The organism is Bermanella marisrubri, from assembly GCF_012295615.1.
In the GTDB taxonomy this organism is placed as follows: domain Bacteria; phylum Pseudomonadota; class Gammaproteobacteria; order Pseudomonadales; family Oceanobacteraceae; genus Bermanella; species Bermanella marisrubri.
The window spans coordinates 855,686-913,356 of sequence record NZ_CP051183.1 but is presented as its reverse complement, the minus strand read 5'-3'; the positions used below and the strand labels follow the sequence as shown (position 1 = coordinate 913,356).

Sequence of the window (57,671 nt, the reverse complement as noted above, 5' to 3'; positions counted from 1 at the left end):
TGAATACGAGCACAGCTTCCGTCGCATGTTTGGCGATGAAAAAATGAATGCGGTACTCGGTTCGATCAACGCTAGTGTGAAATTTTATGGGCTGACACCAACTGATTCGCAGCTGACTGGACTAGAGAAGCATCAGCGACTCATTGAAAGCTACCAAAAATTGCATCAAGCAAGAGCCAAAGCACATCGTTAACATCCTGCCTAATAGGAAGCCAAGCAGTGTTTTATTGGTTACTATAAGAGTTTGACGCATAACGCATCAGGGCACGCCCCTGATGCGGCTTGCATTATCTATGGTTCAATTGATCCAACAAACATAGGTACGTTCATGCAACGCATTCTGTTACTCGATGATGAGCCGGACATCCTTAACCTATTCCTATTGACGGTAAAGCGAATGGGACTCGAGGCAACGACCGCAAAAACCATTGCCGATGCTAAGGAAGCCTTAGCCAACCAAAGCTTTGCCCTATGCCTTACTGACATGCGTTTGCCGGATGGCTCAGGAATGGACTTGATAAAGTACATGCAAAAGCATCATCGCCGCACCCCTGTGGTCATGATTACGGCCTATGGCACCATGGACGTCGCCATCGATGCCATGAAATTAGGCGCGTTCGACTTTCTGTCCAAACCGGTGGAACTGGATAAACTCAGATCCATCATCGAAAACGCCATCATTCTCAGCGAAGACGCTGAATCCGAACTAACAGACCCCACTCCGGCCTCCACTGGCATTATTGGGGATAGCCCGGCCATCAAGCGACTCCACAAGCAAATTGGCAAAGTCGGTCGCAGCCATGCGCCAGTATTTATTTACGGAGAGTCAGGCACGGGTAAGGAGCTAGTTGCAAGGGCCATTCACAGCCTAGGACCCAGACGGGAAAAGCCCTTTATCACGGTCAACTGTGGCGCAATCCCTAGCGAACTCATGGAGAGTGAGTTTTTCGGTCATGTGCGAGGTGCGTTTACCGGAGCCAATACCGCCAAAGAAGGCTTTTTTCAAGCTGCAAACGGCGGTACGTTATTTTTAGATGAAGTCGCAGATTTGCCCCTAGCCATGCAGGTCAAACTATTGCGCGCCATTCAAGAAAACGTCGTTCGTCCCGTTGGCAGCGAAACCGAGCATAAAGTCGATGTGCGTATTTTGTCCGCCAGCCATAAAGATTTGCAGGCACTGGTGACCGATAATCAGTTCCGCGAAGATCTGTTTTATCGCCTCGATGTAATTCGACTTGAAGTCCCGCCTCTACGTGAACGCAGTGAAGATATCCCCGCCATTGCCAAACACATACTAAAAAGACAGCTTGAGGAGTTAGGATTGGCGTCCATGACACTAGGAAGTGAAGCGCTGAGCGCTCTGCAGCAACATACCTTCCCTGGAAATGTGCGCGAATTAGAAAATTTACTACAGCGAGCGATTACATTATCGGAAAACCAGACTATTACTGCTGAGGATTTAGCCTTAACCGCCACAAACAAAAAGGTAATCGACTCTGGAGAAGCGCAGCCCTCCATGGCGCAAAACACACCGAATACGGTCGCTAATAGCCATAGCCTACCTGCCGGCATGACTCTAGAAGATTATTTAGAGGACATAGAAACCCAGCTGATTCAGCAGGCCCTCGAAGACTGTCGCTGGAATAAAACCGCGGCAGCGGAACAACTAGGAATGAGCTTTCGATCCCTACGATATCGCCTTAAAAAGCTAAACATTGACTAAATTTCATACTGATTTCCGATAGTGGTCACAACCCCTTTTCAGCAAACTGACGCGCACATATCGCAAGGAGGCGAACATGGGTACGTCAAAGGGATTTACATTACTGGAATTGATGGTTGCGACGGCTATATTGGGCATAATGGCATCTGTGGCACTACCCAACTTATCAAGTTTGATAGACAGATATTCGACTTCAGCAAACGTTCGAGCATTCATGCAAACCTTAAAATTTGCTCGCTATCATGCACTGAAAAGCGGTACAGACATTACTTTATGCCCTGTAAACGGCTCTATATGCACTGATAACTGGAATAAACCCATCCGTGTTTTCCAAGATAGAAATAGAAATCAACGAGTAAATGCTGGCGAGGAGATTCTCATGTCATCTCATATCCCCATCGACCAGAACTCCGTCATAACACGCTCTGGTACCGGCAATCACCTAAGGTTCAACTGGAAAGGTCATGCATTTGGTTCTGCTACCACCTTTGTCATATGCGCGCGCGAGAATCATCAGGCCTCAAGGCAAGTAATTCTTAACTTCCAAGGACGAGTCCGTAGCCGGGGGTACCTGTCTAGAAACGGTACTCCCTATGCTTCGCTAGGCTCACTGGCTTGTCCGCAAGTGTGACCGACAGCACATTCAAATAATTATTCATCCTTTCACTCCAAATACGACACCGTTTATCACTGCCATCTAGCGAACTACTGGCTATATCGTAAAATAGAGGTAAAACACTAGAAGGCTCAAACCATATGCGAAAAAAGGCAGGTTTTTCACTAATAGAACTAATGATCACACTGGTTATTTTGGGCATTATTGCCAGTGCAGTTGTGCCTCAGCTAGGAAGTCTTTTCACCCGTAAAAACATTGAGTCAATTGGTAAGACTTTAGAACAAAGTTTTCGTCTAGCCAGAACCGAAGCCGTTAATCGAGGTGTTCCAGTGATGGTCAAACCAAGTGAAGCTAGTGGTAATTGGGCTGACGGGTGGGAAATAGTATTTACCAATAGCGATGGCGACGAAGAACTCATTCGTCATTTCTCTGCCATTTCATCTGGCGCTAAACTCACTAGCTCAGAATTTAGTGTCGGTACGCCGCTCACTATAGATCCAAACGGTAAAGCTCGTTCAGTCGGATCATTTTCACTTGACTATGATGATTGTCAAAAATCTAATCATGATTTGAAATTTGACATTCTGATATCAGGTTTAGTTAAACGATCAAAAACGTCTTGCAATTAAAGGGTGACGAATGGTGTTTAATATAAAAAAACAATCTGGGTTCGCCATGGTAGAAGTGCTAGTTACGGCGGTTGTCGTAGCGATTGGTATTTCCGGCATGGGTGTACTCCTTCTTAAATCACTACAAGGCACTCAAGACAACGCTCAACGATCGCAAGCCATGTGGATCGTTCAAGATTTCGTCGGTCGTATCCGCGCAAACAGTGTAGGAGCTCGTGCTGGTTATTACGTTGTAAACGCACAACCTGATTGTACTGTTGAACCGGCCAAAATGTGCGCTGACCATCGCGATGAAGATGACAACCTTGTACAAGGTGCCGTATGCGATCCGGAAAACTATACAACAAATGATGGCGACGAAATGGCCATATATGACAAGTGGATAACAGCCTGCGGGACCAATGACGATATTTATACCTCTCCTGCTGATTTTATGGGTAATCCTCAATTAATATCACGTTGTATCGAAACATCTTCCAGAATCAGTACACCAACTGGAAACCAAGACTGTGTCAAATATCAGATAGATTTCACTTGGGATACACGTATAAAGCAATCCGGCGCAAACGCTGAGGATCGTGTATATAGTAATAGCTACAGTGAAGTTGTGGAGGTTAACTAATGAAAAGTATGAAAGGCTTCACTCTCATTGAATTAATGGTTGCCGTAGTCATCGGAGTCTTTCTCGTGACGGGTTTGATGAATCTTTTTATAACGATGAACCGCAGTGTCACGTTATCCGATGCTATGTCACAAAATCAGGAAACCGGTCGCTTTGCGATGGACTATCTCACTCAATTTACACGTCAAGCTGGTTATACAGACTCCCCGTCAGCATCCGGTTCCATTGATCCTTTGTTCACTGCTCCTGATTGCACACTGGATGGGGCCTGTACTGAGAATAACCCAAATACTATACGCGGCGACAGAGTCTCATTACAAATGTATGTCGCCTCAGGAAACCAAATGCAATCTTGCACAGGTTCTATCATTGACGGTCCCAGAAAATTCGCAAATGTTTTTTGGGTAAGTGCTGACGCTGGATCAGACCGTGAACTTCGATGTCGTACTGTAGATACTGATACCAATACGTGGATTGATCAAAGCGCAGTATCAATAGTAAGCAATATTGAGTTACTCGAACTTCAAGTGGGCGTTGCTGCTGATCCTACTCATCGTCACGCCTCACGGTACATCAACATGGAAACGTTTAATCCCATAGATAATACTATTGGGGTTTCTTCTATACGCAGTATAAAGCTAGGCATTCTCACGACGAGTCAGACAGAAGACAATGCAGCTCAAACCAACATTAAAGAAAGAAAATACGTTGTTCTTGATAGCCCTGTGCTGACATTCAATGATGGCGCTTTGCGCAGTATTTTCTCTAATACAATTGAACTACCAAACGCTATTGAATCCGCGTTTACTAACTAGGGAATAGGAGATTCATTATGAAGAACCAGCAGGGTTCAACCCTAGTCACCGCTTTGATTATCTTAACGGTAATCACTCTAGTCGCAGTGTACTCTCTAGAAAGCAGCAACATCCAAGAGAAAATGGTTGCCAATAGTTTATTTTCAACACTGACTTATCAAGAATGTAGAAACGAACAAGAAAGTAATGTTCGGTACTACAACTTAGATGGCGGCACCAAACGAGAAGAACTTTTAGTACTAAGAACGCTTAATCCTAGAGATGGCAATACCCCTTTAAGCAACACCTTAAAAACACAAAGCAAATCAGATATGAGCATTGAATGGAGTTACTTATCCGAGTCTCCTGCAGGTAAATCAGGAGTCGAAGTCGATATCCAGAGTCCGATTCGTGTGTATCAATATGAAAATGATTGCATAGCACAATTTCGCTTTGCACAGAGCAATCAAACACTCGGAGCCTTGGTTGAAGGTTTGAAGAGTGCTGGAAATATTAAATAGAGGTTGTTATGAAAATTCTTGTTATCTTTATGCTGATTTTATCTTCACTTTCTGCGGGTTTAGCCAACGCAAAATCCATGGAAATTAAGTCCATCGTTGTTGAGTATTATGAAAGTACAAACTCTGGGATTATTCGAATTCCTGATTGCAAAAGATGTGATTTCGATTTCTACGAATTCGACAATACTCTTGAAGTGAAGAAAGACCGAAAAAAAGGAAGTATAAAAGATTTATCTAAGGAATACTGGAAAGTAAATTTCTATACAGTATTTATAAAGCCCAATTCCAATAAAGTATTAAGAATTTATTATTAAAATGGAGCAAACAAATATGAAGTTCATATTCTTATTGTTAATCAGCATATTTTTTTGCACCAGTGCCCTATCTGATGATACAGAAATATACGGTGCAGCGGCCATTGACGAAGCAAATAGAGTAGACCCAAACGTTTTGTTTATAGTCGACACCTCAGGCTCTATGGATTTCGACGCAGTTTATTTTGATCAGCCGTATGACCCCAGTGTTACTTATCCAGGAAATTACAGCACAAATAGATTTTATATCGATGAAAATCAGGACCCTAATGAAGGTTTTGATTTATCTTTACTTCAAACAAGCCGATCGAATAATTGTGAGACAACAATAGAACAGTTAGCTGAAACAGGGAAAATAAGTGGGATCAAATACTACCAAATTCGACAACAGTACAAATGGTGGCAAGGCAAGTTCTCAGGACCGGAGGGATACCGAGACCTCCATCGATTATCAGATGGTGATATCACCTGCGATGGTGCATACGAGCACAGACTTTTCAGTGGTAATTACCTAAATTTTTATCATGACGATACCAATACCACAATCACTACCCGTATGGCTGCGGTAAAAAGTATTGTCTCGGATTTAACAAGAGACTTAAAAAACGTAAATCTTGGGCTAATGCGTTTCGATGGTGCTTATCAAGCAAGTAATGGCGGTGCGATCACCGTACCTGTTGATGATATTGATAACACGGGCGCACTCATTCGAAATAGCGTGGACTCATTTGAGCCATATTGGGGCACCCCGCTTTCCGAAACTCTTTATGAGGCACACCTCTACTTCGCCGGAAAGTCGGTAAAATTTGGTGACGACACATCACCAGAAAGCTCCGATGCTGCTATTGATGAAGAATCTAAATATATTTCGCCAATACAGCAGCAATGTCAGAAAAACCACATTATCTATTTAACAGACGGTGTCCCATCTGTAGATGTTGATGTCAATGCAGACATAAAAAAAATGATTGCTAGCTTAGGTGCGAATACAGGACTATCAAGTGATTGTAAAAACCATGGTATTGTTGCGGACAACGAAAACGATGAAAGCGGAATCTGCCTAGACGAGCTAGCTTATTACATGGCAAATGTCGATCATTCCGACAAACATGCTGGAATTCAAGTGGTGAATACACATGTAATTAACGCATTTGGTGACATAGAAGACGAAGATTCAACGTTTCTAAAAGATACTGCCAAGCTAGGCGGTGGGGGCTACTATAGAGCCGAAAACCCACTCGGTGTGGCCAGTGCGATAAATTCAATCGTTGCAGAAATATTATCATCTGATTCGACATTTACCGCGCCAGCAATATCCGTAAACGCTTTTAATAACTCTGAACACAGGGATGAGCTATTCTATGCTCTATTTAAGCCGCAAGATAATGCTAAGTGGGATGGCAACCTCAAAAAATATCGCCTGGGAAAGGATGGCAAAATTTACGACAAATACAAGCAAATAGCTATTGATCCATCTACAGGCTTCTTTTCGAAAAGCTCTAGAGATTTTTGGAATACAGCGCCTAAAGATTCTGATGAAGACGGAAAAAACGTAACGCTGGGCGGTATAGCCAACCTGATTGACCCAGCTAATCGTAAGATCTACACCAACAACGTCAATGATGCACTCGATACATTTAGAAATGAAGCGAGTGCAACATCGTTAGGCGTTTTAAGCAATCAAGTAGATACACTCAAAAACTGGGTTTACGGATACGAACAAGGCTCCACATCAAACTCACCTAGGTACTATATTGGCGACCCACTACATAGTGAACCTGTGGTAGTGACCTATGGCGGTACTGAAAAAGAGCCTGATAGTACCATTTACTTTGGAACCAATGAGGGCTTCATCCACGCGATCGACACTGATACCGGTCAAGAAGAGTTTGCCTTTATTCCAAGAGAACTTCACGATACTCAAATTACTTTATTTGAGAATACCGTCGACGCGGGAAATCGCCCTTACGGCATGGATGGCCCTATAACAACATGGATGTACGATTTAAACAGTAACAATGTAATATACGATGATAATGGTGCTTTGGAAGCAGGCGAGCATGCATACCTTTATGCAGGTATGCGTCGTGGCGGTCGAAACTATTACGCGCTAAATGTGACAGATCGCTCTAATCCTAAAATGCTTTTCAATATTGAGGGTGGAACGACAAACTTTGAACGTTTAGGGCAAACTTGGTCTGAAATGACCATCGCCAAAGTAAAGTTTGAAGGGAAGGATCGATTTGTTGCGTTTTTCGCGGGCGGATACGATACAAACCAAGATACGACGGATACAACAAGGACTAACGACACAACCGGTAATGCCATCTATATGGTTGATGCTAGAAAGGGTACTCGTCTATGGTGGGCAAGCAGAGATACCAATACTGATAATGATGATGGCGCTGGCACACCAAACCTGGTTATCAGTGAAATGAAAAACAGCATACCAGCTAGTGTTTCCGCCGTGGACATAAATGGTGACGGATACGTGGATTATCTATATGCGGCTGATACAGGTGGACGAGTTTTTCGCATTGATATCAAACAAGATAATAGCGGCGCATCAGACTTCGCAGAAGGCGGTGTCATTGCTGAGTTATCGGATAATACCAAGGCAGGAAATCGTCGTTTTTACAACAAGCCATCGGTTGCTATTGTTAAAGACAAGGATTATGGGGACTACCTAACAATCGCTTTAGGATCTGGCCATCGTGCGCACCCAATCTTAACTAAGGATGTAGAAAATCGTTTTTACGTTATCAAAGATTTTTACCCCTACGGGAAACCTAAAACTTACGTGAAAACGACGGAAGCAGCAGAAACTAAGACTTCCCTTGCGAAACTTGCCGATGGTACCTCTGAAGCGCCGAGTAAAAGTAAGGTATATAATGCAACCGCTCTTATGACTGGTGGCAAAACAAAGCTTACCAACGATATGAGACGCATAATGGCTGAAGGCGGTGGCTGGTATGTAAAACTCAATACAACTGGAGAAAAGTCTTTGTCACAAGCAACCACGTTTGCTGGTGCAGTTATTTTCACAACGTTTGCTCCAAAGGACACGACAAACGCCAGTCCTTGTGAACCGAATACAGGCGTATCCCGTGTCTATGCCCTCGATCAGCGATGGGCCATGGCTGCAGTGGATTTAGATAATGACGGCGATGTCGATGTCGATGATAGCAATAAAATACTCACAAACTCGGGTATAGCGCCTCGCCCCGTTGTCATTTACCGAAAAGGTGGTGGTAAATCTATTACCCTCGGAACGGAGAGTATTGACGATAGTCGCTTCAAAGAAAGCAGCACGGAGCAGTGTAATGCCAATAACTGCTACGTAACGCCAAATTACTGGAGAGAAAATGTTAAAGTTTACGAAGCACAAGAAGACACAGAAGAGACGACTGGAGGTTAGCTATGGTTTCTAGTGGTCAAAAAGGTTTCAGCCTTATAGAGCTAATGATTGTGCTGGCAATAATAGGCATATTGGCCGCGGTCATTATTCCGAACCAATCTGCTACTGTGAACAGAGCTTCTAGGGGTGATGGCATGGGCACACTACTGGATGTAATGCGCGCACAAGAAAACCATTTCGCCAATGACTTCACATATACAACGGATCTAACTGACCTTAACCTAAGCGACCCCTATGTATCTGGCGATTACAGTATTAGTGCTAGTAAATGTGATGATGGATCCGACTTAACTGCCTGTGTCAAACTGACCGCCACTGCGCAGGGAGGCCAAGCAGCAGACGGTAACCTCACACTTAATAGCCGTGGAGAAAAAACTCATAATGGCACTAACAAATGGATCAAATAACACAATTTGATGAATGAGTATCGCAAATAATCAAAAAGGGCCCTCGGGCCCTTTTTTCATTTTACGACTGCGTAATCACCCCTACTTCTGCTAAAATACGCCTTTCCAACACTGCATTTTTCATCAAGGGTTCATCCGTGTTTCAATCGTTCTCTCTCGACCAACGTATTCTTAAGGGTATTGAGGCACTGGGCTTTACTAAAGCAACAGATGTTCAACAGCAAACCATCCCTGAAGCACTCAAACAGCAAGACCTTATGGTCTGTGCCCGCACAGGCAGCGGTAAAACCGCCGCGTTTGTTGTCCCCATGCTGCAGCACTTGCTCACACATAAAGCCCCGAATTCAGGTACTCGAGCCCTTATTTTGGTGCCAACAAGGGAGCTCGCTAAGCAATTGCTCAAGCAATGCCAAGCTTTAGCAAAATTCACAGGCATTCAAAGCGGCATGATCACAGGTGGTCAGGAGTTTAAATTTCAAGCAGCTCTGTTCCGTAAAAACCCCGAAATCATCATTGCCACACCAGGTCGCTTGATCGATCACCTGAAGCAGAAAAAAGACCTGATGGAAGATGTCGAATACTTTATTCTGGATGAGGCCGATCGAATGCTGGATATGGGCTTCGAGGAAGATGTGCTGACCATCGCTAACGCCTGTTCAGGTAAAGCCAAACCACAAACTTTACTGTTTTCTGCCACTCTGCAACAACGTGGTTTAAAACATGTTATTAAGCAAATCCAAAACGATCCAGAAGAAATCGTTGTGGATAGCTTTCGTGGTGAGCACAGCAACATCGAACAGCACTACATGCTGGCTGATGATGATAAACACAAGCAGCGTATTCTTACTTGGCTATTGAGCAACGAAGAATATCGACAAGCGATCATCTTCACGAATACCAAAGAGAAAACTGAACAAACCTATCATTTCCTCAGCTATCACAATGTAGAAGTTGGCTACCTACATGGCGATATGACGCAGGATGAGCGTAATCATGTGATGACTCAAATGCGCAATGGTCGCTTTAAAGTTTTGGTCGCAACCGATGTGGCCGCTCGAGGCTTGGATATTCAAAGCATAGATTTGGTTATTAACTTTGATATGGCCCGCAGTGGTGATGATTATGTACACCGCATCGGTCGAACTGGACGCGCAGAGGCTAGCGGTAGCGCTATTTCCCTAATTGATCATACAGAATGGAATCTAAAGGCGGCTATTGAGCGTTACCTGCGCGTGAATATGAACCACAAATACGTGAAAGCCATCGCCGGCAACTATAAAGGCCCGAAAAAAGTAAAAGGTAACGGCAAGGCAGCGAGTAAGGGCAAACCCAAAAACAAAAAAGACGGGAAAAAAGGCCCTCAGTCGAAGGCACGTCCGACTAAGGGTAAACGAGACAACTCGAATAAGAAGAAACCTACTTCTAAACGCACCATATGGGGAGATGGTACCGCTCCTTTCAAACCGAAAAAGAAGCCGGAAGCATAAGCTTCCGGTTATCGGTTATTCCTCTTCGAAGATGACACCCACCTTCAATTTTTTCGCTTCGTAGATGGCTTCGCCGTCTACTTTCACAGTGCCGGTTGCAACTGCCACCGCCATCTTCTTGTTCTTCAGTAAACGTTCTAGCTCAATATGAAAGCTCACTGTTTCAGCATGAGGACGTACTTCACCGAAAAACTTCACTTCACCAATACCCAAGGCTCTTAGTTTTCCTTGATGACCTTGCGCAGCCAATATGGCACCTAGGCTTTGCCACATACCTTCGATACCCAAGCAGCCCGGCATGATTGGATCGCCCGGGAAATGGCACTTAAAGAACCATGCGGTTTCTTCAACAGGCATTTCGGCAATCACCATGCCTTTGCCCTGCTCTCCCCCTGCAATATTCAGTTCGCGTATATGTTTGATCACGCTTAACTCATCAATAGGCAACTGAATATGTACACCTTGCTGTGATAACTCTTCCAGCAACTCTGCTACAGACACATCTTGAATTTTGTTTGTAATAACGGCAGACCTTTCTTGCATAGTGACAACCTCATTTCAATAAGCGTACTCTAGTGCAGCGAAGCGCATGACACTTAACCTCATGCGCCAGCTAGTTGACTCTATGTCTCAATGGGGTAACCCAAGTGATCCAAACAAACCTTTTGCCATACGGCACAAGCCCGTAAAATCAGCGCTAGAATTACAATTAAAAAGGATGCTTATGAAGCACTTACTTACCTGTATGGCATTGCCGTTAGTGTTAACAGCTTGTGATCAAGCCTCTAACAGCCAACAGCCAAGCCAACCCAGTTACCCTGTTACGAAGAGTCCCGACTGGTATCAACAGGGACAAGCGAAAGTGACCCAGCAAAACCAAGCTTGGCAAAACATTCAAACGGAAAAAGGCTCTGCAAAAAATGCAATCTTTTTTGTCGGTGATGGGATGGGCATCAGCACTATAACCGCTGCACGAATTTTAGCTGGCCAAGAACGTGGCCAAAGTGGTGAAGAATACAACCTGAGCTTCGATCAATTCCCTTTTTCAGGACTTAGTCGCACCTATAACGTTGATGCACAGACGCCAGACAGCGCAGGCACTATGACCGCCATGATTACCGGTGTTAAAACCGATGCAGGTATCATCAGTATTAATGAAAAAGTTCAGCGCGGGAATTGCGAAAGCAGTAAAGGCAACGAACTCATCAGCGCTTTAGAGCTGGCGGAAATGGCGGGCCTATCAACGGGCATTGTTACAACCGCTCGTATTACACACGCCACACCGGCAGCTGCGTATGCAAAGAGTCCCGACCGGAACTGGGAAGACATAAGCGATATGCCGCAAGAAGCCATTGACGCAGGCTGTGAAGACATTGCGAGTCAATTAATTTACTTTAAAGATCGCGTTAAACAACGCTATGGAAAAGATATAGATGGTATTGAAGTGGCGTTCGGTGGCGGGCGTCGTCATTTTCTACCCAAACAAGCAGAGTTCAATAGTGCTGATGCTCAAAGTGATATAGAAGGTGATCGCACTGATGGCCGCCATCTTATTGAAGAGTGGCAGAGTCTTTATCCACAAGGACAATACATCATTGACGAAAACGGATTGAATACCGCTAACCCCAAGCAAACGCCTATCTTGGGTCTATTCAACGAGTCTCATATGCACTATCACCAAGACAGACACAATGATCGATCAGGTGAACCCAGCATTGAGCTTATGACACAAAAAACCATCGAGATTCTAAGCCAAAATGAAAAAGGCTACCTGCTCATTGTCGAGTCTGGCCGGATCGATCACGGACACCATGCAGGTAACGCCTACAACGCCCTACACGATACCATTGCACTATCAAAAGCCGTTGCACAAGCACAGCAACAAGTGGATACAAAAGAGACTCTGATGATGGTGACCGCTGACCATAGCCATGTATTTACCATGGCAGGTTACCCCAAGCGCGGTAATCCTATTTTAGGCAAAGTCGTTACCGTGGGTGAAGATGATATTCAATTAGCAGACGATGGCATGCCCTACACCACCCTTGGCTATATGAATGGTCGCGGCATGATGCACTTTGGTGACGAAACCAATGCAGGTCTGAGTTATAAAAATGAGATCAATGCCGGCCGTCATGACCTTCATGATTTGGATACAACACAAGCCGGTTATCACCAAGAGGCGTTAGTGCCTTTAAGCTCAGAAACTCACGGTGGTGAGGATGTTGGAATTTATGCTATTGGCCCCGGAGCTCATTTGGTCAGCGGTGTTCACGAACAAAATGTGATTTTTCATATTCTCGATCACGCACTAAATTTGCAAACACAGCGTCAGTAACTCAGTTACGAAACATCTTTGGTCCGCGGGGTAAACCAAGCTTGCCACGCGGGCAATATTCGCATCATCATGTAGGTAAAAATAGCGCTAAATAATAACAGGCTGAGCGTACTCACTTGCCAATCTAGTGTATAACGACATAATGCGAGCCAAGCAAAATATCCAATGACACTGTATTGCAGCCACAACATGAAAACCTGATACTCATCAGGCAAATTGCCATTCATTTTGCGCCCTACTATCAGTCCGATAAAAGCACAAATGTTCACAACAAACCCCACCACAAAAAACGAAGCAATGACAGCCAGCGGACTCCAGTCAGAAACTTGTGCCGATTTAGCAGGACCTGACCACAGAGCGTCCCAACTCACTGCTAAAATTAAACCGAACGTTACGAAATGTTGCGAATGAGACTCCGTTTCTTGTTGTAGCCACTCTGAAACCAAAAAGTGAGCTATCAATAAAAACGCCACTAGGCCAATAACGGGTGTTACTACAGGTAAAGCGGAGACGCTGTAATACGTCATCGCGTAGCCGAGTGCAGGAAAAAAAGTATGAGTAGCCGTAACCCCAGCAATCCAAAACGAAACTGCAGAAACAAGGCTAAGGTGTTGCGAACGAGTCAGTGTTGCCAATAATACATCAGCACCAATGCCCAACCCCATCAATAAACAGGCGGTATAAAACGATAATTCCATGGTACACCCTTTTTTATAAGGAGCAGTGTGACCATGGCGTATGACAAAAATATAACTAAAACATTAATAACTGATGACGACACTCAATTTTCCGCCATTAGCATTTTTTCTTGACGCTTATTATAAACAAATAAGCCTTTTGCATTCAGTAACACATCGCTATGCAAAACCTTTTTTTGCTCTTCAACGGAAAGACCAGATCCGTGGTGCTCAAGCTTTCTTAATAGCAGCGCCATGAGTTCTCGGTATATCCCTTCCACTTGTAAAGACTCTTCTAGGTCTGCATATTTTTGAGCAATTTGCACGAGCTCATCAATTTGATCGAATAACTGATGTGATAACTTCTCAGGCTCATGGACTTCGCCAAAATGCGTCAAATACATCACCTCTGGATCATAGCTGATAAGGCGCTGAATTGAACGTTTCAGCTTATCGGGATCGAACTGGACTGGAGTAGTTGTTGGAATGATAAAAGGTTTGCCGTTGTGATCCAGTTCCTTGTATGCAAGACCAAATGTATCACCTGTAAACCAACCTTGGGTTTGTTCATCAAAGATACAAAAATGATGATCAGCATGCCCCGGTGTGTCGATAAAGTGTAAACGACGTAGACCTAATATGACATCACTATTGTCTTTCATGACTGTCACACGGCGTTCATCCACTGGTAATAGCTCTCCGTAAGTACGTTGAAATTCTTGTTCACCATAAACAGCTGTGGCGCCCTGCTGGAGCTTGGAGGGATCAATCATGTGGCGTGCGCCCTTCTCGTGAACCAAAAGCTGAGCATGGCCCAACGACTCCATCAATTTACCCACACCTCCGGCATGATCCAAATGCACATGGGTAATGATGATAAAATCCACCTGCTCTGGGCTAACCGCTTGCTGTTCCAAGAATGCCAAAATTAATGGCACCGTATCATTGGTACCTGTTTCGATAATCGCCCAGCGCCCCTCACTTTCAATGGCATAACACGCAGCCATTTGCTTGCGCTGAAATCCAGTATCCAAGCAATATACTTTTCCCGGTAACGAAATGGCTGACATAACCTACCTCTTTACTTAGTAAGATTAGGCCCTTGGTATTGCCTAAAGGGCGAAAATAAACGAGTTTGCCAAAATATGTACGAAAAATGTGGTCATAGTTCGCCAATATACTCACGAATATTGCTGGGTTCAGAAGAATTGTTACAGCCTGCTAAACTCAAACCTATGTCCGAACAAAAAATAGACACTCAGGATTTTATACAAAATCCAATACAATTTTATGGCACCATGGCTATCGTCTTATTGATCATAGTCACGGGACTATTTGTATTATTAAATCATTATCAACAGCGCCAATCCCTGCTCGAAGAGTACGTCGATCAACAAAGTCAACGAATACAGGAACACCTTTCGCAAGTATCCGCACAGTTGGCGCTCGTTGCAAAAAGTACCTCTAGCCAAGTGGCTCGACAAGGCTTCCGGATGGGGATTAAAGAATACTCTACTGAGCGCGGAGAACTTACCAATGCTCAACGAACAGCAGTCAGCGATCTAAATCAAAGCGAATATACTTTAAACAATACGCAGCGCCGACTTTGGTATGACTATAGAATCCAATCATCATCACCAGAAGATACGACTTATTCCCGTATGCACGAAACATTTCACCAATGGTTCAAAGGAGTGTTGGAAACACTCAAACTCGAAGACTTATTAATGCTAGACCAACCATGGAAGACAATAATCTATAGCGTACAGAAGCAGCAAGATTTTGCGATCCCGTTAAAGTCTAGCCATCCAGAGTTTTATCAATACCTATTTAACAAGTCAGAGGGTAGACAAGAATCCTATTTTTATGATCAAGACAATCAGACACTATTTCTATACGAACCTATTTATCATGGCAATCAACTAGAAGCATATTTAATTGCGAACATACAAGTAGATAGCCTCTTATCTAAGCTCAACAATGTAGAAAGTCGCTCAGCCAAGTTTAAGATTACCCCAGGTTTAGAAGACTCAATCCAAAATCAAATGAACGCTCAATCTCCTTTTCCGATATCTGGAAAAGTGGTGGACTGGCAATGGCCATGGCCTATCTTACTCGTCATGAGCCTTAGCTTGATTGTACTACTTATATTATTTTTCATAGGCCTTGCTCGTGCTCAACATACAGCTTTAACCAAAAATCTTCACACGACAGAGGACTATCTATCGCTGGATTCCGATCAAACGAAAATGTATAGCAGCAAAGTAATTAAGCAGTTGGTGAATAAACTTAATCAAGAAAAAAATACACTTTCTACTGAATACCACAATATCGAAGATCAACTTGAACAAGATCTAGACAGTATTGAATATTTAATCAACCAAACCAATGATGAGCTCAATCATCAAGATGAAAATGAATTTATTCATCAATTAGAATTGTCTGGTGATAGCTCTAAAGTTAAGGAAAGTAATAAAGCGAATGGCTCACATAAAGACGAAATAGTAAATAAAAGTACTAGCGATAACCAATCAATTCATCCTCAGATTGAAGATAACTCAGTTGACTCTAAGCTTCATGAAAACACAATTAATACCCTCTCTCCTCAGCAATTGAATGAACATAGTCATAAACTGATTGAACGTAATCGAAGTCAATCACAAGAATTAAGCCGTGTCTTACAACATGCTAGTGAGCAAGTCAGTCACTTAGCAAAAGATAGTGAAAACGTTTATGGCATACTAGAAAATATTCAGAATATCGCCGAGCAAACTAATTTGCTGGCGCTCAATGCCGCGATAGAGGCCGCCCGAGCGGGAGAACATGGTAGAGGCTTCGCAGTGGTTGCAGACGAAGTTCGAAAGCTAGCTCAGCTGTCTCATGACAGTACCAATCAAATAAAGAACACCATTGATCAGCTAAAGAACGACTCGGAAGAATCTGTGAAGGCTATGGAATCGGCCCATAAGCTCACACAAGAAAATGAAAGACAAATGCAAGAGTTAGAAAAATTACTGAATCAATATATGAATATAAATAGTGAAAATGACGATAGTGATCATTTGGATAATCTAAAGAAAATGATTCTTGAAAAACTATATCAGTCACTAGAAATGCGCCGAACCCAACATCAGCGCATGGAACAGGTATTAAAAGCTCATAAGCAGGTAAAAATAAAAAACGAGCGAATCAAAAAACTCATTAAAGCCACTATGGGGCAATCCCGTTAGTCTTTACTAAACCAAATATTTCCATATTGGCTAGTGGCCTTCTGTTCACTATTATCTGTATCTGTCATGATCGCTACTGCATCAATATAGCGATAAGCCTCTTGGTTTTTCTCATCACTGCCTTTATCGCCAAAGTAACGAATAAGATCTTGATAAACATTACGTTTATTGGCATACCAAGTTCGAGGGGCACTTTCTTTTCCCTGAACCGCAAGCATGACAACATTCTCACCAGCAAAAGCATTGTTCCAAGTTTGCCCAACGGTTTGCTGGCTAGAGTAAACATAGTTAAGGGAAATGGTACTCCAGAACTGCCAACCTCCATCGATAACAACATAGATTCGAGCTACGTAGTCGTCTCCAGACTTTTTTGTTTCGTTTAGCGAGGATAAGAGAGATTCGGTTGACCAAGACCAATTAAGGAAAGGTGTTTGGAGTAAATCTATACGCTGCTCTTTAGCTATTCCAGAGGCACTGGACTCGCTAATAGCTTGCAAATATCGCTCTCCGTCTGAGTTTTTCCATTGATATTGAGTCTCGCCAGAAAAGGATTTACTTTGCCACTCAGATAGAGAAGCCTTTTGAGTATCTAAAATGACTTGGGCTTGTGTGGTAATAGAAAAAACAACCATCAACAAGGTATATACGCTACGCAACGAGCAATAACTTAACTCGCTGAAGCGTCTGTAACGACGCATGACTTTTTGCTTCAATTTCTAACTCCAACTGTTCAATCATATGAAATATTTCAGCTTGATCATAAAACAGATTTTTTAAAGTAGGAATGAAAGATTGAGCATGTTCAAATTGTTGCTTTTTTAAATAGGCTTCCAATTCAGCAATCATATTTCCTTTTCCTTTGGAGGAGCCAGCTAGGGCTATTAGGACATTACTATTATTTTTATTTATATATTTAGATTACACATTCAAATAGTGAAAGCAAACTGTGTTGGGAATAAGGCTTAAATGGGCTACTATTGTCTAATATTTTAGACACAGTGTATGTTATTCATGGATTTTCAAACCCGACTTCTTGAAGAAAGCGATGTATCACAGATACTAACCCTGCAAAATCTGTGCTTTCCAGAAGTAGAGCCCGAATCCGATATAAGCTTTATTAACAAAATAAAGCAGAGCCCTAGTACTTGTTGGGGAGTATTTAAAGACGGCACACTAAAAGCCTATTTGATCGCCATTCCGTGGAGGACTGGGCGGCCACTGAGCCTCGACCAAATAGATGTTTTGTGCGTAAACCCAAATTGCCTGTATCTGCATGATTTAGCTGTTTTGCCTGAAATGCGAGGTACAGGTGCAGCGCAAACACTATTAAAATACTTCTTTAAGGCACTGCTCAAAAAGAAGTTTAGCAGAGCAGCACTGGTTGCAATCCAAGGCTCCAAACCTTACTGGGAACGGCAAGGGTTTTCAGTACAAGCTAGTTCAAATGCAATAAATGAGAAGCTTGCCAGCTATGGTAGCGAAGCATTTTATATGGAATACCATTGTAAATAGTTAAGCAATAAAACCATCAAAAGGTTCAATCATGACCTCTTCGTCCTGCTCGACGTGTCCTCGTTCTTGTTCCAAGACAATGTAGCAATTCGCTTGACTCATACTGGTTAATAGCCCACTACCTTGACCACCTGTTGCTTGAACCCAAACCTGTCCGGATACATCGGTATGATAAATGGCACGCTGAAAATCGGTGCGTCCAGGACGTTTACGCAATGGTTTAGTTGTTTTGGCTTTAATCCTTATTCTCGACTTATCTTGTTCACCTTGTAACTTGCGTAATATGGGAAAACCTAATTGATGCAACGTCACCATAGAACTAACCGGATTCCCTGGTAAACCAATGAAATAGCTGGAAGGCAGACGTCCAAACGCAAAAGGTTTTCCGGGTTTAATGGCTACTTTCCAAAAATCAATTTGACCCAGTTCTTCAACCACTTGCTTACTGTAATCCGCCTCGCCTACCGAAACACCTCCTGAAGTGATGACCACGTCTGCTAGTTCGTCGGCTTTTCGAAACGCATTTCGTAATTCCTCAAGATCGTCACGGACAATTCCTAAATTAATGACCTCAACACCAAATCGCTCTAGCATTGCACTTGAAGTAAAACCATTACTTTCATAAAACTGGCCAGGAGCAAGCGGTGTTCCTGGTATTTGCAGCTCATCCCCTGTGCTAATAACCGCAACTTTAAGGGGAGAAACAACACTAACCTTAGACAAGCCCAGTGATGCTAAAAGGCCAATATCTGCGGCCTTCAGACGGTGCCCCTTTTTGAGGACACAAGCACCCTTAGCAATATCTTCTCCTTTAGGTCGCACATTTTGACGAGAGCTGGCCGCTTCACGAAAACTCACCGTATTGTATAAACTGTTATTGTCACTCTCGACGTTAGCATTTTCTTGCATGATTACGGCATCTGCGCCTTTAGGTATTTCGCCGCCCGTCATGATGCGAACACACTCTCCTTTCTTTACTTCGCCCGTGAAAGGGTGCCCTGCATACACAGTGGCAATTACAGTGAGTGAAGCGGTAGAATCCTCAGCCTTCATAGCATAGCCGTCCATAGCACTGTTATCAGCGTGCGGAATATCAAAAGGGCTAACCACATCCTCTGCAAGGATTCTCCCCAAAGCCTTATCAATCGAGAGGGTTTGCGGTAAAGAATTTAGTCTTGTTACTTGATGAAGTATTTGCTCTAGAGCGTCATCTAAAGGCACTAAACTAGGGTGAGAACAACTATCCACTGGCGATTTACCCGTGTTGATACATGATATGAATTAGTCTATCAGCCAATTGGACCGACTCAAAAGACTATATTGTCGCTAAATAGCTAAAAAATCATAAGATTTAAAGGTACAATATGGCCAAAAAACAAATAGCATCTTATGAATAAAATCCTGATTATTGACGACCATCAAGTCTATTTAGATGGACTTGAGCTGATCGTGCAATCTCATCTGGAAGAGACATTTGTATTAAAGGCAACGGACTACCAAACAGCACACGAAATTTTGCTAGCGCATCCCGATATTGACTTAACACTGATCGATTTATCTTTGGGGGAATCATCAGGTCTTGAAGTATGGAAAGAGCTTAAGCACATTCATGGCCCTATTCCTGTGGCCATTCTTTCAGCATCAGAAGAAGACGTTGATATAGCGCGTTGTAAACGCTTGGGCGCATTAGGCTTCATAAAAAAATCATCGGACAACGCTGTACTCACTCATGCCATTTCTAAAATGCTAGATGGTGAACCCTACTTTCCATATGATTTGAGCAATATTCCGAATATTGAATTAACCCCACGTCAAAGGGAGGTCCTTCAGTTATTGGCCCAAGGTTTACCCAACAAAGCAATCTGCCGAGAACTGAATATGAGTGAAGCTACAGTAAAAACTCACCTGCGCACTATCTTTGCTTTGCTGAACGTAAATACACGAACTCAATGCGTAAACGTCGCTCAGCAATACAGTTTGATTTAGACACAAACAGTGTTTATTCATCGACTTGTTTAGAGATCAATGCACTACGCAGTCTTGAAGGGCTTACAGGCTTGGCAAGTCTCACTAAATCAAATCGATCGGCAGTCTCCTGTACTTGCTTAGACTGACTACCAGAAACTAAAATCCCATTAGGCATGTAATCATGCATGTCTTGTATATATGAAAACAAATCATTAGCCGTTCCGTCTTCTAAATACATATCTGAAAGGACCCAATTAGGTTTCGTGTGCAGAATGGCTTTCGCCTCTTCTATTGAATGTGACGTTAACACATCCCACCCCCATCGAATAAACCATTGCTGATATTGCGACAATAAGCCTCCGTCATCGTCAACAATGAGTATTTGGGCTGAAGATTCCTTAGATTTAGTGGATGTTGCTTTGGGTAAAGTAATAATGAACTTGGCACCATCATCATTTACCAGTTTTACATCATGACCGAGCTTGTGACTTAATTCTTTTACAATTGCGAGTCCTAATCCTAGCCCATCGTCTTGCTGGCCTTCTAAGCGCGAGAATGCATCAAATATATGCTCATGGGCATCGTCGGGTATGCCCTTACCATCATCGGCAATGATAATTAATGTAGAATCTTGCCAACTCTGGGAGAGGATATTTATGTTCTTAGCATTACTATGGTTTAAAGCGTTCTGAATAAGATTACTAAAGATTCGCTGCAAAGCCGCAGGATCTGAATGCACTTGCTCATCGGCAACATTGCAATGAAAAGCAATCCCCAAACTATCCGCTTTTAATTTTAAAGGGCTCACAATACTTTCAATTAAAGGTTTAACATGAACAACCTGTCTATTAATTTCCATTAAATCCAAGTTTATACGGGACATATCCAACAGCTGAGTAAACATGTTAGACATATTACTGGATGCTGTTTTTAGCTTTTTAATACGCACATCTTCAAGATCATGGTCGAGGCTCTCAACCAGCATATTTATCGCCTGCATCGGCTGTCTTAAGTCATGGCTTGCAGCCGCTAAATAACGATTTCGCGACTCGATTTCTGCTTTTGCCTGCTTTTCATTAAGGGTTAATAAATACTGATGAAGAAATTGCCCCCGTTGAGCATATGAAAGTATCCAAGCGCTCACAATGCCAGCAAAATACATCGCCACCAAAAAAGTAACATTATTAAGGTAAACAGGCATACTAAAATGCATTAATGGCTCACTAAATGCGTACGCTAAAACCATAATCGCATTGAGCAAAGAGGCGAGTACAATCGGCAGCCCCATGACCACAAAACCGTAGGTCATTATGATCATCAAGCCTTCATAAGGTAGCCAGCTATTGTTGATATGTGTGAACCAGATGATCCAAACAACCGACAAACCGACTATTAGGAAAACACTAGAATAAATCCAAAGATAAAATCTAGGCGGACGGAAATACAGCCAAAGGCAAGCAAGAACGATCAGTGGTATTGCTAAAAATAACCGAACAGAGATGGTCTGTACTTCGATATGTCTTGGTAAAAGATAGACGTCTAAAATGGCAAATATAATTAAGAAAATAATGCTGGATATGCCAACAGCAGGTACCCGCTGAAGAATACGCTTCTTTAAATACGCTTTATATTCGCTTTCAATGTGCTTGGGAAAGCCAAAAAGATACCCTCTTTCATTAATAAGAGAGAGTATCTGCTTAATGTCATTTTCGAATGGCTTGTGCTGATTCATGGTGGGGCAGTTTGCCCCACTCACTCTGATTGGGCAAGGCCTTGATCAAGTGCTTTTACCATGGACAACTGATTCTCATCAAAGTACTGATCTGCCACACTCGATTTTTCGCGTTCCAATTGCGCCTGGGTAAAGCCTTGGGACTCTAAGGCAGCTATCGCTTGGCGATATGCCGCATAACGCTGCTTGAACTGAAACTCTTGTTTATAATGATTCACAAGGTTTTCGGCTTCTTCTGCACTGTAATTTGTATAAGCGAAATTAGATAACTCATCCAAAGTAGGAGATTGAGCCAACAGCTCAGTTAAAGCCTGTGATCGTTGTGCTTGCTTTTCTTGTTCAACAATATGCTCTCGCATATGCTCCGGCAGTTGCGCTTGCGCTAATTGACGTTGCTGCTGCTTTTCTAAATCACTCAATTCATCGTTAAGGCCAATAGACTGATTACGAATGGTGTAATCACCATAAGCTTCTTCATCCATGAAAAAAGCCGTTGCCTCGGCTTCGCTCATATATTGCCTGCGCAGATCTTTCAATTGAGTGAGTGCATATTTCAACTGTGCGTGTCGATAGCTTACATCAGCCTCGACTTTGCTCTGATCAATAGGCTGCGCCATTAAATCTAAGCTCGCCTCTTTAAACGCTAGATAGTTTTCAAGTACCTCACGAGCCTTTGTCGCTGCAGGCTCATCTAAATCACGGGCGATATACAACTGAATCCGACGAATCGCTTGCTCTGGAGTTACTTGACCAACTGAGCTCAAAAAATAATCAAAAAAGGATTTTAATTGAATATCAACGATAAGCTCGCCGAATTCATCAGTACGAAGCTGACCATCCACTTCCGTACCTTCTGCATCGGGAGCAAAAGGTGTTTCAAGTTCAGAAAAATCCAGAGGTTGCTCTGCCACTTGCCGAGCAAGTTCCGGTGCAAATCTCATGGGATTTTGGTTTAAGTTAAGTGTTCTTGGCGATATTTCCACCGCGATAGGGTCCCGGTTTAATAACCACAAGCCACTAAAAATAACGAATAAAACTAAAATAAAGTAAACAACTTTCACACTACTTTCCTACAGCACCATTAGTCCCGAGAGAAGGATGGCAGCCTAGTGTCTAGGCTGCCATTCCATACAAAGGTTAAAAGACTACAGACCTTTACCTTTCAGACGGTTCGCATGTTTACGATATAAAGACTTTGGTTCAGTCCAGCCGTGAGTACCAAACACATGATTGATAGCATCAACATGGTTTAAATGGTAATCATCACCTATTACCTGACCAAAATAAGTCGCACATACACCGACAAGACCATCACTCTTTTCGCTACCAAAGACCTTATCTGTGATCGCTAGGAAAGCATCTGATACATCAAATACGTTGGTAGTTGGATCATCACCTGTCCAAGAGAAAAGCTTGATATTGCGGCCTTTAATCGTATGGTTTTCACCACTTTTCGCGCAGTAACTGCTGGTATTTACACCCCATGGAGTATAAGCATTTACTTCAGCAGTACCCGGCGTTGTAAGTGTTTCCAACGCTTCTACGGAATCTTGACGGAAATCCTGACCATCGGAAGAAATTGCGTCGACGAAATCACCCACTGCATTAATAACAGAAGCCACTGTAGTCTCCGCTACACTATCTGCTGGCAGTACACCACGGATGAAATCAGCTACTTTAGAACCTTTATTCACACCGTTGATTGATGTGATCGAAGCAATGTACTTACTGTAATCGCCATAGTTCAAAAGGATACGCGCCGTAGGAGAACCTTGCGAGTGGGCCATGATGTTCACTTTACCTGTACCAAAACGCTCAGCACACTGCTTCACTTGCGGAGCCAATTCAGCTGCACGCTCAAAGCTAGAGTGAAAACTGCTTACTGATGCAATGCACACTTTGGCACCGTCTTTGGTTAGGGCATAAGGAATACCATAGAAATAGTCCACTATATTACCCAAGCTGTCCCAACCAGATACACCATGAACCAACAAAATTGGATGCTTGGCTTTGGTATATCCCCACCATGCGAAGGTGTTTGAGGATGCAACAGACAGGGTCAACACACATATTACGGCTAATAAAGCACGCATAATGGGCCTCCAGTTTTTATTTTTATTATTGGATTGGGACCGGGTCTCCTAGCTTAATGCAAAGCTTTGGACGGCCACCTTTAGGCTAGTCACGATAGCCTCGGGCCACTATAAACGAGCTCAATATTGTCACCATCGCCCAAATGGTGGTGTCAATTCACGCCAAGCATTTGCTAAATCATGACCACATGAGGCAATATCTGCCTATAGCGTTTTTCTTAAAGGTACGCACCATGTCCAAACAAAAAAGTGACGTTTTTTCAGCACTTAACCTCGCAGTTTTAACCGTTTCTGATACCCGCACCGAAGAAAATGACACGAGCGGACAATTATTAGTAGAAAAGTTAAAAGAGGCGGGCCACAAGCTAAGCGATAAAAAAATCGTCATAGACGATATATACAAAATCCGAGCGGTGATCAGTCAATGGGTAGCCGATGATGGTATTCAAGGTATTTTGGTGACAGGTGGTACCGGCTTTACTGGTCGCGATAGCACCCCAGAAGCGGTCACCCCGCTATTTGATAAAACCGTAGAAGGCTTTGGCGAACTATTTCGCCAAATAAGCTTTGAGCAAATAGGCACCAGCACCATTCAAAGTCGAGCGGTCGCAGGCTTGGCCAACGGTGTGATTATTTTTTGTATGCCAGGCTCTACCAATGCTTGCCGCACAGCATGGGATGATATTATTAGTGCCCAACTGGATAGCCGCCAAGGTCCGTGTAACTTTGTTGCTCAGCTTAAAAAAACCGAAATTGAAAACTGTCGCTCACGGGGATAATGCATGAGCTTTACACACTTAAATCAAAACGGTGAGGCCAATATGGTGGACGTGAGTGAAAAGTCCACCACAACCCGTATTGCTCGTGCTGAAGCCTATATTGAAATGCAACCTCAGACACTGCAATTAATCCTAGATGGAAAGCATCATAAAGGCGATGTTTTTTCAGTTGCACGTATTGCAGGTATTCAAGCTGCGAAACAGACTAGCCAACTTATTCCATTGTGCCATCCGCTTATGCTGAGCAAAGTGCAAGTAGATTTCGAAGTACAGGCTGATAATAATCGAGTTCGTATCGAAAGCTTATGCAAACTCGCTGGTCAAACAGGCGTTGAAATGGAAGCCCTTACCGCTGCCAGTGTTGCCGCATTGACCTTATTTGATATGTGCAAAGCGGTCGATAAAGCCATGACTATTAGCGGCGTACGTGTACTCGAAAAACATGGTGGTAAAAGCGGCCACTATCAAGCTAGTGAAAACAGTTAGACAGTGATTATGAAAATTCTTTTTTTTGCACAACTGAAAGAACAACTAGGGATCGACTCAGTGGATGTCCATATCTCTGAGCAGACCACCGCAAAACAACTGCTACAGCATTTGGTGAAGGAAAATCCACAGTGGCAAGCTTTTCTTGAGCGAGACGACCTAATGTGTGCCGTGGATCAAGTCATGTTAAGCCCACAAGACATTCAAAACCAGCCGATTGCCAATACTCAAGAAGTGGCCTTTTTTCCGCCGGTAACAGGTGGCTAGTATGAATAAGATTGCCGTTCAAGAAGCAGACTTTGATATTGCTCAAGAATACCAAGCCATGCGTCAGGATAACCCTAACGATGGCGCCATTGTATTCTTCACTGGCTTGGTTCGAGACTTTAACCAAGGGAAAAACGTAACGGGCTTATTTCTTGAACACTACCCCGGCATGACGGAAAAGTCTTTAGAGAACATCGTAGAGCAAGCCAAACAGCGCTGGCCAATTAATCGCGTTAGTCTTATTCATCGCATTGGTCAGTTGCATATCAGCGATCAAATTGTATTTGTCTCCGCCAGCAGCCCCCATCGTGAAGCCGCATTTGATGCATGTCGCTTCATCATGGATTACTTGAAGCACGAAGCGCCATTTTGGAAAAAAGAAACCACACAAGAGGGTGATCGCTGGGTAAAAGCGAATCAAAAAGACAAAGACGCGCTTAAGAAGTGGTGATCTTTAATGTAGCGTGTCGCGAGCATAGCAGCGACTGAAGGGTGGTATTTTGATTTAACCCGTTAGACACGCCTTGATCTTGAAACACGATCAAGGCCAGAGCTTAAAGTAACTTATTAGAGGTGCCCTAAAGCTTTAACTGAGCTTGGCAATGGGCCGTCAACGTAATTTGCTGTACTTCCGGCTTTTGGTGATACTGATCTAGTCCCATTCGACGTAAAAAATACATCAACATGGCTTTACGCACATGAACGGTTTTACGATATTCGCCGTTCTGTTCTGTCATTTCATAATCAAGCGCAATCAAATGTTTTCGATTCTCTTCTAACCGCGCATCAGGTTGAATCTCAACATCCACAAAAGCATTCCAGTCTTCATCTTCAATATCGTAGTGGTCTGCACCGTCCAATAACTCACCACCAAATGCAGGATCGATACGGCTTAAAACAAAATCTCGAAAGCCTTGGTTTTTTTCACAATAAGCCCGCACATGCCAACGAATACCATCAAAAACCAAATGGTGTGGCTGAATAATGCGTTGACTAAAATTGGGATTGCTCACTGATGCATAATCAATCTTCAAACGCTTTTGTTCGCGGATAGCCAGCAGAATTGGGCGAACAAATGCAGGATCGATACGTCGCTTCGGTAACGGTAGCTCAGATACCATGGCATGGTCAGCGATGATTTGCACATAATCTTGCAACGTGCCATCACTAAATTGAGCAACCATTTGCGGGGTAGGAATATAGGCGCGCTTTTCACCACTGTATGCAATATTGTCTGGATAAAGTTCTTTATATTTTTTAATGATTATTTCAGCTAAGCGATCACTGATTTCAAACTGGGATTGGATTTGCTTGGCACTCACGCAACCTTCCCAGATCAGCATGAGCTCTAAGAACGCAAAGCGTTTATGTTCAGTTGCACTGCTATTTTCCTTTTGCGTCAAGTAACCTTCCACGCTCTATGCCCTCACGCTTAATCCCTTGTTTTTAGCTTGCTCAGTCGTCTTCACTAAACTCAAGCTCCGCTGTTTCCATCACATGCTTGGGTAACTCTTTTTTCGAGCGCACACCTAAGTCTTTAAATTTATGAGCCTGACTCAATAGGTTACCACGGCCTTCTTTTAATTGATTCCAAGCGGTGTCATAAGTCTTTTGAACAGTGGTTAATTGCGCCCCTACTTTTTCCATGCTTTCCACAAAACCCACCAGCTTGTCGTGCACCTTGCCTGCTTGTTCGGCTAACTGCTTAGCGTGTTTATTTTGTCGCTCGATGGACCATAGATTTGAAACCGTGCGTAAACTTGCCAATAGCGTGGTAGGCGTTACGACAACAATTCGTTTTTCAAAGGCTTCGTTAAACAAGGAATCATCATATTGAAACGCCACCATAAAGGCAGGTTCGACTGGCATGAATAGAAAGACAAAGTCTGGGCTATTCACACCAGGCAATTGATCATAGGGTTTTTCTGACAATGCTTTGATATGGGCTTTCACCGCCTGCACATGGGTTTTCAAATGCTGCTGACGTTCATCATCGGTTTCTGCATTCACATAATCTGTGTAAGCAACCAATGATACTTTGGCGTCGACGATGATATGTTTGTTTTCAGGCAGGTTGATGATCACATCAGGGCGGTAGCGATCCCCTTCCGTATTAATGCTTTTTTCACGTACGTATTCTTCACCTGCACGCAAACCGGATTTCTCCAATACGGTTTCCAATACCAGTTCGCCCCAATTACCTTGAGTTTTCTTTTCACCTTTCAGAGCACGGGTTAACGCAGATGCTTCTTCTGTAATCTGGCGATTGAGCTTATGCAGCTCTCCAATTTGTGCTTTAAGCGATGCGCGGTCTTTACTTTCTGCGACGTACACATCATCGACTTTCTTGCGCAGACCTTCCAGTTGATCCTTAAACGGATTCAATAAACTTGATAAACCTTCTTTACTGGTTTGATTAAACTGCTTGTATTTCTCATCAAAGATTTTATTGGATAGGTTTTCAAACTCTTGGGATAACTGCTTTTTATTTTGTTCAAGCAAGGCTAATTTCTCATGTAAGCTTTCTTGTTCTTTTTCTCGCTCTACTTGCTCTTGCTTCAGTGCTGTTTTCAATTCACTGATTTCTTGATTTAGGCTTTCAATACGATGCTCTTTTTCAATGAGCTTTTGCGCATCCTTGGCACTTTGCGTCAGTACCGCTTCATTGTGCTTGAGCTGACCTTGCGCTTGGGATAACTCATTGCGCAGACTTTCGATCTGAGCAACATTTTGCTGATGGGTATTATGTAGGTCTTTTACTTGCTGCTGCAAAGACTGCTTGGTGTTTTCATCTACTTGAATTTGCGTCTGTGCCTGGTGCAAAGCCTGCTGATGCTGCTGCACTTGAAGTTGGCTTTCATCCAACTGCTGCTTTAAATCAGAAATTTGGTTGCGGGCTTGGCGCTGCAGGGTCCAAACGCCACCAGCAAACACAGTGCTTATAACAATTAACGATATGACTAAATCCGGTGCCAACATGGATAAACCTCAAGCAAATTCGTAACAAATATATGACGATATGAATGTGCTCTAGCTTACCCAGATTGGGCTCAAAAATCACTGTTTGTCCGCGGTCGCAGCGCTTAAACGCCAAATCTTATTGCCAGCATCATCACTGATCAATACATCACCGTTGGCCAGCTCCAAGAAGTCCACTGGGCGCCCCAGTTTATCGTCATTGTCGGTCAAGAAATCCACCAACACCTTGTGCTCCGTTACCTCATGATTTCGATCAAACCAGTAGGCACTAACGCGATAGCCCACAGGACTTGAGCGATTCCAGCTGCCATGCTCGGCCACTAATAAAGCACCTTTCAAGGCATCCATTGCTTGCTCTCCTGAGCCTCGATACCAATGGATACCAAGGGGCGCACTATGGGCTTGTATTTCCACCAGCGGATTAATGAACTGCTTATCGGGCATGCGGGCTCGGATGTCGTCTTGCGGCTCTAAAGCACCACCCTTTTGCGGATGACCATGAATAAACGGATAGCCGTAATGATTACCCTTGGTTAAAGCGGACTGAGGTATACGGTTAATTTCACAAGGTGGCATATCATCTCCCATCCAATCCCGGCCATTATCGCTAAACCATAAATCGCCGGTTTTAGGGTGAAAATCCATGCCTACACTGTTGCGTACACCTGTGGCCATCAAATCATAGGCCAGTTGTCCTTGATCCAACTTACTTTTATTGATCGCTAGAATCGTTCCAAAGGGTTGTTGGCCGGATTCTGGATGGACCAAGCAAATGTTGCAAGGAGCCCCCACTGGCACCACAAGCGTGCTTTCATCTGGGCTAAGGGTAATCGCCTTCCAACCGTGATGACTGGCATCTGGAAGCCCATCCGCCAGAACATTTAAACGAGATACAGGTTTACGTTGTTCGAAGATACGATCTAGATTATCCACACGATAGATGCTGTTTACCGCCGCGATATAAAGGCGATTTTGCGAATCGATGGCTACAGCACTGGGCATGAACAATTCATCCGCCAGAACAAAGACCTCACCCTGCTCGCTGATACCATGGACCTTGCCCAGCTTGCGCGAACCCACCACAATATCACCCGATTGAGTCTGCGCCATTTGTCTTGCATTGGGAACATCAGCAAACTCAGATAACGTCAGGCCAGCCATCACCTCAATACGGCTATCGACTGCCTGTGCAAACGGGCAAAGCACCACAACGATTAACCAGCAAACAACACGTTGAATATTCATCTGGGGTCATCCTATCCGCTAAACTGTGCGTACTAAGCTATCACTTAGCGATCAAAAAAACAGCCTGAACGAGATAACCTAGCTTTAAATTATGGCTCAATCACAAAACCCCAATCCACAAGGTAAAGGCTTGGTTAGCGTGCTCACTCACATTGGGCAAATGCAGCCAAGCCATGTCATTGCCAAAACAGCCAAAGCCTGGTGGGCGGATTATTTCACTTCGGTATTAGTATTAAACGCTGAATTCAGCTTCCAGCCGAAGCAAAATCAAAGCTACTACTTATACCTTCATGGCTCACGCTGGAAACTCAGCCTGATTGAGCCACAGGATTGGGGCCTGAAAAAAGACGGCATAAATGACAACAATCATAGCCGCATCTTTTTCGCTCGCTGTAATTTAAACAGTGACATGACCTGGACACTCGAGCCAGACGCCAATGCATTAGAAGATCAACGTATACAGCAAGCATTGAATGAGTTTCAGCGGCAGTTTGTGGCGGATAAAAATAGTGAGCAGGACATTAGCAATCAATTGCCCTTCTTTATAGAAAGCCTGCCTTTTTATCGTAAACTGGGTGCCACCGCGCTAGCCAAATCTTTACAAAGCTCTTATGAACAAACACAACATCTCAATGGCGGCCATGGTCAGGCAACGCAGAACTGGTTCTTGCCCTTACAAAACCCAACCCTCATGTTATCGAATGATGAATATGAGAAAGAAGATACCGTATGAATAGTCAGAAAGCCTTATTCAGCCGCTATATCAAAAGCCTGCCTCCTGGTGAACTGACTTGGATCGGCGTGCGTCCTGGCCGACGTATGTCAATGGAGGTATTGGAAAGCACCGAAGCGGTAAAAGACTTGGGATTGGTCGGTGACCATCGCATGGACAAAACACCGGGCTCCGGCCGACAAGTGACCCTCATTAGCGCAGAATTCATTGAGCAAATTGGCCACTTTCTTGGGGATAAAACTGTCTACCCAGAACAACTCAGACGCAATCTCGTGGTCAAAGGAATTAACCTCAATGCTCTACGCTATCAGCAATTTAAAATCGGTAGCGCAGTGTTCGAGGCGGGCGCGCTATGCCATCCCTGTAGTCGAATGGAGCAGGCATTGGGTAAAGGTGCTATCGCCGCCATGATGGGACATGGTGGTCTATGCTTGAAAGTGATTGAAAGCGGCACCATCAAGGTAGGAGACAAGGTGGAATTACTATCGCCACAGGAATCGTTATTTTAATTTTTCATCCAGTCATTAGAGGGATAGCAGCATGAGCTTATTAGACGGTCAAAGTATTCAATGCCCCTATTGCGGTGAAATCATCGAGATTTTGCTCGATCCAAGCCAAGGGGATCAGCAATACATAGAGGATTGCCAAGTATGCTGTCGACCCATTGAAGTCTTTACTTATGTTGATGAAAACGGACATGCCAGTGCGGAAGTTCGTGCTGAGAATGATGCTTGATTTCTTCAATATAAATGCCTTGAGTAAAACGAGTATCAACGTATTAGGAGTGCTTTAAGCAATGCCTGAGGCGAGGCTGCAATATAGTCTCGCCGTGAATACATCCATGTAGGCTCGACAAAAAGATCCATCTTTTTGACGGACTATATTGCAGCCTCGCCACAGACATAAAGCATTACTATCCGCCAAATGCACTGAATATAAACAAAGCCTAGAGAAACTGCCCTGCCAACTGATGCGCCACATCCACCACAATACTATGGCGCTCGGCCAAACGCTGATGATCTTTATCATAACCACCACCAATAACCGTCATAATTGGAATGTGTTTTAGCAAGCATGTTTTAATAACGTGCTCATCACGATCGTGAATGCCCTGCCATGTAATATCGAGCTTTCCAAGATCATCATGCTGCCACACATCCACACCTGCATCGTACAAAACCAAATCCGGTTTTACGGTTTCGAGTAAGTCCTGCAAGGTACTCATCACCACATCAATGTATTCTTTGTCTTGCAGATAAAGATCCAGTCCCACATCTAAATCACTCTGAGATTTTCGAAACGGAAAGTTTTTCTCACAATGAATAGAGCAAGTAAAAATATCAGCATCGTTCTCGAGAATAGCGGCCGTACCATCCCCTTGGTGTACATCACAATCAAAAATTAAAATACGCTGTACTTCATTGTTGGCGACTAGGGTTTTGGCGGCATAGGCCAAATCATTGATCATGCAAAAGCCAGAACCAAAATCCCGATGAGCATGATGCGTGCCGCCAGCAAGGTGACACGCTAAGCCTTCTTGCAAAGCTGTCCGCGCAGCCAACAAGGTTCCATTAGGTGCGGTTAATGTTCGGTCGACCAGCCCTTGGCTCCAAGGCAAACCAATGCGACGCCATGCTTTAGGGTCAATATCATTACCTACTAGACCATTTAAATAAGTAGCATCATGCACAATACTTAAGTCTTCTAAGCTGGCTGCCTGCGGTTGCAAAACATTACTGCCGTCCGCTAATACCCAACCTTCCCGTGTTGCCACTTCATACAAACGCACAAACTTGCTCATCACGAAGCGGTGGTTTTCTGGAAAGTCGCAGGAGTAATTGGGATGATAGATTAGTTTTAGCATAATCACGCAGCATGTTGTTGAATGAGTTTGTATAGCCAAGGCAAAGCATTGTCAGCATAAGCATCATGCAATACAAACTCTTGCCCGCGCGCAGCGGCTTTTAAATAGCAGTTATCACCCTCTAAGTGCCAGCGCCACGGTTTCGTATGATAACTTAATGGCGGTCGAACGACTTTTTCTGAGTCGGCGCTATCATCAGAAAATGGGTACATCCAACTAGGCACCTGCCAATCCGTCAAATTCTGTCCAGCACTTAAAGTCAATTCAGGAGAGGCGTGTGTGAAAATACCTGCTCCAGGAATGAAGGACGGCTGAACTTTCACAAAAGGGTTTAAATCTAAATCCTGACGGGATAAATACAGTGTATTCAATGCATCTGTTTGGTATTGCCAATGTGGATGATAAGCCAGCCACTGATGCTGTTCATTTTCACGAATGGCGTCCCACTTTAAAACCTCGCCAATTTGCATATACCCCCACATCATATGAAGCGGCTTTGTTCCTTTAACAAACTGCCAGCGACGGCGAACATATTCTACAGGCTGGAACACCGCGAAATATAAAAAGATATCCCCTTCTCTTACACCCTGCTTTTGCAAATGTCCTTGCGCACTGGCGCTTTGGCCTAAGTTTGCTTGCCACATTGAATCGCCCTCACTTCCGCGATCGAGCATGGCAGGGAACATATCCGGATCTAAATGGGCACCCTGATTCGGTTTAACTTTGTCTTTCGTTAAGTGTTTTACCAGTTGCCCTAGATTTAAATCATCAAATACCAAGTCCTGATATTTAACAATAGATTCATCATCGGGAATGGGTAGCGGAAGCAAGCGACCGTCTGGCAAAATGGGGTTGGGGCAGCCCCCGGCGGAGGAATCAAATCCTTTTCGACTTAGGATGATACGCATTGCGGATCCGTATTATTGCACCATTATTTTAAGAGCCAAATACGGCACTAAACTCAATACAAAAATAGCAATTTTGTAGTTGCCCAAATATTGAAAGTAGAGAGAAGGAAGGTTCGATTTTTCCACGCCTGTTAATCGACTATGGATCGCGGAGATCGGCTCTTTAAAGATAATAATGGCGATAGCTGAAAGCATCATTACCGCGATGTTGATCACTAAACACCAACCAAAAAATTCAGTTAATTGTTCTATATTCACTGGAAGCACCTCATGAACGTATTTTTTTTAAAAAGAACCTTAAATATGTAGAGCACTCTATATTCCTCAGAGGAAATACTCGAATGATCAGAACTCACAATCTAAAGTTAGAGGAACATGATCACTTTTCGATATCCAGTCCTCATAGCTACCAATATTTAGGGAGCATTTATCTGTAATGTCTGATGATGTGAAAATATAGTCAATATGATATGGCTTTTCGCGATTTCGATGCATAAAGAATGTAGGGATAGTCTCCAGCCCCTGACCTTCCACGAAACAACGATGATATTGACTGGTAAACCCCATATCATCTAGTTCAGATATAACATCCGAATGATTCCACCAACGATCTGGCTTATCCCATCGCACATTACTATTTAGATCACCAAGAATTATGGTGTTTTCTTGCATTAAATCTGTCCGGTGTATCTGCAAATATTTCCAGAACTGTCCTATATAGCTAAAAACCTCTTCACTTCGCCCTTTGGTCCAAACAGCTAAAAACAAATATTTATTATCAACAATGAATGGTAAAAATAGTCTCAAGTCTTTAGTTTCCCAAAATAGAGTTTTACTACTACTTTTCAAGCCAGGCACAGAAAAGCTGCTATTCCAATCTATTCTTTCAATCTTATGACCATTTCGAGAAAACACGCCAATACCTCGATTTTTAGACTCTCCATCCCACAAGTAAGAACCAGCCCATTGTCTATATAAAGGCGTGGACAATGCTGGATCTTCACATTCCTGAATAACTAAAATATCTGCTTCCAAACTTTCTACGGCAGAAATTTTTTGCCTTAAAGCACCGTTACAATTCCAACTAACAACTCTCATGACACTATAGATCTATTTACAAGGTAAATGTGATGGTAGTAGACGCTTTCTGTAATTCGACGCTACCACTGAAATCCATACTACCCATAGGTGTTTGACTTGTTAACCCTGATAGGCACAAAAAAAGCGCCATTGTTTCCAATGACGCTTTTCGCGGGGAGAATGCTTTTATTGATCTTGGCTTACTGAGCGCCGCGATCCAACCACTCTGCGATCATTTTCATTTCAGAAGCGGTCAACATACCTTGGTGTAAGTCTTTCACTTCTTGCTGACGCTGTTCTGCATCGCTATCGAGTGTGAGTGGTTTAAATACCCAGTGATCATCGCTGCTATCTTCATCGAACAAGTCGAAGAAGTTTGCGCTGGCGATTGCACCTAACTCACTCATATAAGATTGCTCGTAACAGCTAAAGCAATCGTTTTCTGGTTGGATGGTAAATGGTGGCTGTACCACTCGACGACAATGCTGATCGGATACTTCGCTGAAGCGATTTGCTAAGTACATGTAAGTAGCTTGTTTACCAAATAGTGCATCTTGTGAGCTTGCAGTAACGTCCGATAGATCCAGCTTGGTAAAACCGCGATTATCGTGACAATCAGCACAGGCATTGCCCGCTTCATCACGACCAGATTTATTCCACAATGGTTTGATGTGGGTTTCGTAGTTGGCTTTTGCTACACAGGTTGCATCCAGTTCTTGCTCACAAGCAATGCTGACGGGTTTTTCCGTACTAATGCCATCGTAACCAAGATCAACTGCTGGACTTCCTTGCAGTGCAAGCGGTGTCCACCAATCTTGATATTGAATACGAGTATTTAATGCCGCTTGCTCTGGCTGTGCTTTATACAGAGCAAGAGCCATAGTGTCGCCTACATCGCTAGCGGTGATTTCAGCGCGCGTATTTGGCCATACATAGTTATCATTTAGAGCGCCAATGTTCACATTGCTATCGCAATCTACACACGTCACGGTAGCGACATCACCCGATGTCATAACGTCGCTTTCATTGAAATGCGTATAGGCATCGTTTGCACCGAGCATAACAGCAGAATCCAATGCTTTGCCGTATTGGTTCGTCACTTCATAGCTGAAGCGAGTAAATGCTGGCAATTCAAATACCACTGAACCATCTGGTTGAATCGGTGCATAACCTTTTAGTGCTTTAGCTTCAAAGTCTGGATGAACCCAAACACGTACAAAACGCTCTTGACGGTCGTGCATGGCAAATGCAGTTGGGTCGGCCATATCATTGATGCCATATTTGCTAACGTCGATACCCTGATCGTCATAAACGCTACGAATATGCACAACGGATGCAGTAGGTTGTTCAGGCTCTACAGGATCAGTCGATACGCCACAGTTATCCTCTTCTGTGAATTGCTCTAGCTGATCTTTTAAGGAAAGCGCAAAGCTTCGATCTGCCTCGCTCACACTACACTGCGCCATTAACGTTTGTGCTTGATTCAATGCATCGGCAATGTCTTGTGGAACCGAGCCAATGTTGGCTTCGTTTAAGCGCGCAGTCACATAGTGGCTACCTAGAATATTCCAAGCATCGCCATGGGCTGGTTGATTCACCATTTGATACCAACTTGTAGAACAAATTTGAGTATCTTCGTGTACAGGCCATGGAGTCTGCTTGTGCTCTTGCGCGGCATAGCGGTTATGGTTTTTCCAGTAACCTTTACCATAGCACTGGCCATCTGGCTGACCCACTGGATCATTTGGATCTGTAGGGTCCGTTGGATCTGTAGGGTCCGTTGGATCAGTCGGATCAGTCGGATCAGTCGGATCAGTCGGATCAGTTGGATCAGTCGGATCAGTTGGATCAGTTGGATCAGTTGGATCAGTTGGATCAGTTGGATCTACTGGCTCGTCATTACAGAACTGCTCTTCCTTATACGTCACGATGAAAGACGTGATGTTTGGATCTTTAAAGAAGTTGTATTCAGTACCTTCACGAGAGAAGAAGCTGGCACCGGTTAAGTTTTCGCCAACAGGACTATTAGAGGTAGCGCGCACGGCAACGGTAAACTCTTCTCCGCGGAATGGGCCAACAACACCACCATCGGTATTGCTCCAATATTGGAAGTCACCTTGGTATTGCTTACCCGCTGTTGTGGAGAACGAAATCAGTTCGTGACCATCATCGGAAAGAATCACTTGATCATAAGAGACCCCATCAGCGCTTTCATTGCCTTGAGTTAGCACTTCGAAGAAAACCTTGTTATTGCTCTGACCACTAGCGTCTTTATTGAAGAAGAAGTAAAGGAACAAATCGCCTTCATTAATTTCACCGCGTGGTTTTACAGCATCGTTGTTACTGTAAGAGGTTGCCGCATGAACAGCCTTAGACTCGTAGAAGAAAATATGTGCTGAACTGTCTTTTGGTTGAGGCAATGCATCATTGAACTCATCCGCTATAAACGTTGGATGCGCAGAATGGCTGTAGTAGTCATAGCTTGCATCTGGCGTTTTTGCCCCTTGGAACGAGGTAATATTGCCTAGGAACGCATCTTTAACTAACTGATTTGGATCGTCTTGGCTTGCAACGGCAGACCAAATAGATAGTTGCTTACCAGGCACACACACTTGATCTTCAACTGTGGCTTCGACCATGACGGTATCTGCAGCACTATTCACTTTGCCGTCATTAACCACGAGCTCGATTACGTAAACGCCACGCTCTAATAATGTCAGAGTAGGCTGTACCGAATTTACGTCTGCTAATAGATTTTCACTGCCTTCTACAGGTGAGCTAATGACTCTCCAGCTGTAAGTTAACTCGTCACCATCTGCATCCGAACTGGCACTACCATCAAGCATCACAGTGGCACCGACAGGCTGGTTCAACACATCTTCACCGGCATTAGCAATAGGCGCATTGTTTTCTGGATCTGTAGGATCTGTAGGGTCCATTGGATCTGTTGGATCTGTTGGATCTGTTGGGTCCGTTGGATCTGTTGGATCTGTTGGATCTGTAGGATCTGTAGGATCTGTTGGATCAGTAGGGTCCGTTGGATCAGTCGGATCAGTCGGATCAGTCGGATCAGTCGGATCTGTAGGATCTGTAGGATCAGTCGGATCTGTAGGATCAGTAGGATCAGTCGGATCTGTAGGGTCCGTTGGATCTGTTGGATCAGTCGGATCAGTAGGATCTGTAGGATCAGTCGGATCTGTAGGATCAGTAGGATCAGTTGGATCTGTAGGGTCCGTCGGATCAGTAGGATCAGTAGGGTCAGTTGGGTCAGTTGGGTCAGTTGGGTCTATTGTATCTGGAACCTCTGGCAGTTCGTCGTCAAACTTTAGGTTTTCACCCATGTTTGGATACGCTAGAGCAACCTCTGTATAAATACGGTTCGCTTTACCTTGTAAAACAGGCATACGGGTATTGTTATTGGCATCGAGCACCCAAATACCATAGCGCGGTTCAACACCCTCCGGATTTTCACCATCACTACAAGGAACATATCGACCAGATCTCTGCTGCATACAGCTACTCCAGCTTACTAAGGCGCGATTAGTGCCATCGCGGTATGGCCAGAAAGCAGAAACATAACCTTGTTTTGCGGTCACGTTGTCGGTAAATAACTCATCACTGCCAACGGCTTTAAAGTGAACCTTGCCATAAACCGAATTACTAACAGTACGGCCAGCTGGGCTCGAGTTATCTCCCGCCTTAGTGCCCAACAATTGAACTAGGGTACCGCCCAATAGTGGGTTTTCTTTATTTTTCAGGATAGCCATTAAACGGCCATCATTACCTTGCATCAGGTGAGTAATCTCGACTTTCTGCAAGTCAGTATCTGTAAGATTATTAACATCTTGGTAGAGCGATTTGAGCTGTTCACCATTGGGTTGGATGCTGTGAACATTTTGCTGAGTAGCGCTTTGGCCTTTAAAGATCAACGTACCGTCTTTCAAATTACGCGCTTCAACTTGATGGCCAATAGGCGCAGAACGTGCTGACTCAGTTTCAAGTAAAGCTTTCAGATCTTCACCATCACGACTCACTGTATATAAAACAAATTCACTACCCGTGCCGCGATTAGACGAGAAAACAATCTTATCGTCATTGGTATAGGTTGGGCTTACGTCATGGCCTGCATTAGCAACGTCATCTTCTTCGAAAATACGCTTAACGGTTTTTTCTTCGAAGTCGTATTCGAATAAGTTCCAAGTATGCACATCAGAGCCACCATGGGCCGTGAATAACAAATAGCGACCATCGCTGGAAACGCTCAAATCTTTTACGTCATAGGCACCATTGAAAACAGTGGACAAGATTTCTGTGTCTGATGCATCCGAGCTGATAGCAGAGCGAACAACTAAGCGGCTGCCAGGCAAGTATGCAGCGGGCTCTTTCCGTTGTTCACGTAATTTTGATACATCTTGCTCGCTGGTTAAATCGCGAGCAACAAATGCGAATGGGGTGCCAGTATTGATTGCGGCTTCTTGCGCATCATCATTGACCTGCAATTCTTCACCACAACCGGCCAATACCAATGCACTGGATAAAAATAATACTTTAACTGATTTCATCAAACTCAACTCACGCATGAGTGAAAACTCCTAATCTTGCCTACACATATTGTGGCATCACCCGGTCTTAATAATCGGTATGACTTCACAGAAATGTTTCGGAGTATTTCGAACAAGCAAGAAAATGTTACAGAACGTGACTGAGTTCAAATTGAAGCTGTGAATTAGCCGTCGTCAGACTAGGAACTATCTTGGGTTGCGAGCGATTAACGCGCCTACAACCACAAGATATTTGCTCAAATAATCGCCTATCTAGGATGGTAAAAATGTGAAGGTATATTGAACGGCGGTAGGATTCACGTCCTCGGCACCAAAGTTAATTTCACCAATTTTTTTGAGCATTTTTTGCTCAAGAACAGGGGAGTTAAGCTCACTACTTTTTAGCTTCAAACCATCGATTTTACCGTTTGGCAAAATGACAAATTCAAAAATAAAGCGACCATTTAGCTCTGGATTTTGGCGCAATGCTTTCGTGTAAAGGGAGTACACAGCGCCCTTATATCGCTCCAAAGTACGTCGGATACTTTGCATGTCACGTTTTTTATTTTTTGACGGATCATAGTGGTATTCCGCTTTACTTGGCAGCTCGATATTGGCAATGGGGCTTTCGATATCCGTTGACCTGTGATCGGCCAAACTTGCACCTTTGGCGTTCACCGTCACGTCACTGGCCTTTATACCACCACTGGTCGCAGTCACACTGTCTTTGCCAAGAAGTGAGCGACTACTTTTTTGTACTTGCCCTTCACTCGTGCTTGTAATGTTCCGCTTTTGCATTTTACTCAAGTTAACCGAACCACTTAATGCACTTAACTGCTGCGCCAAGGAGTTCATGTCCGGCTTGCCTGTTTTCGCACCCTCTTTGGGCTTAGCCTGCTTATTGATATTCTGAGTTTTCTGCTCAGGGGGCGGCTCAACGGGCTGTGGCTGGGGTTCTTGCTTTGGAGGATCCAAAATCACTTGAGCAACCACTTTTTCTTCCACCTCTTCTTTACCGGTTAAATCCGGTAATAAAGGCATCAACAGCATAAACACTAAAACCGGGATAGAAACCTTTTTAGCAATACGCTTAAAGCGCTCGTTCTGCTCTTGGTTTTCGTGCCAAGGCAGCACCAAGTCCAATGCTAAGTGGTCATGACTAGAATGCCCAGCAGGCGCTGCATTCATAGCAACACTCATGGCTGACCTCCCTGCACAGTCATCGGTGAACCGATTACTTGGTTCACCGCTAATGCGATATCCCGGTAATTTTCTTGAGAGCAACTAGCCATGACCGCTTTTAAAATCTCATATGGTATTGCTTGGTCACCCATAATCGTTACGGGACGCCCATTCTTCTCTTCAAATTCCGTCAGTTCGCCTTGCTCTGCGCTATGAGATTTCAAGAACTCAGCAATTTCAGGCACGGCCTTACCTTTAGCCGCACGCACCTTGTCCAAACTAACAATCACGTCATCTTCGACCATGATTGAGTCACCACCCACTTTTAAAAGCAATTCGTTCTGAAATGAACCTTGAGCTTGTGAGTCAGGCAGTTTTATAAACTCTACCTTTTCAATTTCTTGGCTATCGCCACTGTTCATCAACAAGAAGAAAACCAATATCGTAAAAATATCCATGAGAGATACTAGATTTAGCCCAGCAGCTTTCTTTTGGGTTTCTCGTCGATCTAAAACAGTTCCACTTAATGCCATATTAAGATCGCCTATTTTTTGCTCGCATCGCCAAGCGAAATTTGAGGAAATAATTCCACTTCGGCTAAGCTTGCTGCAACCACGGTTTGATACGATTTCACCGTATCCATGGTACTGATTAACGTTTGATACTCGAGATCCTTTGAGGAGAGGATCACAGCATCTTTTTTATCCGATACTTTATCTTTAATGCTACGTAAGACTTGCGACAAAGTAGCAAAGTCATGCTGACCATTTTCCAAAGGCTCAATGGACTTCACCAGACTGCCTGCGGGGAAGTAAACATCTAGCTTGTCTTTAGTCACCATCACTTCTAGTTGTGACTGATCTAAATCTGCTGCCGAGGCTCCACCCGATAATTCAGGTAGGTTAATTTCCATAACGGTTACCTTGGTAAACGTCATACTCATGAGCAATACAGGCACAAGAACAATCATCAAGTTCATGAAGCTTGTTACATCAATATCAGCATCATCTGTTTTTTGGCGCTTTACTTTGAAGCCCATAGTACTTTACCTATTAAATAACTTAGGCCGATTTATCTTTTGGCATGCCTGCTTCAATGGCACGGTTTAATGTCATGACATTTAAAAATTTCACACCGGCCATTTCGATGCTAGCAATAATAGCATTGGTTTTGTTCGTCAAAATCGCATGAAAAACCAATAATGGAATTGCAGCAATAAGACCGAATGCTGTGGTATTCATCGCTACCGAGATAGACATAGAAAGCAGTTTGGATTTTTCCGCTGGATCAGCATTAGCAACTGCGGTAAATGCTGCAATTAGACCGATAATCGTACCCAGTAGACCTAATAAGGTTGCTACGTTCGCCAAAACCGATAGATATCCAGTACGCTGCTCCAGCTGAGGCACAGCCTCCATCATGCCTTCACTCATGGCTTGTTCAACATCGGCACGTTGCTTAGTGACACGCATCATGTCCAGTCCACAGCCAATCATACGACTCACAGGCGCGTCGTTATCGCGTGTAAATAGCGTCATTTTATCGTGGTCGTCAGTGCGCAATAGCGGTAGAAAATCGTCAAACGCTTTTAAGTTACGCGCTTTCTCGCGATTCAAAAAACGCCAGCGTTCAACCGTGATTGCGATGCCGATCAGCAACACAACTGCGATAGGGTATATAAAGAATCCCCCATCCTGAAAAAATTGTGCGATTGCGCTAAAAATGCCCATGGTGTTTCCTCATTTCCTCAATTCAGCAAACATATATGTCTACCGATTAATTGCCTTCTAAATTCATTTCTTCGTAAATTTCAATAGAGCGCAACATTACATCACGGTCTACTGCGTCTATACTTTTTTCGTACTTATCTTCTTGCTTTTGATATAACTTCTCGGAACCCTCCGGCCCCTGCCAAGGGACGAAATAACTGACCGCTGGCTGTTCTTTATCACCCACAAAGTGGCTCTCTAGTTTAATTGGCTCTTCTGCCCAAGCCACACTGCTTAAACTCATTAAGATAAGTGCTTTACGTATCATCCTTGCGCTCCTGGTAGATTATTAGCCATTGCTTGCTTTATTTTGTCAAAGCCCGCCTGACTATCTACATAGCTTTTAAAATTCTGAGTACGCTCTAATACTTCTTTATACCAAGCAATCGCCTGTGGATCTTTATAATCATCCAAGAACAAATAGGCCTCATAGTGCATTTGTGCTTTTTCGGCTTGGTTTAAATATAGGTCATATAAAATAGCGATATTTAAATGTGCTTCAGGAAAGTCTGGCCACAGCTTTAATGCCAATACCAAAGTATTTTGCGCAACGTGAAATTCACCCATTAAGCGTTGTGCTTTGGCCAATGCAATATAAGCATTAACATTGTCTGGGTTAACCCGAATGGCTTTCTGGTACAACTCTTCTGCCTTTTTAAAGTTTTCGCGCTCTACTTCAAGGTGACCGAGTAAAACCCAAGGGCCCGATAGTTCTGGGTCCTTCTTGGTAATAACTGAAAGCTTCTGTTCTGCTGTCTTGAAGTCTTCGGCTCTCATGGCCTTTTTGGCTTCAATAAACAACAACACTGAACCCTTATTGATCTTGGTTTTCTCCGCCAAATACGGATTTTCAACCGTCTCATACGGAACCAATTTGCTTTCTTCATTATACTTTTGCGTCGGTACAAACTGCGCACTGGGTTGCAATGCGACTTTTTGACCCGCTTCTGGTAACTGCATTTTTTGTGAGCATGCAGATAAAGTAAATAAGCTCACTAAAGCAATTGTTTTTAATGTGTTATCGAATCTCATCACCATACTCCGCCACAGCTTCGCTTTTGGCAAAACGCTGTGGATCAACTTCTTTCATGGCTTCAAAGCTTTTGGCAATCCACTGATTAAAGTGGCCTTCCCAGCTCAAAGTAATATTGTTTTCGTACAATCCTTTGGCTAGTTCCCTGAAAGGCGCAGCTTGTTGAGCAAGGATATTACGGTAACCTTGCTTTTCTTCTGCGCTCAATGAACTCGGTAATGGTGCCGAGTTCAGTTCCTGACTAAAACCATTGTAAAGTTCAGCCATCTTGTAACTCGCTTGAGTTACAAATTCTAAAATGCCGTATTCAGTCGCTTGCTCATAGCGCGTTGTTGCGTCTTTCAGATATTGGTTTTTACGTGCAAGGGTCTCTTGTAGCGGGTCACGTAAAGAACGACGATTAAACTCCCAAGCAAAATAATCACCGTACTTGGTGCTCGCCCATGCACCCAGATAACGGCTTCGATCTGTACGTTCTGAACCAGCAGTTTTATCGCCTTGAATTACGCGACGCAACCAATAAAGATGACGGCGACGATCGTCCGTCTTCTCGTAGAGATCCGCCAATTGATAACGAGCTTCCATGCGCTCATCAAATGGCTTTTCGAATTCATGGGCGTAGTCTCGGTAATGTAATATGGCTTTATCCAGCTGATTTTCTTTTCGGTATAGACCCGCGGCAATGAATTTAGCCTCGCGACGAATTTCCGCGTCTTTATCGTTCTTATACAAATCCAAATAAGCAACCGCAGCTTTTAGATTTTGGCTGTCTTGTTCATAAGCAAAGGCTAACTTACGCGGAAACTGAACCGCTAACTCATGCTTTGGATACGACTTTATTAGCTGCTTAAGCTCAGAAATAGCACTTTTCCATTTCTCTTGCTGTAGTAAAATAGACACTGCATCATATTGAGCAACAACTCGAATATCCGTATTTGGCGCTAACTTCTTAATACTTAAATAGGTCTTAACAGCTGCGTTCAAGTCGGGTTTCACATCATTTTCTGCGTCACCTTTCTGCATAGCCTCCGCTCGTTTGTAAATCGCAGCAGCGAGCTGCTTACTCACTTCTGCATATTCAGCTTGCTGTGGTTTAAGCAATTGACGTTTTGCGTAATAATTATTTTGCGCTAACTGATATTGGCCCAACTGGAAATAAGAGTGCGCCAAGATACCATAGGCCTCACGCTGAATATCACGTCCAGAGCGCTTTTTGTTTTCCAGCAGACCATTGGCAACTTCGATGGCGCGGTCGTAGGCTTTGAGTTCGAAAAGGTACTGAGCGGCATTACTCAATACGGCCACAGCACGCTTGTCGTTTGGATACACTTGAGCAAAACGCAGCATGGCATCAACTGAGCCAGCTCGCCATTTGTCCAACGTCTTCACATCGGCTTCTGCCAACTCTAAGCCATCGATGTGCTTGCGATATGCAATGATACTTGCATAGGCCGCTTCTGATGATTTTTTGTAGCCTTTGTGACGATACGCCACTTGGTAATAATCTTTGGCTGCCTGATCAAACTCGCCATACTCGAAATGAGCATCGGCCTTTTGATAGAGCATTTCAGGTACTTTTTTATCTTGTGGGAATACCGCGACGAAGTTGCCATAGTATTGAGTGGCTTTATCAAATGATTTGTCAGCCAGCTCTTTTAAGTGAGACTCTTTACTTTTAGCAAACGTTTTTTGTGCTTCTTGTGCTTGGCTGTGATGGAACTGTGCTAATTTCACATAATAGCCACGGACGTTTTTATAAATGGCCTCTTTTTGTGCTGGATATCGCTTCAAGAATTCACTTTCAGGACCGTATGCGGTGATGTATTCGGCTTTTTCTTTCAATACCATTTTAGGGAATGCGCCCTTATCATAGGCAGCTATCAACTTGGTATGAAATTCAGGGTTACGGCTATCGAACTCAAAGCGCTCAATATAACTACGATAAGTCATAGCGCTGTCGTTGTAACGGCTCTTTTCTAAGTAGAATTCCGCTAAACGACTGTAAACTTTGGAGACATGCTTTTTGCCATCTAGGCGATCAATATCTTCGATAGCAGCAGCCCCACCCAAGTTCACTAACGCCAAGCTCATGCTGTGCAATGTATCATCGACCAACGGACGCTCAACATTATTGAGTTTACGGCCTCCCTCAATTGCATCCATTAAGTCATTTAGGACATACGCATAATGATCTAGCGCTTTATCATAAGACCCTTGCTTGTATAGGCTCCAAGCTAGCATATAGTGGCTGTTTAAGATCAAATTGCCACCATCTTTCAAAGTCACTTTACGATAAGCTTTTTCAGCTTTGTTATACAAATCACTACTAAAATATATATCGCCCAAACGGAAGTAGGCTTCACTTATGCGTTCATAATATGGGTGACGATCAACCAAGCGCTCTAACATTTTGCGCGCATTTTTGGGCTGGCCTTCCATGTCATACGCTTTTGCCAGCTGGTACAAAACCTCTGCATTATCAGGGCTATTTGGGTATTTCTCTAAGATATCCACATAGCTAGCGATTGCCCGACGATAATATCCGGCTTCAGGCGCGGTACCTGGCTTAGAAATTTTATCATCGCCCTGTGCCATATTGACGCCCGCAATGCGGCGTTCAATCTGTTCCTTTAAATACTCATCATCTACAAGATCAATAAGTTGTTCGTATTCACCTCGCACATCATCATGGTCAAGATTTTTAAAATCTAGCGCTGCTGTTTCTTCAATGCTTTCGCTTTCAAGATCTGCAATAGTGCCTTGTGATGAACATGCCACTACCAATGCTGCCATGGCACTAGCAAGGGTGAGGCGGGTCATGGCGTTCATGGCCGTTCTCCTGTTTTATTCGATTGTTGTTCTCGGATGTCTTCCAAACGATATAAGGTTTGGTCGTATAAACGGGCTTTACCCAAGCGCGCTTGCGCCCAGTAGTAGCGCATGCGCTCTTCGTGCTTATCGAGTTCTGCATTGACGACTATGCGCATAACACGCTCAAGTTCATCAATTAGATCATCGGTCTCGCTTAATTTTTGTTTAATACGATTATGCAGTTTTTTGGCCCAGCGCACATTTTCTTCAGATTGACGATAAGGCTCTTCAATAGCACGCACTCGCTTCAAACGATCTTCTAAAAATTCAAAGTCTTGCGCTGTCGCTTCAAGCAATGCACTAAAACGTTCCTGCTCCTCAACATCTAATGTGTAAGTGTGCAAACGCAGTTCACTGATTTGGAACTCTAGATCTTCTTGCTGCTTTTCAGTTTTCTTAATGAAACGAGCAATTTTTTCACTGGTTAAACCTTGCTGGCGATGTTTGATAATCAATTGGTGTTCGACCGCCTGGCGCCCCCAATACAATAAATTTTCGCGCAATGCGTACAAGTCACGTAATTCTTTAATCACCGAATGGAACGGGTTAGATGACATCAACTCAATTAAAAACGGTGTCAGCTTGTTATAGTCTAAGCTCGGCTCTGAACCATACCAATCCGTTTCATCCATGATGGCTTCTAGATTAACCACAAACTCTTCCGGAATTTTTTGACCGGCAATGATTTTTCTCGCGCCACCAATGGCATCCACACCCGAGGCAAACGCTTTCTCTGCCAACAGGTATTGCTTTAATGCTGCCCGTGTGGCCCCTTTTTGTTCGTATAAGTGCGCTAGTAAAACTTTCGCCTCTTGTACTTCAGCGATACTAATTGAGCGCTTATTCAAGGCTTTCAATGCTGGAATAGCTTGCTCAAATCGTTTGAGTTTAATCGCGGTCCACCCATAACTAAGCAGCGCTCGGTTACTGTACAACCCCGTGGTGCGAACATTTTGCAGATACTTCCATGCACCCAGTAGGTCTTGATCTTGAATATGGATATGCGCCAGCGCTTGCTTTGCGCGGTCCGCCAATACTGCAAATTCTTCTTTGGGATTGATCTTGGTGTAACCCACGACTTCATTCAAAAGGCTGCGGGCTTTGGCGTCATCACCACGCTGTAATTGCTTTACTGCGAGGTTAAATAACAAATAAGGTTCATACGGGTTACTGGATTTTTTCAGATTGATGGCACGCTCTGCATTTTCCAAATGATCGAAATGCATGTTAATGAGCGTGGCCAAGTAGTTAAACTCCTCCACAACATCTTCAGGCATGGTGCCCTTAATACGCGCTAGGGCCTTTGCTGCTTCGGATGCTTGACCCTTGTTATAGTATAGTTTGGCTAAGTAGTACCAAGCTTTGTTCCGGGTTTCGGGGCTAACATCTTTATCCAATAAATCTTTAAAAATAGACTGTGCTTCATCTGGTAAGCCATAACTTAGTGTCATACCACCTTTTAACAAGCGTGCGGCATCAGCATCATGCAACCACTCATTGAGCTCATTGGCGTATTCATATTCTACTAAAGCGGCAAAATAGTCTTGCTGGTAGTATTCATAAAGCAAAGTGCCATAACGCAGATCTTTCTTGGCCTGTGCAGTAAACGCAAACGCACAGACAACACTAAACGCGATTGCTTTTAAGAAAACACGATTCACCATGCTTGCACTTACCATTGTTTGATCTCAAACAGGGCTTCCTGTTTGGCAGTATCGTCAATGATGGCCAACTCGATGTACTGACTACCTTGGTTTTTTGTGAACTCTAACTCAGCTGCGCGTTTGTAAGGACGACCATTTGGACCCAGGCCGGTGAAGAAAGCGGAGATTGTATGCAAGCCTTGATTCAAGTTAGTAATGTGCAAACGCTGAACACCACCACGGGCTAACGCTTGGCGCTGCTTTTCGCTGTAAATGTGACTAGCAACCTGCTTACCATCCAACTTGAGCTTAATACCCTCTAGTGTAAAAAAATGACCAACATCTAAAGAAACAAATACCGTAGCACGAGTACTGGATGGGAAAAGCAACTCCTCTTCCATTAGCCGTAGATCTTTATTCAGATCAACGACACTGGATTTTAAAGTTTGAATATCTTTAGATAATTGCTTAACCGTATTCAAAGCCTTTTGTGCACTTTCTTGTCTGGCTTTGGCAGCAAAATCAATCTGCGCGTCCGCGCCATGAGCCATACCAGTCGCAGCCAATACCAGCGCCACAACTATCCACTTTAGTGGCGTGTTTACCCAACTCATGCTCTCACCCATTTTCTTTATTCACTGGCCCACTGCGTGAACCTGATCAATTTTCATTCGGTTTTTATTAATTTGGCCATTCGTAACCAAGTGCTCACTTACTGTTCAGATACTAGTTCTAGTGAGGAATGGACAAAAAGGGTCGCAATTATGGAGGTTTTATCGATGGATTTATCTGAGGTAGTTCAAATTCTGAGATGTTGTTACAAAACTTTTTGTTTTTTGTGGGTTTTGTGAAAGATTGTTTATCATATTGGTGAAGCAGGTCACACATGATGTGTGCAACACCTGCATACAAAGCGAATGCTTAGCCTCTAAAATAAACGGCTTTTACGATTCTGCTCAGATTTGGTTGTATCATGACAGTGGCTTTGTCCAAAATTCTTATATTTACTCTCTCCGCGTTCGTTGCGCTCTCCAGTATTGCGGAGACATCAACACAAGACCAGAAACCCGAATTTGTTCAATTAAAGGTTATTGATCCTTTTCTTGAACTCCACACTGGGCCTGGCCGGGGTTACCCTATCTTTCATGTTGTAGAACAAGACGAAATGGTGTCCGTTCTACGTCGTCGCACAAACTGGTTTTACGTGCAGGATAGCCGTCAGCGCCAAGGTTGGGTCAAGCAAGAAGGTCTCGCGAGAACCCTCGCCCCTACCGGTTTGCCAGCCGCCCTGCCAGAGACTCAGCACGGTGATTTCTTGGCGCAGCAAGGCCGCGTCGGCTTCAGCTTTGGCCAACAAGGCAGCTCAGAAACCGCCAGTTTTACGGCTGGCTTCCGTTTATTAAGCTGGGCCGGAGTGGAAGTTGAATACGGGCAAATTTTTGGCAAGTTCATTGATGGCGACATGTATAGCGGCAGTATTATTATCGAACCCATCAAGAGTTGGACCTTCACTCCCTTCATTAGTAAGGGCTATGGCCGTCAAAATTGGCAAGTGAAAGAAAAGCAGCAGGTGGGGACTAGCCCAGAAGTCGATACCGAATTTGAATTCACCGGCGCCGGAATCAACTATTACATCGGTTATAGCTTTGTCGTTCGCGCCGAATTCCGCTCGATCTATTTAAACGCAGACAATGATAACGGTAACCAAACCGCTTGGCGTCTGGGTTTCAGCAGCTTTTTCTAGAGGTAACTATGTCACGTATTATTATCAATTCTTCACTCGGCCGTATTGCTGCTTGCACTGCTGGTCTTTTATTCAGCCTTATCTCAAACGCAGAAGAAGGTGATGGATCAGTTGAAATCAATCCAATAGAGATAGTTGAACCAGACTCTGATTTACGCGAAGTATATGAAGCACAAATCGATACAGAATTCTTCGAGCTCGGTGGTTATCTGGGTTTCTTATCCATCGAAGACTTCGGCACGACCACGGTAACGGGCATTAAGGGCAGCTTTCATGCCACTGAAGATTTCTTCTTGCAAGGTAACTATGCCCAGGCTGATGTGCCAACAAGCATTGCGGAACGTCAAAACGGCGGAGCCAGTATTATCGTTAATCGTGACTACGAATACTACAACCTACTGGTAGGCTACAACTTGTTTCCGGGTGAAACCTTTATTAGCCAAGATCTCACGCTCAATAGTGCGTTTTATTTGGTACTGGGTGCAGGCAATACCAAGATTAACGACGACAATTATTTCACATTAACCTCGGGTGCTGGTTACCGCATCATATTAAGTGATTGGCTAACATTTAATCTAGATATGCGCGACCATACATTCAAAAACGAAATTAGTGGTGCCAATAAACGCGTTCATAACTTAGAGTTTAGCACCGGCTTAACGGCTTTTTTCTAAACATCCAGTCATTGCTGAAAAAACAACCAGACCAAAACCTTGGTCTGGTTCACATTTTTACCTACTTATTGCATTTTATCGTGCAATTTTACTAAAAAATCGACTCACATCTCAGTCTCACCCGGTCATCATGGTTACACTGTGTAAAACGTTGTAAACAAAAAAGGACAAGTGGTGAAACAATTAAACCTAATCACTTTGATTGCTAGCTTGCTTGTGAGTCCAATTAGCTTGGCCGACACATCCAATGCCAGTCCACAAGACTATGACGAGATTTGCCAGTGTGTAGATCCGTATAACGGCGTTCGTAAAATTCCGGTTGTTATCCGCGACTTCAAAGATTCACACCCTGATTTCGAAAACATGATTGGCACCGACCGCGGAATTGTTAAAAATGAGCTCGGTGCAGACGGCCGACCTGTTTATGCAAACCCTCATACTTGGACACCAACCACTCATGGTGAAGATAGTTTTAACCAGTGGTTCCGCAATGTTCCTAACGTAAATACTGCCATCCCAATGCAATTAGAGATGGTCGAGCTCTCTCCGGGTTTTTGGGAATACAGTAATAGTGATTTCTTCCCAATTAATGATATGGGTTTTGGCAATCAAGGCCGCGACAAGAACTTCCATTTCACACTTGAAACGCATCTTAAGTTTTTCTACGTCGAGGGCGGTAGTTTTAGTTTTAAAGGAGATGACGATCTTTGGATTTTCATCAACGGCAAACTGGCTATTGATCTAGGTGGTGTACATAGCGTTCAAGAGAAAGTTGTTCACTTAGATGACATTGCTGACGAGCTAGGTATCGAGCCTGGCAATACTTACAGCTTTGACCTTTTCTTTGCTGAACGCCACACAACTGAATCCAATTTCAAGTTCCAGACAACTTTTGAGCTACAGTGTTTATAAACGCAACATCCGTAAACGGGACGCTGTTACTTCTCTATCTGATCAACTAATCTACCTGATACCAAGATTGATTCAGGTAGATTGCATATGAAACATGTCACCCCCTATCTATTTTTTAACGGTCGATGCCAGGAAGCATTGGATTACTACATATCTGTGTTCCATGGCAAAGTGACTATGCGTACGACGTTTGGACAAGCTCCGCAAGTTGTAAGTGGCGTTGATCCAACCCATATCATGCATGCTGAATTTGAAGCTGATGGCTTATTTTTTATGGCAAGTGACGGCATGGAAAGTCCGCTAAGGGGTATGGAACTCAAAGACGATCCAATAAGCCTCAATATTCATTTTGATAATGAAACCGAACAAAAAGCGACCTATGATGCCTTGTGTGATAAAGGTGAGATTATTATGCCACTTCAGAAAACATTTTGGGGCGCAAAGTTTGCTCAAGTGAAGGATCCCTTTGGCGTCAAATGGATGCTCAATTTTCAGGTCAAATAATGCCGTAAAGATCGTGCGCTAGTGCTAAAAATCCATGGTGTAATGCACTGACCATTCTCGGCCGTGCTGGGGGAGTCCGTTTTCGGATGCATAATACGAGGGTAAGGTATTGTGAACGTCCGCTACATTATAAATCGCAAGGCCAAGGGAGCTATTTTTCTGCACTTTATATTGAGCGTAGAAATCAGTTCTCGAATAATCTTCTTTGCCGCTTTGCTCGTCGACATTATCGGTTAACTCGTACTGCCACTGTTGCCGTTGCCAGATACCCGCTTGCCAACCTTGACCACGGTATTCCAAATTCGCGCTCATCATCCACTCTGGAAACGCTTTAAAGTTAACGTCTGTACTGCTGGTATCGGTTTCAACATAGCTCGCGTTACCTTGAAAATGCCAAGGGCCTTGCAACCCTTTTAAACTAAATTCCACACCTTTGCTGTAGTTGCTGTTCAAATTCACATACTGCTGCTCCGTCTCAGATCCTGTCTGTACCACGGCAATGGCATCATCCCATTCGCTATAAAACACCGTGGTTTCCCATTGCAATTGCGAGCCTATGTATTGCAGCACGTATTCATGTGTATCGATCACTTCGGCTTTTAGGTTTTCGTTTCCAAGAAAGGGTCCCGAACCTAAAAATTCAATGGCCGTCGGCGCGCGATAAGCGTGCCCATAAAGCAGTTTGTGACTCCAATTGGACGCTAAGCGATGTACAACCCCTAATCGCGGTGATGCATGATCACTGACATCACTGTATTGATCCCAGCGCACGCCATAGGTGACAAGTAGCTGATCATTGAAAAATCCACTGCGACCCTGGGCAAAGGCATAGCTGATTTCTCGGCTCTTATCTTGAAAAGGATTAACGTAACGTAAGCGAATTTCACCATCAGGAGCTTCCCGGCGAATCTCGCTTTCATCCACATGAATGCGATCAAAACCAGCACCCACGACCCACTGAGTATTCCATGCATTGGTTCTTTGCTTGGCCTGAATCTCATAACCGCTGCGAGATTCGTCTGCGCCTTGGTATAAATAATGACTGCAATACAAACTCGCAATAGTATCACTTGCGGTATCTGCTGTATTTTCTCGACAATTCAGAGTCGTTGAAGAGATCGTGTCTACTGATTCAGGGTATTGTGTATTATCAAATTGCCATTCTTGTTTCGAGTGCCAGGTATAAATGCGTTGTTTAAGTTGGATATCATTGTCTAGAAGTATTTCGTGACCCAAACGCGCAAGCATGAGCTCTGATTCGTTGTTCGTTTGATCTCCCGATTGAGCCAAACTAAAACTCTCTAGATCGATGATGCCATCAAAACCCTTGAATAATTGCTGTCCAATACCAGTAAATCCTTCACCACGATACTGATTAGCAAACACCATTGCTTGCCACTGACCAGCATTACTCGATACCTGTCCATGCTTTATTTTTAAGAAACCTGCATTGCTTGACCAGGCTTGTTCACGGGTCCCTATTTCTTGATCGCCTGTAAATGGATCCGTATACCTAAAGTCTTGCCCATGGGAAGATTCGTTGTGATGAGTAAACCCCGTGTGAATTTGCCACTGTCCACTATATTGCGAATGAGTAACGTCCGTGCCCTTTCCCCACCAATCGTGACTACCGGCCTTGAGTGTGACCTGAGTATTATTCAGATCAGGCTCACGTAATTGGTAATTGATCACGCCGTGAAACGCATCTGTGCCATATAAGGTACTGCCAGGCCCGCGAATCATTTCTACTTGGTCTAAAATCCCAAGCGGCGCGCGGGGAAACATGTATCCAGTACTGGCATAGACATAAGTACCCAAAGGAACATCCTCCAATGAATACGCAATACCGCGTACTGACAACTCACTGGCAAAGCCTCTTATGGCATGGATTTCAGTGCCACCCCATGTACTATTGGAGAAAACCGAAGGAACAGATTCAAGACCGTTGCTCAGAGTATGATAGTCACGCGTTTGCCAATCAGAACGATCAATCACTGCCACAGAGGAAGCAACATCAAGTGCGTCATCTTCAAATAAAGAGGCCACCTCTACGGGAATACTTTGTAGTTCTTGCAAAGAAAAATCAAATAGATCCTCAGCCGCAGTATAATTTGCTAGGACTAATAGACAGCTCAATATAATAGAGGATGTTGATATTCTTTTTAGCATTTAAAACAGTACTTTCGCTCTCTTTTTGTAATATAAGTGTAGCAAAGCATTCAATATTGGGCTAAATATGACAGGCTATTTCATTCATCCGAATGGGCTGTAATAAGCAGCCGACCTGTATGTTAATCTAGGCATCATATTTTCACGTACACAAACGCCAATTCTCAAAATAACAAGGATTCTCAATGATTACTCTGCACCATTTAAATAACTCACGCTCACAGCGCATTCTTTGGTTATTGGAAGAGCTTGGATTGGAATACAACATTGAGTTTTATGAACGTGACCCAAAAACTATTTTGGCGCCCGACAGTTTAAAAAGGGTTCACCCTTTAGGCAAAAGCCCTATCATTACTGATAAGCAAACAAGCATCACCCTTGCTGAAAGCGGCGCAATCATTGAGTATCTAATCGATACCTATGGTGAACAATTCAAAGCACCTAAAGAACAACATTGGAATAATGTTTATTGGTTACATTTTGCCGAAGGCAGCCTAATGCCACCTATGGTCATGCGTTTGGTATTTACCAAAATGAAGCAATCACCCATGCCATTTTTCATTAAGCCCATCGCTCGCATGCTTGCAGACAAAGTGTTATCTATGTTTATCGATCCAAACAACAAACGTAATTTAGAATATGTCGAAAGCCATTTATCGCAGAATAAATATTTTTGCGGTGATCAGGTCACGGCGGCTGATTTTCAAATGAGTTTTCCTCTAGAGGCCAGCGTCGCTCGTGGCATGATTCGCGAAGACAATTACCCACATACGTATGAGTATGTAAAACGCTTTCAAGCCCGCGACGCGTATAAACGCGGTTTGGAGAAAGGCGGTGAGTACGATTACGCTTAGTTAGTTTTGAGTTGTGAGTGGGCAATGATTGATTCATCGATACTCATTTCAAGCAAAATCGTCATTCTCAGCTCGACTGAGAATCCATCCAATTGATTTCCAACCGAATAATGGATCCTCAATCAAGTTGAGGATGACGAGTATCATTCACAACTCAAAACTCAACCCTCATAACTCCGATACTATGCCGGATTATCGATATCAATAAAGCTCACATCCAAGCCAAACTCTTGAGCTAGATGCTCCCCCACTGCTTTCGCGCCATAGCGCTCTGTAGCGTGATGACCTGCAGCATAAAAATGACAACCTGTTTCGCGGGCATTATGTACAACAGGTTCATTAATCTCCCCAGTTAAATAGGCGTCGATCCCCTGCTCCATGGCATAACTCATATAGCCTTGTGCGCCGCCAGTACACCAAGCAATGGTTTCAATTAAATCACTGTCTTCACCAATGTGTTGCGGCATGCGATTCAGTCGTTCACCGATATGCGTCGCCAATTCCGAAGCTTTCATTGCGTGCTTTAGGCGACCGATATTGCCCGGAGTTTTCGGGTTAGACGGGTCTAAAGGTCCTGTCACTTCGAAATCTAATACCTGAGCAAGCTGAACATTATTACCCCAAGCGGCATGGCAATCTAAAGGCAAATGATAGGCTAATAAACTAATATCATGCTTTAACAGTGCTTGAATGCGATTTTTTTTCATACCCGCAATGGCTTGAGGCTCACCTTTCCAAAAATAGCCATGATGAACAAAAATCGCATCCGCTTTTTCATCAATGGCCGCATCGATGAGATCTTGACAAGCAGTGACGCCAGTTACCAACTTTTTCACTTCGGACTTACCCTCCACCTGCAAACCATTTGGACAATAGTCGGCGAAAGCAGAGGCATTCAGTTCACGATTCAAATAACTCACTAATTCTTGAAGCTTCATATCACACACCCATTTTTGTACACTAGGGTCCATTTTTCAGGATTTGGAAGCAAGATGCAAAAGCCCGGTTACATTTCATGGTCAATACTTATGGGTTTGGTGATCGCAAGCTTGGCTTTGCATTTCGTGCCCGATAAAACCTCGCACCAGCATGCCCCTGTTCGCAGCTATGCAAATGCAGTGGAGATGGCATCACCGGCCGTTGTCAATATTTATACTAGCAAGACGATTCAGCGCCGTTTACATCCCTTATTAGATCACCCGCTTTTCCAGCGGTTCTTCAATCGTACTCCTGTTCCTAAAAGTCGGATTGAAAATAGCTTGGGTTCTGGCGTGATCATTCACAAGGATGGCATTGTACTTACCAACCGACACGTCATCAGTGGCGCCGATGAAATCTTGGTCGCGTTAAAAGATGGCCGCACTAGCAACGCTCGTGTAGTAGGTAGCGACGCGGCAACTGACGTAGCGGTACTAAAGATCGATTTAGAAGACCTACCAGTCATTCCTTTTGCTCAAGACGCCAGTCTCAATGTGGGTGACGTAACTCTAGCCATTGGTAATCCATTTGGTGTGGGCCAGACAGTAACCATGGGTATCGTCTCTGCAACTGGTCGAAACCAATTAGGGATCTCAACTTATGAAGACTTTATCCAAACCGATGCGGCGGTAAATCCTGGTAACTCTGGAGGAGCATTGGTCAATGCTATGGGTGAACTAGTAGGGATTAATACTGCCATTTACAGTCAAAGTGGTGGCTATCAGGGCATAAGTTTTGCGATCCCATTGAAAAACGCCATGAAGGTAGCTGTCGATTTGTTAGAGCATGGTGAAGTGATTCGTGGTTGGCTAGGCTTGGAGACACAAGAGCTCAGCGATCAGATCAAACAGGCTTTTGGGCTACCCACAGAATTACAAGGTCAAGTAGTGGTAGGTGTTGCGACGGGAGGCCCTGCAGAGAAAGCCGGGTTAATAGAGGGAGATATCGTTACTCACTTTAACGGCCAAGCCGCTGAAAAAGGCACAGATACCATGCGTCAGATTGCCAACCTAATGCCTGGTGACATTATTTCCATGCGCTTTATTCGTGATGGCCAATATCGTGAAACCCAAGCAACACTTGGTCAACGAAAATAAGGGCAGCAAAAAAAAGGATGAGCGCGGTTAATGAACCGCGCCAGATTGAGCAATGGTACTTAAGGCTTCAATCAGTTTTTCATTTTGCTCTGTCGTGCCAACGGTAATACGTAAGCAGTCTTTCAGAAGTGGATGACCGCCATCTAAACACTTGATTAGAATATTGCGCTCCTTTAAGCCTTCAAACCAATTTCGCGCCATACCTTCCGGTACACGCACCAAAATAAAATTAGCTTCACTTGGGAAAACCTGAACCCCTTGTATTGCTGCCAGATCCTTCATCAATACAACACGGTCCACGCGAAGTTGCTCTGTTTGAATCATCAGCATGTCGTAGTTTTCTAAAGCAAATAACGCACTGGCTTGCGTTAGCATATTGATATTGTATGGCATGCGAATTTTTTCTAACTCATTAAGCCACTCAGAGCGGCCAATTAATAAGCCCAAACGCAAGCCCGCAAGGCCGACTTTTGACAACGTGCGCATAACTAATACATGTTCATGCTCGTCTAGAAGATCTAAGTGTTCTTCATCAGTGAACGCTGTGTAAGCTTCATCCATTATCACCAAGCCTTTACTGGCTTCGATAATGCGCGTGATGACATCACGGTCCCATAAGTTGCCCGTTGGATTATTTGGCTGCGCTAAGAAAATCAGTTCCGGTTGATGCTCGTTTACCGCTTCAAGCATGGCCGTTTCATCCAGTTCAAAATCTGCGGTTAGTGGTACACCGACATAATTTAAGCCACAAAATGTAGCAATCATTTTATACATAACAAAACCCGGTTCTGGCGCAAGAATGGTTGCACCAGGTTTTGCCACGGCCATAGCCAGCATTTGAATGATTTCGTCACTACCGTTGCCCAGCAACACATCAAACTTATCATCAATGCCCATGGCATCTTTTAAACCTAGTTTTAGTTGCTCGGCAGACGCATCAGGATAACGATTAAGTGGTAGGTCTTTCAGTAGATCTGTCCATGCTTCTTTTGCCACGGCTGGCCAAGAGTATGGATTCTCCATAGCATCCAGTTTAATCATGCCGTTGGCATTAGGGACTGGGTATGCAGTTAAGTCGAGTATTTCTTGGCGAATGAGTTTTTTTACACGAGACATGATGATCACTCTTAAACAAAAACCCTAAGTTTTAATAAACATTAGGGTTTTAAAGTATAACGATAGACGCTACGAATTATTGCACCGCGCTATTAATCTTTGATTCGATATTCAGCCGATCGGGCGTGGGCTGTGAGATATTCACCCCGCGCCAATACAGAC

The 57,671-nt window shown here is 43.7% G+C and carries 58 protein-coding genes (2 of these 58 running past the window's edge); 28 read left to right on the top strand and 30 right to left on the bottom strand.

Annotation, left to right across the window (positions count from 1 at the left end):
- The 11 genes from HF888_RS04165 to HF888_RS04115 form a co-directional block, all read left to right on the top strand.
- On the top strand, nucleotides 1-193 hold the 3' portion of the coding sequence (locus tag HF888_RS04165) for an OsmC domain/YcaO domain-containing protein (protein WP_007016745.1). 2,003 nt of this gene lie to the left of the window's left edge; the window shows 193 of its 2,196 coding nt (coding positions 2,004-2,196); its start codon lies beyond the left edge, outside the window; the stop codon is at nucleotides 191-193.
- Nucleotides 194-328: 135 nt separating this feature from the next.
- Entirely contained in the window at nucleotides 329-1,723 is a 1,395-nt protein-coding gene (locus HF888_RS04160; RefSeq protein ID WP_007016744.1) for a sigma-54-dependent transcriptional regulator, read from the top strand.
- Between the two features lie 76 nt (nucleotides 1,724-1,799).
- Complete coding sequence (locus tag HF888_RS04155; RefSeq protein ID WP_007016743.1) at nucleotides 1,800-2,354, top strand: GspH/FimT family pseudopilin; 555 nt, start codon at nucleotides 1,800-1,802, stop codon at nucleotides 2,352-2,354.
- 125 nt (nucleotides 2,355-2,479) lie between these two features.
- Complete coding sequence (locus HF888_RS04150; RefSeq protein ID WP_007016742.1) at nucleotides 2,480-2,968, top strand: GspH/FimT family pseudopilin; 489 nt, start codon at nucleotides 2,480-2,482, stop codon at nucleotides 2,966-2,968.
- A gap of 10 nt (nucleotides 2,969-2,978) precedes the next feature.
- Nucleotides 2,979-3,590, top strand: coding sequence for a type IV pilus modification protein PilV (gene pilV / locus HF888_RS04145; RefSeq protein ID WP_007016741.1), 612 nt, complete (start codon nucleotides 2,979-2,981; stop codon nucleotides 3,588-3,590).
- A complete protein-coding gene (locus HF888_RS04140; RefSeq protein WP_007016740.1) occupies nucleotides 3,590-4,405 on the top strand; it encodes a PilW family protein in 816 nt (271 codons plus the stop codon). Before pilV ends, HF888_RS04140 begins: the two co-directional genes overlap by 1 nt.
- Nucleotides 4,406-4,422: 17 nt before the next feature.
- Nucleotides 4,423-4,905 (top strand): pilus assembly PilX family protein, encoded by a 483-nt coding sequence (locus HF888_RS04135; RefSeq protein ID WP_007016739.1) that lies wholly within the window; start codon nucleotides 4,423-4,425, stop codon nucleotides 4,903-4,905.
- Between the two features lie 8 nt (nucleotides 4,906-4,913).
- Complete coding sequence (locus HF888_RS04130; RefSeq protein ID WP_007016738.1) at nucleotides 4,914-5,219, top strand: hypothetical protein; 306 nt, start codon at nucleotides 4,914-4,916, stop codon at nucleotides 5,217-5,219.
- A gap of 16 nt (nucleotides 5,220-5,235) precedes the next feature.
- On the top strand, nucleotides 5,236-8,637 hold the full coding sequence (locus HF888_RS04125; RefSeq protein ID WP_007016737.1) for a pilus assembly protein: 3,402 nt from the start codon (nucleotides 5,236-5,238) through the stop codon (nucleotides 8,635-8,637).
- Between the two features lie 2 nt (nucleotides 8,638-8,639).
- A complete protein-coding gene (locus HF888_RS16720; protein WP_007016736.1) occupies nucleotides 8,640-9,044 on the top strand; it encodes a type IV pilin protein in 405 nt (134 codons plus the stop codon).
- Nucleotides 9,045-9,181: 137 nt separating this feature from the next.
- On the top strand, nucleotides 9,182-10,531 hold the full coding sequence (locus tag HF888_RS04115; RefSeq protein ID WP_007016735.1) for a DEAD/DEAH box helicase: 1,350 nt from the start codon (nucleotides 9,182-9,184) through the stop codon (nucleotides 10,529-10,531).
- Between the two features lie 15 nt (nucleotides 10,532-10,546).
- Here the strand turns inward: HF888_RS04115 and fabA are convergent, their stop codons facing one another.
- Nucleotides 10,547-11,074, bottom strand: a complete 528-nt coding sequence (gene fabA, locus HF888_RS04110) for a bifunctional 3-hydroxydecanoyl-ACP dehydratase/trans-2-decenoyl-ACP isomerase (protein ID WP_007016734.1) — start codon at nucleotides 11,072-11,074, stop codon at nucleotides 10,547-10,549.
- 181 nt (nucleotides 11,075-11,255) lie between these two features.
- On the opposite strand from fabA, the gene HF888_RS04105 reads away from it, so the two are divergent.
- Nucleotides 11,256-12,869 (top strand): alkaline phosphatase, encoded by a 1,614-nt coding sequence (locus HF888_RS04105; RefSeq protein WP_243469361.1) that lies wholly within the window; start codon nucleotides 11,256-11,258, stop codon nucleotides 12,867-12,869.
- A 5-nt stretch (nucleotides 12,870-12,874) separates the two neighbouring features.
- Here HF888_RS04105 and HF888_RS04100 read toward each other — a convergent pair whose 3' ends face one another.
- Nucleotides 12,875-13,567 (bottom strand): manganese efflux pump, encoded by a 693-nt coding sequence (locus HF888_RS04100; protein ID WP_007016732.1) that lies wholly within the window; start codon nucleotides 13,565-13,567, stop codon nucleotides 12,875-12,877.
- An 83-nt stretch (nucleotides 13,568-13,650) separates the two neighbouring features.
- Entirely contained in the window at nucleotides 13,651-14,616 is a 966-nt protein-coding gene (locus HF888_RS04095) for an MBL fold metallo-hydrolase (protein WP_007016731.1), read from the bottom strand.
- Between the two features lie 75 nt (nucleotides 14,617-14,691).
- Here HF888_RS04095 and HF888_RS16715 point away from each other — a divergent pair, with 75 nt between their 5' ends.
- Nucleotides 14,692-16,776 (top strand): methyl-accepting chemotaxis protein, encoded by a 2,085-nt coding sequence (locus tag HF888_RS16715; protein ID WP_007016730.1) that lies wholly within the window; start codon nucleotides 14,692-14,694, stop codon nucleotides 16,774-16,776.
- On the opposite strand, the gene HF888_RS04085 is transcribed toward HF888_RS16715, so the two are convergent.
- Both HF888_RS04085 and HF888_RS04080 read right to left on the bottom strand, forming a co-directional pair.
- Nucleotides 16,773-17,474 (bottom strand): DUF3047 domain-containing protein, encoded by a 702-nt coding sequence (locus HF888_RS04085; protein ID WP_050757990.1) that lies wholly within the window; start codon nucleotides 17,472-17,474, stop codon nucleotides 16,773-16,775. The two genes, HF888_RS16715 and HF888_RS04085, sit on opposite strands and share 4 nt — an antisense overlap.
- A complete protein-coding gene (locus HF888_RS04080; protein WP_007016728.1) occupies nucleotides 17,425-17,622 on the bottom strand; it encodes a hypothetical protein in 198 nt (65 codons plus the stop codon). Before HF888_RS04080 ends, HF888_RS04085 begins: the two co-directional genes overlap by 50 nt.
- A gap of 165 nt (nucleotides 17,623-17,787) precedes the next feature.
- Between HF888_RS04080 and HF888_RS04075 the strand changes: the two genes are divergently transcribed.
- Nucleotides 17,788-18,288: a GNAT family N-acetyltransferase gene (locus HF888_RS04075; protein ID WP_165837005.1), complete on the top strand. Its 501-nt coding sequence runs from the start codon at nucleotides 17,788-17,790 to the stop codon at nucleotides 18,286-18,288.
- On the opposite strand, the gene moeA is transcribed toward HF888_RS04075, so the two are convergent.
- Nucleotides 18,289-19,536, bottom strand: coding sequence for a molybdopterin molybdotransferase MoeA (gene moeA, locus HF888_RS04070; protein WP_007016726.1), 1,248 nt, complete (start codon nucleotides 19,534-19,536; stop codon nucleotides 18,289-18,291).
- A gap of 141 nt (nucleotides 19,537-19,677) precedes the next feature.
- Between moeA and HF888_RS04065 the strand changes: the two genes are divergently transcribed.
- On the top strand, nucleotides 19,678-20,274 hold the full coding sequence (locus HF888_RS04065) for a response regulator transcription factor (RefSeq protein ID WP_007016725.1): 597 nt from the start codon (nucleotides 19,678-19,680) through the stop codon (nucleotides 20,272-20,274).
- Between the two features lie 13 nt (nucleotides 20,275-20,287).
- Here HF888_RS04065 and HF888_RS04060 read toward each other — a convergent pair whose 3' ends face one another.
- From HF888_RS04060 to HF888_RS04050, 3 genes are all read right to left on the bottom strand, one after another.
- A complete protein-coding gene (locus tag HF888_RS04060) occupies nucleotides 20,288-21,988 on the bottom strand; it encodes a sensor histidine kinase (protein WP_007016724.1) in 1,701 nt (566 codons plus the stop codon).
- A gap of 20 nt (nucleotides 21,989-22,008) precedes the next feature.
- The gene (locus tag HF888_RS04055; protein ID WP_007016723.1) at nucleotides 22,009-23,049 is read right to left on the bottom strand and encodes a lipase secretion chaperone; all 1,041 of its coding nucleotides are present in this window, start codon (nucleotides 23,047-23,049) and stop codon (nucleotides 22,009-22,011) included.
- An 84-nt stretch (nucleotides 23,050-23,133) separates the two neighbouring features.
- Complete coding sequence (locus tag HF888_RS04050) at nucleotides 23,134-24,081, bottom strand: esterase/lipase family protein (RefSeq protein ID WP_007016722.1); 948 nt, start codon at nucleotides 24,079-24,081, stop codon at nucleotides 23,134-23,136.
- A 233-nt stretch (nucleotides 24,082-24,314) separates the two neighbouring features.
- Between HF888_RS04050 and moaB the strand changes: the two genes are divergently transcribed.
- The 4 genes from moaB to moaE are packed head-to-tail and all read left to right on the top strand — an operon-like array spanning nucleotide 24,315 to nucleotide 26,064.
- Nucleotides 24,315-24,860 (top strand): molybdenum cofactor biosynthesis protein B, encoded by a 546-nt coding sequence (moaB, locus tag HF888_RS04045; protein ID WP_007016721.1) that lies wholly within the window; start codon nucleotides 24,315-24,317, stop codon nucleotides 24,858-24,860.
- A gap of 3 nt (nucleotides 24,861-24,863) precedes the next feature.
- Complete coding sequence (moaC, locus tag HF888_RS04040) at nucleotides 24,864-25,346, top strand: cyclic pyranopterin monophosphate synthase MoaC (RefSeq protein ID WP_007016720.1); 483 nt, start codon at nucleotides 24,864-24,866, stop codon at nucleotides 25,344-25,346.
- A 9-nt stretch (nucleotides 25,347-25,355) separates the two neighbouring features.
- Nucleotides 25,356-25,613 (top strand): molybdopterin converting factor subunit 1, encoded by a 258-nt coding sequence (moaD, locus tag HF888_RS04035; RefSeq protein WP_007016719.1) that lies wholly within the window; start codon nucleotides 25,356-25,358, stop codon nucleotides 25,611-25,613.
- 1 nt (nucleotide 25,614) lies between these two features.
- Nucleotides 25,615-26,064 carry a molybdopterin synthase catalytic subunit MoaE gene (gene moaE / locus HF888_RS04030; RefSeq protein WP_007016718.1) on the top strand — a complete coding sequence of 150 codons (450 nt, stop codon included), beginning with the start codon at nucleotides 25,615-25,617 and terminating at the stop codon, nucleotides 26,062-26,064.
- 127 nt (nucleotides 26,065-26,191) lie between these two features.
- Here the strand turns inward: moaE and HF888_RS04025 are convergent, their stop codons facing one another.
- The 3 genes from HF888_RS04025 to HF888_RS04015 form a co-directional block, all read right to left on the bottom strand.
- Nucleotides 26,192-27,028: a WYL domain-containing protein gene (locus tag HF888_RS04025; RefSeq protein ID WP_007016717.1), complete on the bottom strand. Its 837-nt coding sequence runs from the start codon at nucleotides 27,026-27,028 to the stop codon at nucleotides 26,192-26,194.
- A 40-nt stretch (nucleotides 27,029-27,068) separates the two neighbouring features.
- On the bottom strand, nucleotides 27,069-28,592 hold the full coding sequence (locus HF888_RS04020) for a DNA recombination protein RmuC (protein WP_007016716.1): 1,524 nt from the start codon (nucleotides 28,590-28,592) through the stop codon (nucleotides 27,069-27,071).
- Nucleotides 28,593-28,670: 78 nt separating this feature from the next.
- Nucleotides 28,671-29,837, bottom strand: coding sequence for a PQQ-dependent sugar dehydrogenase (locus HF888_RS04015; protein ID WP_007016715.1), 1,167 nt, complete (start codon nucleotides 29,835-29,837; stop codon nucleotides 28,671-28,673).
- Between the two features lie 91 nt (nucleotides 29,838-29,928).
- On the opposite strand from HF888_RS04015, the gene HF888_RS04010 reads away from it, so the two are divergent.
- The 3 genes from HF888_RS04010 to HF888_RS04000 are packed head-to-tail and all read left to right on the top strand — an operon-like array spanning nucleotide 29,929 to nucleotide 31,305.
- On the top strand, nucleotides 29,929-30,570 hold the full coding sequence (locus tag HF888_RS04010) for a hypothetical protein (protein WP_007016714.1): 642 nt from the start codon (nucleotides 29,929-29,931) through the stop codon (nucleotides 30,568-30,570).
- Nucleotides 30,567-31,079 (top strand): MOSC domain-containing protein, encoded by a 513-nt coding sequence (locus HF888_RS04005; RefSeq protein WP_007016713.1) that lies wholly within the window; start codon nucleotides 30,567-30,569, stop codon nucleotides 31,077-31,079. Before HF888_RS04010 ends, HF888_RS04005 begins: the two co-directional genes overlap by 4 nt.
- A 31-nt stretch (nucleotides 31,080-31,110) precedes the next feature.
- Nucleotides 31,111-31,305 (top strand): CPXCG motif-containing cysteine-rich protein, encoded by a 195-nt coding sequence (locus HF888_RS04000; protein WP_007016712.1) that lies wholly within the window; start codon nucleotides 31,111-31,113, stop codon nucleotides 31,303-31,305.
- A gap of 211 nt (nucleotides 31,306-31,516) precedes the next feature.
- On the opposite strand, the gene HF888_RS03995 is transcribed toward HF888_RS04000, so the two are convergent.
- The 14 genes from HF888_RS03995 to HF888_RS03925 form a co-directional block, all read right to left on the bottom strand.
- Nucleotides 31,517-32,434 (bottom strand): histone deacetylase family protein, encoded by a 918-nt coding sequence (locus HF888_RS03995; protein WP_007016711.1) that lies wholly within the window; start codon nucleotides 32,432-32,434, stop codon nucleotides 31,517-31,519.
- A 2-nt stretch (nucleotides 32,435-32,436) separates the two neighbouring features.
- Nucleotides 32,437-33,342 carry an Nmad3 family putative nucleotide modification protein gene (locus tag HF888_RS03990; RefSeq protein WP_007016710.1) on the bottom strand — a complete coding sequence of 302 codons (906 nt, stop codon included), beginning with the start codon at nucleotides 33,340-33,342 and terminating at the stop codon, nucleotides 32,437-32,439.
- 12 nt (nucleotides 33,343-33,354) lie between these two features.
- Nucleotides 33,355-33,600 (bottom strand): DUF6868 family protein, encoded by a 246-nt coding sequence (locus tag HF888_RS03985; RefSeq protein ID WP_007016709.1) that lies wholly within the window; start codon nucleotides 33,598-33,600, stop codon nucleotides 33,355-33,357.
- Between the two features lie 87 nt (nucleotides 33,601-33,687).
- Nucleotides 33,688-34,440 (bottom strand): endonuclease/exonuclease/phosphatase family protein, encoded by a 753-nt coding sequence (locus HF888_RS03980; protein WP_007016708.1) that lies wholly within the window; start codon nucleotides 34,438-34,440, stop codon nucleotides 33,688-33,690.
- A 182-nt stretch (nucleotides 34,441-34,622) separates the two neighbouring features.
- Nucleotides 34,623-39,002 (bottom strand): TolB family protein, encoded by a 4,380-nt coding sequence (locus HF888_RS16595; RefSeq protein WP_244957548.1) that lies wholly within the window; start codon nucleotides 39,000-39,002, stop codon nucleotides 34,623-34,625.
- Between the two features lie 234 nt (nucleotides 39,003-39,236).
- Nucleotides 39,237-40,163 (bottom strand): AgmX/PglI C-terminal domain-containing protein, encoded by a 927-nt coding sequence (locus tag HF888_RS03965; RefSeq protein WP_007018932.1) that lies wholly within the window; start codon nucleotides 40,161-40,163, stop codon nucleotides 39,237-39,239.
- The gene (locus tag HF888_RS03960; protein WP_007018933.1) at nucleotides 40,160-40,678 is read right to left on the bottom strand and encodes an ExbD/TolR family protein; all 519 of its coding nucleotides are present in this window, start codon (nucleotides 40,676-40,678) and stop codon (nucleotides 40,160-40,162) included. The genes HF888_RS03965 and HF888_RS03960 overlap by 4 nt, the downstream gene beginning before the upstream one ends.
- Nucleotides 40,679-40,689: 11 nt before the next feature.
- Nucleotides 40,690-41,184, bottom strand: coding sequence for an ExbD/TolR family protein (locus HF888_RS03955; RefSeq protein WP_007018934.1), 495 nt, complete (start codon nucleotides 41,182-41,184; stop codon nucleotides 40,690-40,692).
- A gap of 22 nt (nucleotides 41,185-41,206) precedes the next feature.
- On the bottom strand, nucleotides 41,207-41,875 hold the full coding sequence (locus HF888_RS03950; RefSeq protein WP_007018935.1) for a MotA/TolQ/ExbB proton channel family protein: 669 nt from the start codon (nucleotides 41,873-41,875) through the stop codon (nucleotides 41,207-41,209).
- Nucleotides 41,876-41,921: 46 nt separating this feature from the next.
- Nucleotides 41,922-42,182, bottom strand: coding sequence for a hypothetical protein (locus HF888_RS03945; protein WP_007018936.1), 261 nt, complete (start codon nucleotides 42,180-42,182; stop codon nucleotides 41,922-41,924).
- Entirely contained in the window at nucleotides 42,179-42,946 is a 768-nt protein-coding gene (locus HF888_RS03940) for a tetratricopeptide repeat protein (protein WP_050758042.1), read from the bottom strand. The genes HF888_RS03945 and HF888_RS03940 overlap by 4 nt, the downstream gene beginning before the upstream one ends.
- Nucleotides 42,933-45,776, bottom strand: coding sequence for a tetratricopeptide repeat protein (locus HF888_RS03935; RefSeq protein WP_007018938.1), 2,844 nt, complete (start codon nucleotides 45,774-45,776; stop codon nucleotides 42,933-42,935). The genes HF888_RS03940 and HF888_RS03935 overlap by 14 nt, the downstream gene beginning before the upstream one ends.
- A complete protein-coding gene (locus HF888_RS03930) occupies nucleotides 45,773-47,482 on the bottom strand; it encodes a tetratricopeptide repeat protein (protein ID WP_133308517.1) in 1,710 nt (569 codons plus the stop codon). The genes HF888_RS03935 and HF888_RS03930 overlap by 4 nt, the downstream gene beginning before the upstream one ends.
- A gap of 8 nt (nucleotides 47,483-47,490) precedes the next feature.
- Complete coding sequence (locus HF888_RS03925) at nucleotides 47,491-48,075, bottom strand: hypothetical protein (RefSeq protein WP_007018940.1); 585 nt, start codon at nucleotides 48,073-48,075, stop codon at nucleotides 47,491-47,493.
- 359 nt (nucleotides 48,076-48,434) lie between these two features.
- Here HF888_RS03925 and HF888_RS03920 point away from each other — a divergent pair, with 359 nt between their 5' ends.
- The 4 genes from HF888_RS03920 to HF888_RS03905 all read left to right on the top strand — a co-directional run bounded on the left by HF888_RS03920 (nucleotide 48,435) and on the right by HF888_RS03905 (nucleotide 51,295).
- A complete protein-coding gene (locus tag HF888_RS03920) occupies nucleotides 48,435-49,205 on the top strand; it encodes an SH3 domain-containing protein (RefSeq protein ID WP_007018941.1) in 771 nt (256 codons plus the stop codon).
- 8 nt (nucleotides 49,206-49,213) lie between these two features.
- A complete protein-coding gene (locus HF888_RS03915) occupies nucleotides 49,214-49,879 on the top strand; it encodes an outer membrane beta-barrel domain-containing protein (RefSeq protein ID WP_007018942.1) in 666 nt (221 codons plus the stop codon).
- Between the two features lie 174 nt (nucleotides 49,880-50,053).
- On the top strand, nucleotides 50,054-50,791 hold the full coding sequence (locus HF888_RS03910) for a fibro-slime domain-containing protein (protein WP_007018943.1): 738 nt from the start codon (nucleotides 50,054-50,056) through the stop codon (nucleotides 50,789-50,791).
- Nucleotides 50,792-50,878: 87 nt separating this feature from the next.
- On the top strand, nucleotides 50,879-51,295 hold the full coding sequence (locus HF888_RS03905) for a VOC family protein (RefSeq protein ID WP_007018944.1): 417 nt from the start codon (nucleotides 50,879-50,881) through the stop codon (nucleotides 51,293-51,295).
- A 24-nt stretch (nucleotides 51,296-51,319) separates the two neighbouring features.
- On the opposite strand, the gene HF888_RS03900 is transcribed toward HF888_RS03905, so the two are convergent.
- Entirely contained in the window at nucleotides 51,320-53,371 is a 2,052-nt protein-coding gene (locus HF888_RS03900) for a TonB-dependent receptor plug domain-containing protein (RefSeq protein ID WP_165837045.1), read from the bottom strand.
- Between the two features lie 278 nt (nucleotides 53,372-53,649).
- On the opposite strand from HF888_RS03900, the gene HF888_RS03895 reads away from it, so the two are divergent.
- Nucleotides 53,650-54,318 (top strand): glutathione S-transferase, encoded by a 669-nt coding sequence (locus HF888_RS03895; RefSeq protein ID WP_007018946.1) that lies wholly within the window; start codon nucleotides 53,650-53,652, stop codon nucleotides 54,316-54,318.
- Nucleotides 54,319-54,500: 182 nt separating this feature from the next.
- Here the strand turns inward: HF888_RS03895 and HF888_RS03890 are convergent, their stop codons facing one another.
- Complete coding sequence (locus HF888_RS03890) at nucleotides 54,501-55,256, bottom strand: Nif3-like dinuclear metal center hexameric protein (protein ID WP_007018947.1); 756 nt, start codon at nucleotides 55,254-55,256, stop codon at nucleotides 54,501-54,503.
- Between the two features lie 54 nt (nucleotides 55,257-55,310).
- On the opposite strand from HF888_RS03890, the gene HF888_RS03885 reads away from it, so the two are divergent.
- Entirely contained in the window at nucleotides 55,311-56,393 is a 1,083-nt protein-coding gene (locus HF888_RS03885; protein ID WP_040298184.1) for a trypsin-like peptidase domain-containing protein, read from the top strand.
- A gap of 27 nt (nucleotides 56,394-56,420) precedes the next feature.
- Here HF888_RS03885 and hisC read toward each other — a convergent pair whose 3' ends face one another.
- Nucleotides 56,421-57,509 (bottom strand): histidinol-phosphate transaminase, encoded by a 1,089-nt coding sequence (hisC, locus tag HF888_RS03880; protein ID WP_007018949.1) that lies wholly within the window; start codon nucleotides 57,507-57,509, stop codon nucleotides 56,421-56,423.
- A gap of 92 nt (nucleotides 57,510-57,601) precedes the next feature.
- On the bottom strand, nucleotides 57,602-57,671 hold the end of the coding sequence (gene hisD, locus HF888_RS03875) for a histidinol dehydrogenase (RefSeq protein ID WP_007018950.1). It continues 1,235 nt past the right edge of the window; only the last 70 of its 1,305 coding nucleotides appear in the window; the start codon falls outside the window, past its right edge — the gene reads right to left on this strand; its stop codon occupies nucleotides 57,602-57,604.

What these genes read in the sequence shown, in the direction of transcription:
- HF888_RS04160 (WP_007016744.1), top strand. Translation starts at nt 329, where the DNA reads ATGCAACGCATTCTGTTACTCGATGATGAGCCGGACATCCTTAACCTA.
- HF888_RS04155 (WP_007016743.1), top strand. Translation starts at nt 1,800, where the DNA reads ATGGGTACGTCAAAGGGATTTACATTACTGGAATTGATGGTTGCGACG.
- HF888_RS04150 (WP_007016742.1), top strand. Translation starts at nt 2,480, where the DNA reads ATGCGAAAAAAGGCAGGTTTTTCACTAATAGAACTAATGATCACACTG.
- pilV (WP_007016741.1), top strand. Translation starts at nt 2,979, where the DNA reads ATGGTGTTTAATATAAAAAAACAATCTGGGTTCGCCATGGTAGAAGTG.
- HF888_RS04140 (WP_007016740.1), top strand. Translation starts at nt 3,590, where the DNA reads ATGAAAAGTATGAAAGGCTTCACTCTCATTGAATTAATGGTTGCCGTA.
- HF888_RS04135 (WP_007016739.1), top strand. Translation starts at nt 4,423, where the DNA reads ATGAAGAACCAGCAGGGTTCAACCCTAGTCACCGCTTTGATTATCTTA.
- HF888_RS04130 (WP_007016738.1), top strand. Translation starts at nt 4,914, where the DNA reads ATGAAAATTCTTGTTATCTTTATGCTGATTTTATCTTCACTTTCTGCG.
- HF888_RS04125 (WP_007016737.1), top strand. Translation starts at nt 5,236, where the DNA reads ATGAAGTTCATATTCTTATTGTTAATCAGCATATTTTTTTGCACCAGT.
- HF888_RS16720 (WP_007016736.1), top strand. Translation starts at nt 8,640, where the DNA reads ATGGTTTCTAGTGGTCAAAAAGGTTTCAGCCTTATAGAGCTAATGATT.
- fabA (WP_007016734.1), bottom strand. Translation starts at nt 11,074, where the DNA reads ATGCAAGAAAGGTCTGCCGTTATTACAAACAAAATTCAAGATGTGTCT.
- HF888_RS04105 (WP_243469361.1), top strand. Translation starts at nt 11,256, where the DNA reads ATGAAGCACTTACTTACCTGTATGGCATTGCCGTTAGTGTTAACAGCT.
- HF888_RS04100 (WP_007016732.1), bottom strand. Translation starts at nt 13,567, where the DNA reads ATGGAATTATCGTTTTATACCGCCTGTTTATTGATGGGGTTGGGCATT.
- HF888_RS04095 (WP_007016731.1), bottom strand. Translation starts at nt 14,616, where the DNA reads ATGTCAGCCATTTCGTTACCGGGAAAAGTATATTGCTTGGATACTGGA.
- HF888_RS16715 (WP_007016730.1), top strand. Translation starts at nt 14,692, where the DNA reads ATGTACGAAAAATGTGGTCATAGTTCGCCAATATACTCACGAATATTG.
- HF888_RS04085 (WP_050757990.1), bottom strand. Translation starts at nt 17,474, where the DNA reads ATGCGTCGTTACAGACGCTTCAGCGAGTTAAGTTATTGCTCGTTGCGT.
- HF888_RS04080 (WP_007016728.1), bottom strand. Translation starts at nt 17,622, where the DNA reads ATGATTGCTGAATTGGAAGCCTATTTAAAAAAGCAACAATTTGAACAT.
- HF888_RS04075 (WP_165837005.1), top strand. Translation starts at nt 17,788, where the DNA reads ATGGATTTTCAAACCCGACTTCTTGAAGAAAGCGATGTATCACAGATA.
- HF888_RS04065 (WP_007016725.1), top strand. Translation starts at nt 19,678, where the DNA reads ATGAATAAAATCCTGATTATTGACGACCATCAAGTCTATTTAGATGGA.
- HF888_RS04060 (WP_007016724.1), bottom strand. Translation starts at nt 21,988, where the DNA reads ATGAATCAGCACAAGCCATTCGAAAATGACATTAAGCAGATACTCTCT.
- HF888_RS04050 (WP_007016722.1), bottom strand. Translation starts at nt 24,081, where the DNA reads ATGCGTGCTTTATTAGCCGTAATATGTGTGTTGACCCTGTCTGTTGCA.
- moaB (WP_007016721.1), top strand. Translation starts at nt 24,315, where the DNA reads ATGTCCAAACAAAAAAGTGACGTTTTTTCAGCACTTAACCTCGCAGTT.
- moaC (WP_007016720.1), top strand. Translation starts at nt 24,864, where the DNA reads ATGAGCTTTACACACTTAAATCAAAACGGTGAGGCCAATATGGTGGAC.
- moaD (WP_007016719.1), top strand. Translation starts at nt 25,356, where the DNA reads ATGAAAATTCTTTTTTTTGCACAACTGAAAGAACAACTAGGGATCGAC.
- moaE (WP_007016718.1), top strand. Translation starts at nt 25,615, where the DNA reads ATGAATAAGATTGCCGTTCAAGAAGCAGACTTTGATATTGCTCAAGAA.
- HF888_RS04020 (WP_007016716.1), bottom strand. Translation starts at nt 28,592, where the DNA reads ATGTTGGCACCGGATTTAGTCATATCGTTAATTGTTATAAGCACTGTG.
- HF888_RS04015 (WP_007016715.1), bottom strand. Translation starts at nt 29,837, where the DNA reads ATGAATATTCAACGTGTTGTTTGCTGGTTAATCGTTGTGGTGCTTTGC.
- HF888_RS04010 (WP_007016714.1), top strand. Translation starts at nt 29,929, where the DNA reads ATGGCTCAATCACAAAACCCCAATCCACAAGGTAAAGGCTTGGTTAGC.
- HF888_RS04005 (WP_007016713.1), top strand. Translation starts at nt 30,567, where the DNA reads ATGAATAGTCAGAAAGCCTTATTCAGCCGCTATATCAAAAGCCTGCCT.
- HF888_RS04000 (WP_007016712.1), top strand. Translation starts at nt 31,111, where the DNA reads ATGAGCTTATTAGACGGTCAAAGTATTCAATGCCCCTATTGCGGTGAA.
- HF888_RS03995 (WP_007016711.1), bottom strand. Translation starts at nt 32,434, where the DNA reads ATGCTAAAACTAATCTATCATCCCAATTACTCCTGCGACTTTCCAGAA.
- HF888_RS03990 (WP_007016710.1), bottom strand. Translation starts at nt 33,342, where the DNA reads ATGCGTATCATCCTAAGTCGAAAAGGATTTGATTCCTCCGCCGGGGGC.
- HF888_RS03980 (WP_007016708.1), bottom strand. Translation starts at nt 34,440, where the DNA reads ATGAGAGTTGTTAGTTGGAATTGTAACGGTGCTTTAAGGCAAAAAATT.
- HF888_RS16595 (WP_244957548.1), bottom strand. Translation starts at nt 39,002, where the DNA reads ATGCGTGAGTTGAGTTTGATGAAATCAGTTAAAGTATTATTTTTATCC.
- HF888_RS03965 (WP_007018932.1), bottom strand. Translation starts at nt 40,163, where the DNA reads ATGAGTGTTGCTATGAATGCAGCGCCTGCTGGGCATTCTAGTCATGAC.
- HF888_RS03960 (WP_007018933.1), bottom strand. Translation starts at nt 40,678, where the DNA reads ATGGCATTAAGTGGAACTGTTTTAGATCGACGAGAAACCCAAAAGAAA.
- HF888_RS03955 (WP_007018934.1), bottom strand. Translation starts at nt 41,184, where the DNA reads ATGGGCTTCAAAGTAAAGCGCCAAAAAACAGATGATGCTGATATTGAT.
- HF888_RS03950 (WP_007018935.1), bottom strand. Translation starts at nt 41,875, where the DNA reads ATGGGCATTTTTAGCGCAATCGCACAATTTTTTCAGGATGGGGGATTC.
- HF888_RS03945 (WP_007018936.1), bottom strand. Translation starts at nt 42,182, where the DNA reads ATGATACGTAAAGCACTTATCTTAATGAGTTTAAGCAGTGTGGCTTGG.
- HF888_RS03940 (WP_050758042.1), bottom strand. Translation starts at nt 42,946, where the DNA reads ATGAGATTCGATAACACATTAAAAACAATTGCTTTAGTGAGCTTATTT.
- HF888_RS03935 (WP_007018938.1), bottom strand. Translation starts at nt 45,776, where the DNA reads ATGAACGCCATGACCCGCCTCACCCTTGCTAGTGCCATGGCAGCATTG.
- HF888_RS03930 (WP_133308517.1), bottom strand. Translation starts at nt 47,482, where the DNA reads ATGGTGAATCGTGTTTTCTTAAAAGCAATCGCGTTTAGTGTTGTCTGT.
- HF888_RS03925 (WP_007018940.1), bottom strand. Translation starts at nt 48,075, where the DNA reads ATGAGTTGGGTAAACACGCCACTAAAGTGGATAGTTGTGGCGCTGGTA.
- HF888_RS03920 (WP_007018941.1), top strand. Translation starts at nt 48,435, where the DNA reads ATGACAGTGGCTTTGTCCAAAATTCTTATATTTACTCTCTCCGCGTTC.
- HF888_RS03915 (WP_007018942.1), top strand. Translation starts at nt 49,214, where the DNA reads ATGTCACGTATTATTATCAATTCTTCACTCGGCCGTATTGCTGCTTGC.
- HF888_RS03905 (WP_007018944.1), top strand. Translation starts at nt 50,879, where the DNA reads ATGAAACATGTCACCCCCTATCTATTTTTTAACGGTCGATGCCAGGAA.
- HF888_RS03895 (WP_007018946.1), top strand. Translation starts at nt 53,650, where the DNA reads ATGATTACTCTGCACCATTTAAATAACTCACGCTCACAGCGCATTCTT.
- HF888_RS03890 (WP_007018947.1), bottom strand. Translation starts at nt 55,256, where the DNA reads ATGAAGCTTCAAGAATTAGTGAGTTATTTGAATCGTGAACTGAATGCC.
- HF888_RS03885 (WP_040298184.1), top strand. Translation starts at nt 55,311, where the DNA reads ATGCAAAAGCCCGGTTACATTTCATGGTCAATACTTATGGGTTTGGTG.
- hisC (WP_007018949.1), bottom strand. Translation starts at nt 57,509, where the DNA reads ATGTCTCGTGTAAAAAAACTCATTCGCCAAGAAATACTCGACTTAACT.